This is a genomic window from Pseudomonas sp. NPDC088368 (assembly GCF_044753445.1).
In the GTDB taxonomy this organism is placed as follows: domain Bacteria; phylum Pseudomonadota; class Gammaproteobacteria; order Pseudomonadales; family Pseudomonadaceae; genus Aquipseudomonas; species Aquipseudomonas bambusae.
The window spans coordinates 1-56695 of sequence record NZ_JBIVNG010000019.1; the positions used below are offsets into that span (position 1 = coordinate 1).

Here is a 56695-nt window from a genome sequence, read left to right on the forward strand (position 1 = left end):
CGAACGCAGGCGGCGCGGAGTGGGTCGAGCGGCATGGATGCCGCGAGAGCCGCGCTGGGCCATGGATGGCCCTTCGCGGCGGGCCCACGGAGCGTTGCCGGAGTGAGGGAACCCTGACGAAGTCAGGGCCAAACCAGGAGCAGGGCCTTTTTGGTTACTTTTTCGGCTCTTGGAAAAAGTGACCCGCCGTAAGGGCGGAACCCTAAGTCGCCGTTACCGCAGCATTGGATATACACCGAAAACCCAAGTCGATAAAGCTTCAGGCAGGATGGCTAATCCTCAAAACCCACCTGCTCCGACATCTCATCCACCTTCAACTCCAACCGGTACGCCACCGCGATAAAAAGCGCCTGACACAAACACAACGTCGCACTCAACGACCGGAACGCAAACGAACTCCCCTCATTCACCAACAACACCGAATTCGCCCGCTTGGCCAGCGGCGACAGGTTGCTGTCGGTAATGATCAACGTCTTGGCCTGATGATGCTGGGCAATCCGCAGGCAATGCTGCGTCTCCTTGCCATAAGGCGTGAAACTGATCGCGATCACCAGATCGTTCGCCCGCACGCTGCGCATCTGCTCGCGATAGCTGCCGCCAAGGCCCGAGATCAGGTGAATGCGCTTGTTGGTGTGTTGCAGGTTGTAGACCAGATAATCCGCCACCGCGAAGGAACGTCGTACGCCGACCACGTAGATGTTGTCGGCGTTGACCACCAGGTCCACCGCCTTTTCGAAGGCTTCGTCGTCCAGTTCCAGCGCCAGCCGTTCCAGCCCGGAAAGCGTCGCGTTCACGCATTCTCGCGCCAAGTCGCCTCCGCTGGCTTTCTGAGATTTGTTGGCGATCATGCTGCGGATGCGTTGCTGGTAATTCTGCACCGGCGTGGCTTTGTGGGTGTACGCCTCGCGGAACAGTGCCTGCATCTCGCTGAAGCCGCTGAAGCCGAATCGCTGGGAGAAACGAACGATGGCCGACGGATGCACTTCGCATTCCCGCGCGATGTCGCTGATGCGATCGACCATGATCCGGTCGCTCTGCTGGCTCATGTAACTGGCGATGCGCTTGAGCTGGCGGGGCAGGCTTTCGTATTCCGCAGTGATCAGCTTGAGCAGGGCGTCGGCGGTCTCCGGCGCGCTGATCTGCGACGGCGTGGCGTCGTCGGTCTCGGGCAAGGTCGGCTGATCGGGGCTGGGCATACGGATGAATCCTCTGACTCGTTCATGTGAAACGCGAATGGCCGGTTTAGCAGGTTTCTGTGGGAGCGAATTCATTCGCGAAGGGCCTGCTCAGGCGCTAATTATGTGTCGGCCGGAACATCGCATCGCGAATAAATTCGCTTCCACCGTATGGGTGCAGGGCAAACCGACGGCGCAGTTTACCGTGGCTCATGTTCCGGTCGCTCCTGTTTAGCACGATCTGCCACCCTTTGCGCAAATTGGAAAAAATATTCCACATGAAAATAATTTAGAAAAAATCATTGATCCTGACGGGAGAGCGTTCTAGTCTGCATTCCACATACAGCGCTTCGTTGAAGCCGGGCTTATAAAAATAAAAGGAGCCAGCATGGGCCAGACTCGTTTTGCCAGTGGACGTTCGTTGGACGTGGTATGCCTTGGACGTCTGGGGGTCGACCTTTACGCGCAGCAGATTGGTGCGCGTCTCGAAGACGTCAGCAGTTTCGCCAAATACCTCGGTGGCTCGTCCGCCAACATCGCCTTCGGCACGGCGCGACTGGGCGTCAAGTCGGCCATGTTGACCCGGGTCGGCAATGACCACATGGGCCGATTCCTCACCGAATCCCTCGCCCGCGAAGGCTGCGACGTCAGCGGCATCAAGGTCGATGCCGAGCGCCTGACCGCCATGGTCCTGCTGGGCATCAAGGACCGCGAAACCTTCCCGCTGGTGTTCTACCGCGAGAACTGCGCCGACATGGCGCTGAACGCCGACGATATCGACGAAGCGCAGATTGCCTCCAGCAAAGCGCTGCTGATCACCGGCACGCATTTCTCCACCGATCAGGTGTTCAAGGCCAGCAGCCAGGCGCTGGACTACGCCGAGAAGCACAACGTCAAGCGCGTCCTCGACATCGACTACCGCCCGGTCCTTTGGGGCCTGACTGGCAAGGCTGATGGCGAGACCCGTTTTGTGGCTAACCAAAGCGTCAGCCAGCACGTGCAACGCATCCTCCCGCGCTTCGACCTGATCGTCGGCACCGAAGAAGAATTCCTCATCGCGGGCGGCTCGACCGACCTGCTCGGCGCCTTGCGCAACGTCCGCGAACTGACCGCTGCCACGCTGGTGGTCAAGCTCGGCCCGCAAGGCTGCACGGTGATTCATGGCGCCATTCCTTCGCGCCTTGAAGACGGCGCGATCTACCCCGGCGTGCGCGTCGAGGTGCTGAACGTGCTGGGCGCGGGGGATGCGTTCATGTCGGGCTTCCTCAAGGGTTGGCTCAACGACGAGAGCGACGAACGTTGCTGCCAGTTGGCGAATGCCTGCGGTGGGCTGGTCGTTTCCCGTCACGCCTGCGCCCCGGCGATGCCGACGCTGGTCGAACTGGAATACCTGTTCAACAGCCCGGTGCCGATCACCCGGCCCGATCAGGATCAGGTGCTGCAACGCCTGCATCAGGTCAGCGTGCCGCGCAAGGAATGGAAGCAGCTGTTCATCTTCGCCTTCGATCATCGCGGGCAATTGGTTGAACTTGCGCAGAAGGCAGGGCGCGATCTGGCCTGCATCGGCCAGCTCAAACAGCTCTTTATTCAAGCAGTGGAGCGGGTTGAGGCGGATTTGAATAAACGCGGCATCAAGGCGGACGTCGGTCTGCTGGCGGACCAACGTTTCGGTCAGGATTCGTTGAACGCGGCCAGCGGTCGTGACTGGTGGATCGCCCGTCCCGTCGAGGTTCAAGGTTCGCGCCCGCTGGCCTTCGAGCATGGCCGTTCGGTGGGCAGCAATCTGGTGGCGTGGCCGAAAGAGCAGATCATCAAGTGCCTGGTGCAGTACCACCCCGACGACGAGCCGATGCTGCGTCTGGAGCAGGAAGCGCAGTTGATGGGGCTGTATCAGGCGTCCCAGGCCAGCGGTCACGAAATCCTACTGGAAATCATCCCGCCGAAGGATTTGCCCGGCGCGCATCCGGACGTGATCTACCGTTCGCTGAAACGCCTGTACAACCTCGGCATCTTCCCGGCGTGGTGGAAGATCGAAACCCAGTCCGCCGAGACGTGGGAAAAACTCGATGCGCTGATTCAGGAGCGCGACCCGTACTGCCGTGGCGTGGTGTTGCTGGGCCTGAATGCCCCGGCAGAAACCCTGGCCGCGGGCTTCCGCGAAGCCAGCCGGAGCACAACCTGCCGAGGCTTTGCCGTGGGCCGGACGATTTTCCACGAGCCGAGCCGCGCGTGGCTGGAAGGGGAGATCGACGACGCCGGGCTGATCAGCCGCGTGCAGAGCACCTTCGGCTTCCTGATCGAGTCCTGGCGCGAAGCGCGAGCCTGAATCGATCAACGCTGTGAACACTTTTCAAGGCGACAAAAACAATAAAGGTGCAGCCATGCCCGCTTCCGCAATCCGAATTGGCATCAACCCGATTTCCTGGAGCAACGACGACCTGCCCGCACTGGGCGGCGAAACCCCGCTGACCACGGCCCTCAGCGAAGGCAAGGAGATCGGCTACGAAGGCTTCGAACTCAACGGCAAGTTTCCCAAGGACGCCCAAGGCGTCGCCGACGTGCTCAAACCCTATGACTTGGCGCTGGTCTCGGGCTGGTATTCCAGCCGTCTGGCCAGCCGCTCAGTGGCCGAAGAAATCGAAGCCATTGCCGGTCATGTCGAACTGCTGAAACACAACGGCGCCAAGGTGCTGGTGTACGGCGAAGTCGCCGACTCGATTCAGGGGTCGCGCATTCGTCTGGTCGAGCGTCCGCGTTTTCACAGCGACAGCGCCTGGCAGGAATACGCTGAGAAACTCACCGAGCTGGCGCGTTTTACCCTGTCTCAGGGTGTGCGTCTGGCCTATCACCACCACATGGGCGCGTACGTCGAATCCCCTGACGACATCGATAAGTTGATGGCGTTGACCGGCAGCGAAGTCGGCCTGCTGTTCGATTCGGGGCATTGCTACATGGGCGGAGGCGAGCCGTTGCAAGTGCTGCGCAAGCACATCGATCGGGTCTGTCATGTGCACTTCAAGGACGTGCGCAAATCCGTGGTGCAACTGGCGCGCAACAACCTGTGGAGCTTTCCGAACTGCATCGTCAACGGCACCTTTACCGTGCCGGGGGACGGCGACATTGATTTCGCCGCGCTGCTCGACGTGTTGATCGAGGCCCGCTACCAGGGCTGGTTGGTGGTCGAAGCCGAGCAGGACCCGGCCGTGGCGCCGAGTTACGTCTACGCGAAGAAAGGCTATGACACGCTGCGCCACCTGCTGGCCGCAACCCAGGAAAGCCACGGCGGTTTACATCAGCCTTCACACAGGAGCCTGTGAACATGAATTTTCTGGTTAAAAGCAAAGCCGAAGGCCGCGACGTCGTGGCGTTGGGCGAGGGCGTGCTCGAATACGTCGGTTTCGCGGCCTATCGGCTGACGGTCGGCGAACGCCTGCCGGTCATCTCCAGCGACAAGGAGCTGTGCCTGGTGCTGCTCAGCGGTCGGGTCAGTGTCTGCGGCGAAGCGCCAGCGCAGGGGGCCTTTCACTGGGAAAACCTGGGCGACCGGCAGTCGGTCTTCGAAGACAAATCGCCGTTCGCTGTCTATCTGCCGCCCTACAGTCAGGCGCAAGTCACCGCCCTGAGCGCGGTGCAAATTGCGGTCTGTGCGGCGCCCGGCGACGCGTCGAAAGGCCTGCCAGCAAGGCTGATCAAACCCGACAGCATGAAACGCAGCGTGCGCGGCAAGGCGGCCAACACGCGGTACATCTGCGACATCCTCCCGGACACCGAACCGGCCCATTCGCTGCTGGTGGTGGAAGTGCGCACGCCGTCCGGTCACTCGTCCAGCTACCCGCCGCACAAGCACGACAAGGATGATCTGCCCCACGAGAGTTTTCTCGAAGAGACCTATTACCACCAGATCAATCCGCCCCAGGGCTTTGTGTTTCAGCGCGTCTACACCGACGACCGCAGCATCGACCAGGCCATGGCGGTGGAGAACAACGACCTGGTGACCGTGCCCAAGGGTTACCACCCGGTGAGTGTGCCGTATGGTTATGAGTCTTATTATTTGAACGTGATGGCCGGGCCGAAACGCGCCTGGCAATTCCACAACGATCCGCAGCATCAGTGGCTGATCGATTTGTAAGTCACCCCATTTTTTGAGGAACAGGCAATGAGCAACGCCCCGATTATCGGCCACTACATCAATGGCCAGGTGCAGGACGCCAGCGAGCGTTTCAGCGACGTGTTCAACCCGGCCACCGGCGACGTGCAGGCCCGTGTCGCGTTGGCGGAACTGAAAACCGTCGACCAGGCTGTCGCTGCCGCGCAGGCCGCCTTTCCGGCGTGGGCCGATCAGTCGTCGCTACGCCGCGCGCGTGTGATGTTCAAGTTCAAGGAATTGCTCGATCAGCACCACGACGAACTGGCGGCGATCATCACCCGCGAACACGGCAAGGTGTTTTCCGACGCCAAGGGTGAGGTCGTGCGCGGCATCGAGATCGTTGAATTCGCCTGTGGCGCGCCGACCCTGCTGAAAAGCGATTACAGCGACAACATCGGCGGCGGCATCGACAACTGGAACCTGCGCCAGCCGCTGGGCGTGTGCGCAGGCGTCACGCCCTTCAACTTTCCGGTCATGGTGCCGCTGTGGATGATTCCCATGGCGCTGGTCACCGGCAATTGCTTCATCCTCAAACCGTCCGAGCGCGACCCGTCTGCATCGCTGTTGATGGCCCGGCTGCTGAAAGAAGCCGGTCTGCCGGATGGTGTGTTCAACGTCGTGCAGGGTGACAAAGTGGCGGTCGACGCGCTGCTGCAACACAAGGGCATCGAAGCGATTTCCTTCGTCGGCTCGACCCCTATTGCCGAATACATCCATCAGCAAGGCACGGCCCATGGCAAGCGCGTTCAGGCGTTGGGCGGCGCGAAGAACCACATGATCGTCATGCCTGACGCCGATCTGGACCAGGCCGCGGACGCCTTGATCGGCGCCGCGTACGGCTCGGCCGGCGAGCGCTGCATGGCGATCTCCGTGGCCGTGGTGGTGGGCGACGTGGGCCAGAAACTCATCGACAAACTGCTGCCGCGCATCGATTCGCTGAAAGTCGGCAACGGCATCAACGGCGATTCCGACATGGGCCCGCTGGTGACGGCGGTGCACAAGGCCAAGGTCGAAGGCTTCATCGATCAGGGCGTGAAAGAGGGCGCGAAACTGATCGTCGATGGTCGCGGCTTCAAAGTACCGGGGGCCGAGAACGGCTTCTTCGTCGGCGCCACGCTGTTCGACCACGTCACCCCCGAGATGACTATCTATAAGGAAGAGATTTTCGGCCCGGTGCTGGGCATCGTGCACGTGCCGGATTTCGCGTCGGCGGTCGAGCTGATCAACGCCCACGAATTCGGCAACGGCGTCTCGTGCTTCACCAGCGACGGCGGCATCGCCCGTGCGTTTGCGCGCAACATCAAGGTCGGCATGGTCGGCATCAACGTGCCGATCCCGGTGCCGATGGCCTGGCATTCGTTCGGCGGCTGGAAACGCTCGCTGTTCGGCGATCACCACGCGTACGGCGAAGAAGGCCTGCGCTTCTACAGCCGCTACAAAAGCGTGATGCAACGCTGGCCGGACAGCATCGCCAAAGGGGCGGAGTTCAGCATGCCGACGGCGAAGTAAGCGCGTTTCGCCTGCTGGAATGCGATCAACTGTGGGAGCGAACTCATTCGCGAGAGGCCGGTACATCCGAGACACCTACATCGGCTGACCTGTCGCATCGCGAATGAATTCGCTCCCACAGAAAACCCCCTTGATCCGAGACACCTCCAATAAGAACAAGGTGCAAGCATGACCACGACACGTTTGACCATGGCTCAGGCCCTGGTGAAGTTTCTCAATAATCAGTACGTCGAAGTCGACGGCGTGCAGAGCAAATTCGTCGCCGGGGTGTTCACCATTTTCGGCCACGGCAACGTGCTTGGGTTGGGCCAGGCGCTGGAACAGGACAGCGGCGACTTGATCGTCCACCAGGGCCGCAATGAACAGGGCATGTGCCACGCGGCCATGGGCTTTGCCAAGCAGCACCTGCGCCGCAAGATCTACGCCTGCACCTCATCGGTCGGTCCGGGCGCAGCGAACATGATCACCGCTGCCGCCACCGCGTCGGCCAACCGCATCCCATTGTTGCTGCTGCCGGGCGACGTGTACGCCAGCCGCCAACCCGACCCGGTGCTGCAACAGATCGAGCAATTCCACGACCTCAGCATCAGCACCAACGACGCCTTCAAGGCCGTGAGCAAATACTGGGACCGCATCAACCGCCCCGAACAACTGATGAGTGCCGCGCTGAACGCCATGCGCGTACTCACTGATCCCGCAGAAACCGGCGCGGTCACCCTGGCCTTGCCGCAAGACGTGCAAGGCGAGGCCTACGATTACCCCGATTCCTTCCTGCAAAAACGCGTGCACCGCATCGACCGTCGCCCGCCGACTCAGGCCATGCTCAACGACGCGTTGACGCTGCTCAAGGGCAAAAGCAAACCGCTGCTGATCTGTGGCGGTGGCGTGCGTTATTCCGGCGCGGCGGCAGAACTGCAAGCCTTCGCCGAACGTTTCGACATTCCCTTCACCGAAACCCAGGCGGGCAAGAGCGCCATCGTCTCGGCACACCCGCTGAACATGGGCGGCATCGGCGAGACCGGTTCGCTGGCGGCCAACACCCTGGCCAATGAAGCAGACCTGATCATCGGCGTTGGCACGCGCTACAGCGACTTCACCACCAGCTCCAAATCGCTGTTCCAGAACCCGAACGTGCAGTTCCTCAACCTCAACGTCGGCGCCTTCGACGTGCAGAAACTCGACGGCGTGCAAGTGCTGGCCGACGCACAACTGGCGTTGCAGGCCCTGACCGCAGGGCTTGGCGACTACCGCTCGCAATGGGGCGATGCACCGCGCGAGGCTCGGGCGGCGCTGGATGCGGAAGTGGATCGGCTGTACGCCGTCGACTACCAGACCGCGGATTTCGAGCCGGAAGTCGCCGGGCATCTGGACCCGCAAGTGCTGCGGGATTTCATCGAAATGACCGGCTCGTGCCTGACCCAAAGCCGGGTGCTCGGCGTGCTCAATCAACAGTTGCCCCAAGACGCGGTCATCGTCGCGGCGGCGGGCAGTCTGCCGGGGGATTTGCAGCGGGCCTGGCGCAGCACCAGCGTTGACAGCTATCACGTGGAATACGGCTATTCGTGCATGGGCTACGAAGTGAACGCCGCGTTGGGCGCAAAAATGGCGGCACCTGAGCGTGAGGTGTATGCGCTGGTGGGTGACGGTTCTTACATGATGCTGCACTCGGAGCTGGCGACCTCGATTCAGGAGCGGCGCAAGATCAACGTGGTCCTGCTCGACAACATGGCCTTTGGTTGCATCAACAACCTGCAGATGGGCAACGGCATGGGCAGCTTCGGCACCGAGTTCCGGTATCGCAATCCCGAGACTGGCTTGCTGGACGGCGAGTTCGTGCCCGTGGATTTCGCCATGAGCGCGGCGGCCTACGGCTGCAAGACGTACAAGGTGAAGACGATCGAAGAACTGGAAGCGGCGCTGGCGGATGCGCGCAAGCAGACCGTTTCGACGCTGATCGACATCAAGGTCCTGCCGAAAACCATGATCCACGGCTACCTGTCGTGGTGGCGCGTGGGCGTGGCGGAAGTGTCCACCACCGGCACCACTGCCGAGGCGTATGAACGGCAGAAAGCGATGTTGGCCAAGGCGCGTCAGTATTAAGGAGGATCGCTATGAAAATCGGACTCATCGGCTACGGAAAAGGCGGGCGTTTCTTTCACGCGCCGCTGCTGGCCAGCCTGCCCGGCGCGAGCTTTGCGGGGGTGGTGACGCGTTCCCCCGAACGGCGTCAGGACCTGCACAAGGATTACCCCAAGGTCCCGGCCTTCGACAGCCTGGCCGACCTGGTCGCCGCCGGTGTCGATGCCGTGGTGATCTCCACCCCACTCGCCTCCCGCCGGGCGCTGATTCTGGAGGCCATCGAACTCGGCATTCCCGTAATCAGTGACAAGCCATTTGCCCCTTCAGCCAAAGATGCACAGGAACTGGTCGACGCCGCCGAGCGCCGTGGCGTGTTGCTCGGCGTGTACCAGAACCGTCGTTGGGATTCGGACTTTCTCACCGTGCGCAAGCTGATCGATCAGGGCATCCTCGGCGAGATCACCCGGTTCGAATCCCGTGTCGAACGTTATTCGCTGTCGTCAGTGGGCAAGGAAAGCGGCGGCGGGATTCTGCGCGATTTAGGCAGCCATCTGGTGGATCAGGCGCTGCTGTTGTTCGGTCCGGCGAAGCGGGTTTACGCCGAACTGGAGTTCGCCACGCCCGAGCAGAAGGTCGATCACGGCTTTTTTGTGTCGCTGATTCATGAAAACGGCGTGACCTCGCACCTGTGGGGCAACTGTCTGCAAAACGCTCAAGGCCCGCGCTTTCGGGTCAACGGCTCTCAGGGCTGCTATACCGTTGAAGGCCTCGATGGCCAGGAGGCGGCGGCGCTGGCTGGGTTGTCGCCCAAATCCGAGGGCGAACGCTGGGGCGTCGAGGAACATCGTCGATGGGGCTGGTTCGAACAGGGCGAACACCGCGAGCGCGTGCCGTCCGAGCGGGGCAGTTGGCCGGAGTTCTACCGACAATTGCGAGATGCGGTGATGAACCAGGGACGTAATCCGGTGGATGCGCGGGATGCGGTGGCGTCGGCCAAAGTGCTGGATGCCGCCAGAATCAGCGCGCGGGAAGGGCGAGTTATCACCCTTTAATGGGCATACCTTGGTTCAAAGCTGTGGGAGCGAATTCATTCGCGAAAAATATTCCAGACGACAAAAATGCGTCGGTTGAAAGTGCCTATCGCGAATGAATTCGCTCCCACAGAGGTCTTGTCCAGCCCACCCAAAGGAGTCGTCGAGCAAGTAGAAAACAAAAATAGAAATAAATTCTAAAATCTGTTGAAGTAGAAATTATTTTCCAATAGAGTCATTTCCAGGTTGCCGAATCTCGACGCCCAGACCCTGTTCCAACGCTCCGCGGTCTGGACGAACGAAACAAAAACAAGAAAGCCAAGAAGACAGGTACCGTCGATGAACATGCTCAAATCAGCCGTCAAGGTCTGCCGTTCCGCATCACGTTCGCTGCTTGCCCATTCCCGGGCGCTGTCCCGCCTGACCCCCGCTATCACGTTCGACAAAACCCTTGAAACCGTGGCCCGCGTCCTCTGCGTTCAAAGCAGCGGCGTGATGGTCTGTGGTTCGGCGAGTGCGTCGGTGGCCCATTTTCCAAGCCCGGACTTTGCCAGCCCAAAAAACACCCTCTGAACACCCGCAGTCGTTAGCCAATTCATACAACAACAAGAATTTGGAGAAAGACCGTACATGAACACCAAAGCCCGTTTTACCTCCCTGGCACTGGCCCTGATGCTCAGCAGTGGCGCCACCCTGGCCGCCGACCTGAAAATTGGTGTGGCCATGTCGCAGTTCGATGACACCTACCTGACCTACATGCGCGAAGACATGGGCAAAAAGGCCAAGGACATGGGCGGCGTCGACCTGCAGTTCGTCGATGGCCGCAACGACGTCAACAAACAGCTCGACCAGGTGCAGGAGCTGATCGGCAAAAAAGTCGATGCCCTGATCGTCAATCCGGTGGACACCGCCGCCACCGCGCGCATCACCAAGGCCGCCACCGCTGCCGGGATTCCGCTGGTCTACGTCAACCGCCGCCCGGATGATCCGAAGCTGCCCGCAGGCGTGGCGTCGGTGACCTCCGACGACAAGGAAGCCGGCCGTATGCAGATGCAATACGTTGCCGACAAACTGGGCGGCAAAGGCACCGTGGTGATCTTGCTGGGCGAGCTGTCGAACAACTCGACCCGCGACCGCACCGAAGGCGTCAAAGAGGTCCTGAAAAAATACCCGGACATCAAAATTGCCGAAGAACAGGAAGGCGCCTGGGGTCGGCAGAAAGGCATGGACATCACCAACAACTGGCTGACCCAAGGCCGTGATTTCAGCGCCGTGCTTTCCAACAACGACGAAATGGCCATCGGCGCCTCCATGGCCCTCAAGCAAGCGGGCAAGAAGCAAGGCGACGTGCTCGTGGCCGGTGTCGACGGCACCCCGGACGGCCTGGCTGCTGTCAAGAAGGGCGACCTGACCGTGTCGGTGTTCCAGGACGCCAAAGGGCAGGGCGAAGGCTCCATCGACGCCGCCGTGAAACTGGCGAAGAAGGAAACGCTGCCGCAGCAGGCCATCGTGATCCCGTTCAAGCTGATCACGCCTGAAAACGTCAGCACGTTCAAATAACGTCCACACCACGACGACGGACAGGACGCAGAGGCGGGTCATCCCCCTCTGCCCCGATGTCGCCTGAGGAGCCTGTGACCATGTTCGCTTCCGCTACTGCTTCGACCGCTGCTCCGGCCAGCGCCACCGCCGACCGCACGGCCACCGCTGCCGAGCATCCCTACCTGCTGGAAATCACCCACATCAGCAAAGGCTTTCCGGGCGTGGTGGCGCTGGACGACGTGGAACTGCGCGTGCGCCCTGGCAGCGTGCTGGCGTTGATGGGCGAGAACGGCGCGGGCAAGTCCACCCTGATGAAAATCATCGCCGGGATCTACCAGCCGGACACCGGCGAAATCCGCCTGCGGGGCAAACCGGTGGTGTTCGAAACGCCGTTGTCGGCTTTGCAATCGGGTATCGCGATGATCCATCAGGAACTTAACCTGATGCCGCACATGACCATTGCCGAAAACATCTGGATCGGCCGCGAGCAGCTCAACGGCTTTCACATGGTCGATCACCGCGCCATGCACCGCTGCACTCAAGAATTGCTGGACCGCCTGCGCATCGACCTCGACCCGGAAGAGCACGTGGGCAACCTGAGCATCGCCGAGCGGCAGATGGTCGAGATCGCCAAGGCCGTGTCCTACGACTCAGACGTGCTGATCATGGACGAACCGACTTCTGCCATCACCGAGAAAGAAGTCGCCCACCTGTTTTCGATCATTGCCGACCTGCGGGCGCAGGGTAAGGGCATCATTTACATCACGCACAAAATGAATGAAGTGTTCGCCATCGCCGACGAAGTGGCCGTGTTCCGCGACGGCGCCTACATCGGCCTGCAGCGTGCCGACAGCATGGACGGCGACAGCCTGATTTCAATGATGGTGGGGCGCGAACTGACCCAGCTGTTCCCCGAGCGTGACACGCCGATTGGCAAGCTCCTGCTCTCCGTTCGCAACCTGTCGCTGGATGGGGTGTTCAAGGATGTGTCTTTCGACTTGCACGCCGGGGAAGTGCTGGGCATCGCGGGTTTGATGGGATCGGGGCGTACCAACGTCGCCGAAACGATCTTTGGCATCACCCCGTGCACCGGCGGCGAGATTCAGTTGGACGGCGCGCCGATCAAAGTCACCGACCCGCACTTTGCCATCGAAAAAGGCTTCGCGCTGTTGACCGAAGATCGCAAGCTCAGCGGCCTGTTTCCGTGCCTGTCAGTGCTGGAAAACATGGAGATGGCGGTGCTGCCGCATTACGTCGGCAACGGCTTCGTGCACCAGAAAGCGCTGCGCGCCCTGTGCGAAGACATGTGCAAAAAATTGCGCGTGAAGACGCCGTCGCTGGAGCAATGCATCGACACGCTGTCTGGCGGCAATCAGCAAAAGGCCTTGATTGCGCGCTGGCTGATGACCAATCCCCGGGTGCTGATCCTCGACGAACCGACCCGAGGCATCGACGTCGGCGCCAAGGCCGAGATTTACCGGCTGATTTCCCTGCTGGCCAGCGAAGGCATGGCGGTGATCATGATTTCCTCGGAATTGCCGGAAGTGCTGGGCATGAGCGACCGGGTCATGGTCATGCACGAAGGTGAAATGATGGGCACGCTGGACCGTGCCGAGGCAACTCAGGAGCGGGTCATGCACCTGGCGTCCGGCAATTCGATCCACTAAAGGCCTGTCACTGGCCCCTCGTGGGTCGTAACAAGAATAAGAGGCACACATGAAGATGAACGCGATCCTGGAAAATAAGCCCGCCGTGGCGCCGACCAAGCACAAACGCCGGATGCCCACCGAACTGAGCATCTTTCTGGTGCTGATCGGCATCGGCCTGATCTTTGAAATCTTCGGCTGGGTCGTGCGGGATCAGAGCTTTCTGATGAACTCCCAGCGGTTGGTGCTGATGATCCTGCAGGTGTCGATCATCGGGATGATCGCGATTGGTGTGACTCAGGTGATCATCACCACGGGCATCGACCTGTCGTCCGGCTCGGTGCTGGCGCTGACGGCGATGATCGCGGCCAGCCTCGCGCAATCCTCCGACTACACCCGCGCTGTATTTCCCTCACTGACCGATCTGCCAGTGTGGATACCGGTCATTGCGGGGCTGGGCGTGGGTCTCTTGGCCGGGGCTATCAACGGTAGCATCATCGCCATCACCGGGATTCCGCCGTTCATCGCCACCCTTGGCATGATGGTGTCGGCCCGTGGCCTGGCGCGTTTCTACACTGGCGGCCAGCCCGTGAGCATGCTCAACGATTCCTACACCGCCATCGGGCAGGGTGCGATGCCGGTGATCATCTTTCTAGTGGTCGCGGTGATCTTCCACATCGCGCTGCGCTACACCAAATACGGCAAATACACCTACGCCATCGGCGGCAACATGCAGGCGGCGCGCACCTCCGGGATCAACGTCAAGCGTCACCTCGTGATCGTCTACAGCATCGCCGGTCTGCTGGCGGGGTTGGCGGGCGTGGTCGCGTCGGCGCGGGCCGCGACTGGGCAGGCGGGCATGGGCGTGTCGTATGAGCTGGACGCGATTGCCGCCGCCGTGATCGGCGGCACCAGCCTGGCCGGGGGCGTTGGGCGGATTACGGGTACTGTGATCGGCGCGCTGATCCTGGGCGTCATGGCCAGCGGCTTCACCTTCGTCGGCGTCGATGCCTATGTGCAAGACATCATCAAAGGCCTGATCATCGTCGTCGCGGTGGTCATCGACCAATACCGCAACAAGCGCAAGCTCAAGCGCTGAGGATTCGGTCACCACCGACAAAGGGCCTGCTTCAGGCCCTTTTCGTTTTTTTAGGCGCGTTGAACCGAAGGGAAGATGGCCGGTCAGACACGCTCACGACGCCACGTGTAACCGTCAGGCTACAGATGATTCACCTCATGCCTGTGGGAACGAATTCATTCCGGGTGGCAATCCGACGAAGGCCAGTACAGCCAATACATCTTCATCGGCTGACCCTCATTCGCGAATGAATTCGCTCCCACAGGGGGGCTGCGATCCACCAGGATGCCTGCGAACGTCCGGCTACAGGGGGCGATGAAACGCTTTGAAACTTCCGTTTGGCTCAATGCCACCGGGGATTTGGGGGCTTGTTGAGCGAATCTTGTTCAATTATGTTGCCGAGTACGAAACCCGGCCTTAGACTGCCGCCCCTCGTAAATTGAGTGCCGGGTGCGCTTGGAGACGACGGCGCTGGTGACTCGCGACCTTTACGATCGGGCCAAGGCGCTCCCTTGATTCGCCCTAATGCACGTTTTTTTATAGAGAAATCAATGACCAAGGAAAAGTTGCTGGCGATGCCGGCCGATGACTACATGAACGCGGAGCAACACGCATTCTTCATCGAGCTGCTGCAAGCCATGAAAGTGGAAATCCACGAGCGCATCGAGCAGAGCCGTATCGCTATCGAAAGCCTGGACACCCCGGCTGATCCCGCTGATGCCGCTTCCGTCGAAGAAGAGCGTCACTGGCTGGTCAACGTGATCGACCGCGATCAGCGCATGCTTCCGCAGCTGGAAATGGCGTTGACCCGTATCGCCGAAGACACGTTCGGCTGGTGTGATGACAGTGGTGAGCCTATCGGTCTGAAGCGCCTGCTGATCAGCCCGACCACCAAATACTGCATCGAAGCTCAGGAACGCCACGAGCAGATCGACCGCCACCAGCGCCAGGCCTGATCCGCCCGCTGAGGTTCAAAGCCCGATTGCCTTGTGAGGCCGTCGGGCTTTTTGTCGCCTGCGATTTGTGATTCTGATCGCTCCGGATGAAGCGGACAAAAATCCGACCGACTACCACTAATGACTCATGGCGCATAGCCGCCATCTGACGTTTAATGCTTTCAAAATAATGATAAGCAGAGTGGGTCAAGGATATGACGGCTAATGGCATGGGCTCCGGGGCGCGTTCGTCGTCCACACCATCGGCGGTGAGCGGATTGCCGGCTGCAAATCCCCGCTGGCTGGGGCTTTGCCTGCAAAGTCTCGCGTTATGTCTGCTGTTTGCCGCAATGGCGTGGGGCGAACTTTCAGTCTATGTGTGCCTGCCCCTCGGCTTGCTGACCCTCTGGTTGCCGCGCTTTATCCCTGCCCGAACAATCGGTGAGCCTGCTGGCCAGCCTGATGATGCCTTGGAGCGCCTGACCCGCGACCTGTCCCGCAGCACCAGCCACAATGCCTTGTCAGCGGCGGCGGTGGCGTTTTCGGTCAAGCAACTGGCAAGCAAGCTGCAATCCCAGGTCGACGCCGCCGAGCAGATCGTCAGCAGCGCTGACGTGATGATCGCCACTGAGCGCGCCACGTCGTCCCTCAGCCAGCAAGCGTTGGGCGCGGCCAGTGAAGTGCGGCAAAGCAGCGACGCCGGGCTGATCGTACTTAACGCCTCCATCGCTTTGATGCATCAACTCAGCGAGCGCGCCGACAGCAGCCGGCAATTGATCGAAGCCCTGAGTCAACGCAGCGAAGACATTCAACGGGTGACGTCGGTCATTCAGTCAATTGCCAGTCAGACCAATCTGCTGGCGCTCAACGCTGCCATCGAAGCCGCTCGGGCCGGTGAGCACGGGCGCGGGTTCGCCGTCGTGGCCGACGAAGTGCGTGGGCTGGCGGGCCGAACGGCCACCGCCACCGGCGAAGTCGGGGAGATGGTGGCCGATATCCAGCGGCGCACCGCGCAAGTGGTCGAGCAGATCCGCCAGTTGGCGGGGGACCTGGACAGCGGCGTCGAGCAGGTCGAAACCACGGGCCGTCAATTGGCGAGCATTGCGCAGTTGGCCGCCGGGGTTGAAGGGCAGGTCAGCGAGATCGCCTCGGGGGCGGAGAATAACCAAGGGCAATTGAGCAGCCTGTTCGTGGCCATTGAACAAATGCGCAGCGACCTGGCGATCAGCGACGACCAGACCCGTCAATTGGCTAAATCTGCCGTGCAGATGGAGGGCCAGGCCGAGACCATCAGCGAGCGGCTGGCGGAGGTGGGTCTGGAAGACTATCACCAGCGCATCTACGACCTCGCTCGCGAAGGGGCCAATGAGATTGCCCGTCGCTTCGAGCAGGACATCGACCAGCACCGTGTCAGCCTGGATGACCTGTTCGATCGTCATTACCAGCCCATTGCCAACACGTCGCCGCCCAAATTCCAGACCCGGTTTGACCGCTACACCGACCAGGTCTTGCCTTCCATTCAGGAGCCGTTGCTGACCCGGCACGAAGGCCTGGTGTTCGCCATCGCCTGCACCCAGCAGGGCTACGTCCCGACCCACAATCTGGCGTTCAGCCAACCCCTCACCGGCGATCCTGCCGCCGACACAGTGCACAACCGCACCAAGCGTAAATTCGACGACCGCACCGGCATTCGTTGCGGCAGCCATCAACAGCCCATGCTTTTGCAAACCTACACCCGCGACACCGGGGAGCTGATGCACGATCTTTCCGTGCCGATCATCGTCAAAGGACGGCATTGGGGCGGGTTGCGACTCGGGTATAAACCCGGTAGCGGCGCGCTCCACGGTTGACACCGGAAGCTTCCCGATCATCGGCCCGGGTAATGCCTCGGCCTGATGTCCCTTGGCACAAATGAAAAACCCAGAAGTAATATTTATATATTGTTTGTGCCGATATTAAATGTTTAGGTGTGTTTGTTGTTTGTCAGTGATTACGTCTTCCGTTGTGGGAAAGAAGGGGCGCAATTTCTTATTGGTCTGATATTTAAGTGGGAAGTTTCTGAATAACTACTTACTGTATTGACGTTTTCGGAGGTGCAATCATTCTGTGAGTTATATGTCTGGATATGTAAAAAGTTTATTCGGACTTTGACAAACCCTCACAGGTAATTACACATGACAGCACTACACTGGGGTACAGGTTCGAGCAGCGCCGCGGGTAAACTCGGGGTCATCGTCCGCATCGGCGTTTTCTTTGACGGGACGGGCAACAATCGCGTCAACAGCCAGATCGGGGCCGACTGTCAGGCCATGGCGGAAATCTACAAGGGTGCGCACATCAAGGAGTGTGGAGGACGCCACTCCGACCCTTCCAGCAGTTACAGCAACGATTTCACTAACATTGCGAGACTGGCTGACTTATATCGGCACCAACCCAAGGCGGCCAATGACGGGGCCGGGTTGAGACTTTATGAAGTGTTTTATATCAGCGGTATTGGCACCACCTCCGGCGGCAGGGATTCGCGATTGTCCGGCCAGGGATTTGGACGGGGTTACACGGGCGTTGTCGCCAAGGCACTGGTCGCGGTCAAAAAGATCAGCGATTTTCTCAAGACATTCGACGTGCATAACCCCGGTTGCGTGATCGCGGGGCTTGAACTGGACCTTTTCGGGTTCAGCCGGGGCGCGGCGGCGGCCCGTCATCTGGCCAATGAAGTGCTTAAGCAGTCCCGCGGCTCCCTCGGCCCCGTTCTCGATCCCCGCAAGCTGCCGCTGTCTTCGGATTTCTCCTGGGCAGCGGGCAGTGTGCGACTGAAGGTTATAGGGCTGTTCGATACTGTGGCAGCGGTGGGCGGTCTCTCTGATCTGGGCAGCGTGCGCGATGCATCCAATGCGCGGGTGAACCTGTTCCTGCCGCCAGGCTGTGCGCAGCAGGTGCTGCACCTGGTCGCGGCTGATGAGCATCGGCGCAATTTCGCGTTGAACAGTGTCATGCCGGGGTGGCCGAAGGAGATCATTCTCCCCGGGAGCCACTCGGACATTGGCGGCGGTTATCAATCGCAAGGCATGGAAACGGTCTCACTGACCAGACCTCGACGCAGTCTGGTCAGCGCCAATACGCCGTTCGACAGCACTGACGCCTGGTTGCAGACCCACGCCGAAATGGGCCAGTTGAACGCCGAACGCTGGATCGACCCGACTGACGAGACTTCTTCTATCTGCGTCGAATGCCACGAGCGGATGGGGCAGAGGGGGCATGGAATGAAGACCGTCGTGGCCAGCGTGAAGCTGCAACGTCGCGTGTTCGGCCATCTCTCGCGGGTGTACCTGCGGGTGATGCATGGGTTGGCGTGTGATGAGGGAGTGCCCTTTCGCCCAATACCGGACACTGCCGACCTGAGCCTGCCGCCGGAGCTGCGGAACGTGGCAGAGAAATTGATGGCGTATGCGCGGGGACAGGGCAATGCGTTGTCCCCGGATGAAATGACAATGCTCTATCGGCGCTATATCCATTGTTCCGCGCACTGGAACGGTACCCTCGGTCGACGAGGTGCGCTGGTGGATACGTTGTTCGTTCACGCACCGGAGCTGCAGGGGCGGCAGCTGTTTCTCAATGTGTCGCAGCGGGGTTATCCCTTGTGAAGAGACCGGCCGGGGCAAGGGCGGCCTGAATTCGGGTCGCCCTCGTACCGTCCGGCAGTGTCATTTTTTCGGGTGCAGCCGCTCGTTCAGTTCATCCACGACCGGCGCCCACTCGGCATCCACTCGCAGTTCTTCTTTTAAAAACCGTGCCTGTTGCGGGGTCCAGAAGTCGGCATCGATCAGCTTCACGTCATCCGGCAGGGCGTGTTGGCTGATAAAAGCGTCAATGCTGGCCGGATCGGCGTCCAGCCCCAGTTGTTCGAACAGGGTCGCAAGTGTCGGTGTCGTGAGTTCCATGGTGTCTCCCTTGAAGGCTGCAGTCGTGATGAGCGTGGTCAGTTCGTCACCTGTGTTGCATGTGAGTGCGAGAGGTGAGCAAGAGTTCGACGCATCTGCCTGAACGATTCAGCCCGCGCCCCGCGTGATGTCTCGGCAATTGGACACAGCCGCATGCGAACATTCGTGTACAAAAACGGCTACATTACGGACGAAAGGCATATATCCCGTATAGACTCTCAGCCGGTAGAATCCTGGCGCGTGCCAGCGTCCGGCACCCGGGACGCATCGTTTTCCTCGTCGTTACCCTTGCCTGGCCAGTTGCCGGGCAAGTTCATATCAGGTTGGGAGTTTGTACATTGGCAGTAAGTAATCTGGATACCCATGCGTTATTCGTGCTTGGCGATTTGCGCGCGAAGTTGGTGAAGCTGTTCCAGGCACGTTTCGTTTATGTCATCGAGCAGTCTCCCGAGGGCATCTACATGTCCGAAATCGACACCGAGGCTGCGCTGGTCGTCGATGACAAACCGCGTCTGGAGCTCAAGGTGGGCGATCACTTTCGTGCTGCCGTATTGCCGAGCCGTGAAGGTGGCAAGTTCGAACTCCGTTTTCGTGAAATCAAGATGACCGTCTATGGTCTGGGCGAGTATGCCTTCGTCGAAGTGCCCGAAGGTCACGGCATTGTGTTCAAGGAATCCCACACGGTGTTCATGGTGTTCGCGGCCCATGAACAGATTCAACTGGGCCTGAGCAAAGTCTTGAAAGCCGCCACGGCTAAAGCGGCCAAGTGGCGCAAGGGCGAACTGGTGTTCAAGGCCAGCGAGTGACTCGCTGACCCTAAACCTTTTTCGCGTCAGAAACGAGTCTGCACGGCCAGTTCGAACGTTCGCGGTTCTCCCAGGTAATACGCCGGTGACACATGGGCGAAGCGCGCATACAGCTCATCGGTGAGGTTGCGGACGCGGCCGGTGATCGACGTGTGTGAGTCCACCTTGAAGGTCAGGAAGCTGCCATAAAGCGTGTAGGACGGCACCGTCTGCGTATTGGCATTGTCGGCATACACCGACGCTACGTAGCGCGCATCGACGCCGCCTTGCCAGCGAGGGGTGAAGTCGTAGGTCAGCCACAGATTGCCGACCCGGTCCGGCACGTTGGTCGGTGTGTTGCCCTTGCGGGAGACCACCACCCCGGCGGCGTTCTTCTCACTGAAGTCGTCGTACTGCGCGTCGACCCAGGCAATGTTGCCTTCGAGGAGTAGAGCCGGCGTGATCCGTAGCGCGCTCGCCAGTTCGAGGCCATGCGACGACTGCTGGCCCACGGGAATCGTGTTGGTCGGGTCTTGCGGGTCGGTCACCGCGAAGTCCTTGCGCTCGATCGTGTAGGCGGCAACTGTCGCCGAACCCCGGCCTTGCAAGTAGTCGAACTTGCTGCCGATTTCCCACTGCTTGCCCGTGGACACATCGAAATTCTGCGTCCCGCCGGGTTGCTCGGCGGCGGTGCTGTATTGCACGTAGACGTTGGCGCTGGGCACGAACTGCCAGGTCAGGCCCGTGCGCCCGGTGACGGGTTGCCAGTCGCGACGCAGGTGACGCGGGTTGCTGGCGGTCACCACGCGGTGGTTGGTCACGTCCAGGTCGATGTCGTCGTAGCGCAGGCCGGTCACCAACGACCATTGTTCATTCAGCGCCAAATGGTTCTCCACGAAGACCGCTTTGGTCGTCACCTCGTTGGTCTTGTCCTTGACGAACCCCTGCCGCGTGCCGGGCAAGTCGTAAAAGTGGCCGGGGTCGAACGCGTCCGGATTCACGGTGTTGTTCGCCGGGACATTCCACGGGTTGCTGGTGGTGCTGTTGACCTTGTACTCGAAGCCCCCCGCCCAGGTCGTGGCCATGCCCAGCAGATGGCTGTCGTGACGCAACTCGAACTGATCGCCGCCTTGCGTGCCTTCGTGGCGCACGAGGTAGGCGGTGGAGCGATTGATCGCGCTGTTGTCGGCGCTGTACTGGTAGGTCTCCAGGTTTCGGTAATCGCGCTGGCTGTCGAGGTGATAGAGCGTGTTGCGCAAGGTCGTGGCGTCATCAATGCGGTAATCGATGATCGAGCGAATCCACTTCGTGCGCTGTTCGTACAGCCCGTCGTCGACGTTGTAATTGCGAAAGCGGTCGTGCTTGTCGATCTTCAATTTCCCCGCCTTGGGGTTGAGCACCGGCGTGCCCCAATAGGGGCTGTCTTCGTGCTCGTCCTGATATTCCAGCGCCAGGGTGTGGGACAGGTTCGGCGTGATGTCGCTGAGCAGGGAAAAAGCGACGTTCCAGGCATCGTTTTCCTGGCGGTCGATGTAGCCGTTGCTCGTCGTGTGGCTGACGTCCAGACGGGCGTAGTGCTGAATGTCCGAGGTGGGGTCGCTAAGCGCGTGGTTCACGCCGAACGCGGTTTGGGTGGTGTCGAAACTCCCGTAGCTGATGCGCCCCTCGGCGGCCTGTTCCTCGCGATTGGCCAGTTTGGTGACGTAGTTCAGTGAGCCGCCCACCGAGCCCGCGCCGTTCATCACGGAAGACGGGCCGCCGAGCAGTTCGACGCGGTCGTAGATCCAGCTGTTGACCGGGCGTGCCAGGCCGGTGGCGATGTTGATGCCGTTGAACATCTGCGTCACCTGGCTGCTGGTGAAACCACGATAGGAAATGAACCCCCCGAAGCCGGGCGGCGCGCTGGCGTTGACGCCGGGCAGGGCGTTGGCGGCGTCCTGAAAGTTTTGCGCGCCTCGGCGTTCGATGTCCGAGCGATTGGCGACGGCGATGGAGGCGGGTGTTTCGCGCAGGCTCAGGCCGAGGTGGGTGGCGCTGGCGGCCTGTTGTTCGAGGTCAAGGCCGGCAGGGTCGGTGAGGTGTTCATCGTTGATCGTGACGGGTGCCAGATCGATGGCCGATTGCGCATAGGCGAGTGGAGACAGGCTGCCGATCAAACCGGCGAGCAGGGGAATGCGTTTCATGGTTAAAACCTGAAATGAGGGCGAGCGAATCCCGAGTCTTCGGCGCGTGTTCGCGGCGGACGTGCACCGGCCACGGAAACGGCGATCCGAAACACGGGAAAATCAAGGGGCTGAAATCAGATCAGGCGAAGGGCGGCGCGCGGGGATTGGCGGTGGGCCAATGGAAAGCGGAGGGGATTTCGTAAGACGCGACAACCGCAGGTGGTGGGCTGTGTTGCTCGGGGAGGATGGCGAGGGTCAGGCTGGAGTTCAGCGCCGGGCCCATGCCGCCGGTGGAACATAAAGGGCAACCGAACGCCGCAGACAGCGTCGGGAGCTTTTGATCACCCGGTTTGAATGCCTCGACGGTTTTCAGCGCCCGGCCATCGGTGGAGCAGAATTCTCCGCCGATACCGTTGAGTTGCATGCCGACCATCTGGCCATGACCGATGCTGCAGGCGAACACATTGAACAGGACGCAGCAGTAAAGCATCCATGCGATCAGGTGTCGGTCAGAGCGGGCCAGTTTCATGGCGGGAAATTTAACAGAAGTGAGGCGATGAACGGGGTGCGGCAAATTGGCGCGATAGGCGCAGGCCCGCTTCGCTGCCGTCGTAACCTCCGGCGTCTCCCACAGGGTCCGCGCTGTACACGGTCCTCACTGTGGGAGCGAATTCATTCGCGAAGGCCAGTACAGCCAATACATCTTCATCGCCTGAGCCTCATTCGCGAATAAATTCGCTCCCACAGACTGCTCAGGCATGCGAATACGGAAGTCAGCGCCCTTCGTGTTGGCCTTCGGACACTTCCGGCGGGACGTCAGCATCTCCGGCCATGCGCTTACGAAACAGCCCGGTGCGCGCCAGTAGCAGCGTTGTCACCGGCACGGTGATCGCCAGCAGAATCGGGATCAGCCAGGCGTGCAACACCGGCCCTTCTTTCAGTGCCGAGAAATAGACGATCGACGCCAACGCCACGCACCACGCGCCAATGGTCGAGGCGAGTGCGGGAGGGTGCATGCGCTGGAAGAAGTCTTTCATTCGCACCAGCCCCAACGCTCCGATCAGCGCGAACACGCTGCTCGCGACCAATAACAGCGCCGTCAGCACCTCCACCCAAAACGGCAACACCTGCAACGAATTCATTCGATCACCTCACCGCGCAGCAAGAATTTCGCCAGCGCGAACGACCCGACAAAACCGAACAGCGCAATCAACAGCGCCGCCTCGAAATAGGTGTCGCTGGCATACCGAATCCCCAGCACCAACATCATCAGCATCGCCAGCAGGTAAAGGTAATCCAGCGCCAATACCCGGTCCTGCGCCGAAGGGCCTTTGAACAGGCGGATGAGGGTGAGGATCATCGCCACCGTGAACAGCGACAGGCTGAACAGGATCGCGTTGGTCAGCAGCGGGCTCATTGAAAAATCTCCATCAACGGGCGTTCGTAGGTGGTCTTGAAGTGTTCGATGAAGCGCGCCTCGTCATCCAGGTCGAAGACGTGCATCAACAACGCGCTGCGATCGAGCGCCAATTCTGACCAGACCGTCCCCGGTACCACAGTGCAGATCATCGACAGCGCGGCCAGCCCGTGGGCGTCGTGCAGGTCGAGCGGCACTTTGACGAAGGCCGAGCGTGGCGGCTTTTGGCGAGCGCGCAGCACGCCCCACGCCACGGTCAGGTTCGACACCAGCACGTCACGTCCCACCAGAACGAACAGCTTCAGCGCCACGCCCGGTCGGCGAATCCGCGCAGGCTGCGGGCGCAACGGCGCGAACAGGATTGGCGCAAAGAACCCGAATAACGCGCCGAGCAACAGATTGCCCGCGCTCAGCGACAGGTTGAGCAGCAACCACAGCGCCCATAATGCCAGCGACAAGAGCGGGGCAGGAAACACGCGGCTCATGGCTGTACCTCCGTGCTGGCGGTGCTCGGGGAGGGCACCGGTCTGGCGGCCATCACCGACAGCACGTACTGCTGCGGATCATGCAGCGCCTGGGCGGTGTCCTGGGTGTAATGCAACAGGCCCTGAGCCTTGAACGTCAGCACGATGCACGCGCCGAGCAACAGCGCGATGGGCATGCATTCATTGCGGCGCAGCGCGGGAGAAGGACGGTCCTGCGCGGTCCAGAACCGCTTCATGCCCACGCGCACGAAAGCGAACAGCGAAGCCAGCCCCGAGACGATCAGCAGCGAGACCAACGCCCAACTGGCGCCACGAATGGCTTCGTCTTTTGCCACATCCTGCCCCAGGGGGTTGAGCAGGGCGCTGATCAGCGTCAGTTTGCCGAGGAACCCCGACAGCGGCGGCATGCCGATGATCAACAAGGCGCAGGCGATGAAACTCAGGCCCAGAAACGCCATGGTCCACGGGATCACCTGACCGACCACGGCCTTCTGTTCGTCATCAAGGTTGGTGCCCGGTAGTGGGTGCAGCGATTCCATGGCTTTAGGCAGTTGATCGGCGTCGTCTTCCAGCGGAATCTCATTGGCCGAACGCGAACGCTCCACCAGTTCGGCGAGCAGGAACAGCGCGCTCAGCGCCAGGGTCGAACTGACCAGGTAGAACAGCGCGCCCGCCGTCAGGCTCGGCTGACCGAAGCCGATGGCCGACAGCAGAATCCCCGCCGACACCAGAATGCTCAGGCTGGCCATGCGCTCCAGCCGCTGGGCCGCGACGATGGAAACGGCCGCCACGGCCAACGTCGCCATGCCGCCCCAGATCAGCCAGTCGCCGCCGAAGAACGCCGACGCGCCGGCTTGGCCCGAGAACAGCAGCGTCCACAGGCGCAGCAGGGTGTAGGCGCCGACCTTGGTCATCAGTGCGAAGAGCGCCGCCACCGGCGCACTGGCGGCGGAATAGGCCGGAACCAGCCAGAAGTTCAGCGGCCACATGCCGGCCTTGGCCAGAAACGCGACCGCCAGAATCGCGGCCCCAGCGTGCAGCAGGCCCAGATCAGCCTCGGAGACTTGTGGGATTTTGACCGCGAGGTCGGCCAGATTCAGGGTGCCGGTGACGCCGTAAATCAGCGCGGCGCCGATCAGAAACAGCGACGAGGCCAGCAGGTTGATGGTGATGTAATGCAGCCCCGCCGACACCCGCGCACGTCCCGAGCCGTGGAGCATCAGGCCATACGACGCGGCCAGCAGCACCTCGAAAAACACGAACAGGTTGAACAGATCGGCCGTGAGGAACGCGCCATAGAGGCCCATCAGTTGAATCTGAAACAGCGCATGAAAACTTGCCCCCGCCCGGTCCCACCGGGCCAGCGCGAACAGCAGCGCGCAGAAGGCGACGATGCCGGTCAGCACCAGCATCAGGGCCGACAAGTGATCGACCACCAGCACGATGCCGAAGGGGGATTCCCAGTTGCCCGGCAGATACACGCCAATCGAACCGGTGGTCCCGGTCTTCTGCACCCACATCATCAGCGTGATCGAGATGCCCAGCCCCAGCGCCGTGGACAGCACGTTGATCGCGGCCTTGATCGGGCGACGCTTCTCGCCGATCCACAACATCAACGCGGCGGTCAGCACCGGCAGCAGGATCGGCGCGATGATCAGTTGGTTCATCAAGCTCATTCGCTGCCCTCCCGGCCGTCGACGTGGTCGTTGCCGGTCAGGCCGCGAGAGGCCAGCAACACCACCAGAAACAGCGCGGTCATGGCGAAGCTGATGACGATGGCGGTGAGCACCAGCGCCTGAGGCAGCGGGTCGGTGTAGTTGAGCAAGTCCTGAGGCACGCCGTCCTTGATGATCGGCTCCTTGCCGATGAACAGGCTGCCCATGCTGAAGATGAACAGGTTGACGCCGTAGGACAGCAGGCACAGGCCCATGACCACTTGAAAGGTCCGTGGGCGCAGGATCAGCCACACGCCGGACGCCGCCAGCACGCCAATGGCAATCGCGATGACTTCTTCCATCACAGGGCTCCTTGTGAGGTGGCGGGGCTTGTCGGCACGGCCGGGGCAGGCTCGATGGGCTGCGGCAACGACGTGGGGCGATGGCTGCGCACCGATTGGTGGGCCAGCGCGGTGAGGATCAGCAGCGTCGAACCGACGACCACGGCGTATACGCCGATGTCGAAGAACAGCGCACTCGCCACATGCAGGTCACCGAGGAGCGGCATGTGCAGATGCGCGGTGTGGGTGGTCATGAACGGGTAACCCAGGGCCATCGACCCCAGCCCGGTCGCCAGGGCGAAGATCAATCCTGTGCCCATCCAGCGCAGCGGGCGCAGGCTCATGTGCGCTTCGACCCACTGCGTGCCCGCGACCATGTACTGAAGAATGAAGGCCACCGACATCACCAGCCCAGCGACGAACCCGCCACCCGGCTGGTTGTGGCCGCGCATGAACAAGTACATCGAGACCACGAACGCCACCGGCAACAGCAGGCGCACCAGCACGGCGGGCACCATCATGAAGCCGAGCGCGGTGTCCTTGGCATGACGCGGGTTGACCAGATCGGTAACCACGTCCCGCGCCAGCAGACGTTGTTGCGCGGGCAAGGCAATGCTTTCTTTCGGCGGACGGAAACGGCGCAGCAGTGCGAACACCGTCAGTGCGACCACGGCCAGCACGGTGATTTCGCCGAAGGTGTCGAAGCCCCGGAAATCCACCAGCATCACGTTCACGGCGTTGGTGCCGCCGCCCTGGCTCAGCGCCCGGCTCAAGTAGAACTCGGAAATCGCGTTCGGCGTGGGGCGGGTCAGCATCGCGTAGGACAGCAACGCCATGCCGCCGCCCACCGCCACGGCGAGGATAAAGTCGCGCACCCGGCGAACCCGCGCGCGATTGCGTGAGCGAGTGGGCGGGGCGACGTTTTCGTTCCGGCGCGGCAGCCAGCGCAGGCCGAGCAGGATCAGGACGGTGGTGACCACTTCCACGGCCAGTTGGGTCAGGGCCAGGTCGGGCGCCGAGAACCAGACGAAGGTCACACACGTCATCAAACCGCAGACGCCGACCATGGTCACGGCCGCCAGTCGGTGGTACTTGGCTTGCCACGCAGCCCCGAGGGCGCAGGCGATGGCGATCAACCAGAGCATGACGAACACGCCGGAGCCCGGAATTTTAGGACGGTCACCCCAAGTCAGCCCGCTCTCGTACATCGGCACGAAGCCCGCGACCAATGCCACGAACACCATCAAGAACAGCTGGGCTTGCAGGCGCCGTGTGGTCAGCAGCTCTTCCAGCGCGCGGGCGACGCGCAATTTGGTGATCAGCACCGCTTCGAACAGCCGCTTGCCGTTCAGGCGCCCGATCAGCGGAGTGCGTTTGAAACGGTCGCGCTTGAAGTGCGGACGCAGGAAAAGATAGAGAACGATGCCCGCCGCCATGGCGATCAGGCTCATGATCATCGGGGCGTTCCAGCCGTGCCAGATGGCGAGGCTGTATTCGGGCAACGTGCCGCCGACCACGGGTTGCGCGGCAGCCGCCAGCAAGGGGCCGACCGACAAGGCGGGAAAAATGCCGACGATCAGGCAGGCCAGCACCAGCAACTCCACGGGCACCCGCATCCAGCGCGGCGGTTCATGGGGCGTGTGGGGCAGGTCGGTGGCTTTCGGGCCGAAGAACACATCCACCGTGAAACGCAGGGAATAGGCGACGCTGAAGGTCCCGGCTATCGTCGCGATCACCGGCAGCGCGGTTTCGACCCAGGCGGTGGAGGTGATGAACACGGTTTCGGCGAAGAACATTTCTTTCGAGAGGAAGCCGTTGAGCAGCGGCACCCCGGCCATGGCGGCGCTGGCGACCATGGCCAGGGTCGCGGTGTAGGGCATGAGTTTGATCAGGCCGCTGAGTTTGCGAATGTCGCGTGTGCCGCTTTCGTGGTCGATGATCCCAGCGGCCATGAACAGCGAGGCCTTGAAGGTCGCGTGGTTGAGGATGTGGAAGACCGCCGCCACCGCCGCCAGCGGGCTGTTGAGGCCCAGCAGCAGGGTGATCAGGCCGAGGTGGCTGATGGTGGAATAAGCCAGCAGGCCCTTGAGGTCGGTCTGGAAAATCGCCGAATACGCGCCGATCACCAGAGTGCAGGCCCCCGCCCCGCTGACGATCCAGAACCATTGTTCGCTGCCGGACAACGCTGGCCACAGCCGCGCCAGCAGGAACACCCCGGCTTTCACCATCGTCGCCGAGTGCAGGTACGCCGACACGGGCGTCGGCGCGGCCATGGCGTGGGGCAGCCAGAAATGGAAGGGGAATTGCGCGCTTTTGCTGAGGGCGCCGATGAGGATCAGGGTCAGCAGAACGGGGTAGAGGGCGTGGGCGCGGATCGCATCGCCCGAGGCCAGCACCCGGTCCAGGTCGTAGCTGCCGACCACGTGGCCGAGCAGCATGACCCCCACCAGCAGCGCCAGCCCGCCCGCGCCCGTGACCATCAGCGCCATGTACGCGCCGCGTCGGGCGTCGGCGCGATGGTGCCAGTAGCCGATCAACAAGAACGAGAAAACGCTGGTCAGCTCCCAGAAAAACACGATCTGAATCAGGTTGCCGGACATCACCAGCCCGAGCATGGCGCCCATGAACGCGAGGAAAAACGAGAAAAAGCGCGGCACCGGGTCGTCCGGCGACATGTAATAGCGGGCGTAAAGCGAGACGAGGGTGCCGATCCCCAGCACCAGCATCGAGAAGAGCCAGGCGAATCCGTCCAGACGCAGGACGAAATTCAGGCCCAGACTGGGCAGCCAGAAGAACTCTTCGCGAATGACCCCGCCGTGGGCGATTTGCGGGTACCAGAGTGCGACCTGTATCGCGCCGATCAGGGCGATCAGGCCAGCCAGAATGGATTCACTGTTACGAGCGTTGTGCGGCAAGAGCGCCGCCAGACAGCTGCCGATGAAAGGCAGAAGCAGTAGAACTATCAGGGACATAGGCTTCTAATCTGCGGAAAAATGTCAAGGATCATACGGTCTGCGTCGTGCATCACCAACCGCCAAGATGTCGCAGAATCCTACAAAGACTGTAGGCAGCAGCGTAGTTGACCTCCGTAAATGACGTTCGTTGAACCGTCGAGGTCTACGCCAACTTCGGGTATGCCTCAGCCCCTGTGGGAGACGCCGGAGGTCACGACGGCAGCGAAGACGGTGTGTCGGTGGCGCAGGAGTTGCCTGATCCTCCGCTATCGCGGCCGTCGTAACCTCCGGCTGCTCCCACAGGTCTTGTGCTTGGCTCGGGCATGAAGGACGTCAGCATTTTCAGCAAGACCAACGACGATTGGCGGTTCTGTTCATTTAAGCGACAATGCCCGCCAGTTTCCGGAGCGCCTCATGTCTGATTCCATCGAAAACCTTGCCGTTGACGCGGTCCTCGACGCGTCCGGCCTCAATTGCCCTGAGCCTGTGATGATGCTGCACCAGAAGGTGCGCGATCTGCCGGCCGGTGGTTTGCTCAAGGTCATCGCAACCGACCCCTCGACCCAGCGCGACATCCCCAAGTTCTGCGTCTTCCTCGACCACGAACTCGTCGAGAAGCAGGCCGCCGACGGCGTTTACCTGTACTGGATCCGCAAGAAATCCGCGTGAGTGCATCCTGAAGTGAGCGCGGTGCTGGCCCCCTCGAACGCCAGCGCCTACACTGCCGCCACCTCAGGGAGCCCGACCATGCGCATCGTTGCCGACGAAAACATTCCACTGCTTGACGCCTTCTTCTCCGGTTTTGGGGACATCCGTCGTTACCCCGGACGCACCCTCGACCGCGCTGCGGTGGCCGATGCCGACATCCTGCTGGTGCGCTCAGTCACCAAAGTCACCCGAGAGCTGCTGGAAGGCACGCCGGTTCGTTTCGTCGGCACCTGCACCATCGGCACCGATCACCTCGACCTCGATTACTTCAACCAAGCAGGCATTCAGTGGTCCAGCGCGCCAGGCTGCAACGCGCGTGGCGTAGTGGATTACGTGCTCGGCAGCCTGTTGACCCTCGCTGAGATCGAAGGAGCTGACCTCGCCCAGCGCACCTATGGCGTGGTCGGCGCAGGGCAGGTCGGCGGTCGTCTGGTCAAGGTGTTGAGTGGGCTGGGCTGGAATGTGCTGGTCTGCGACCCTCCGCGTCAGGCAGCCGAAGGCGGCGATTACGTCAGCCTCGACGAGATCATCGCCCGCTGCGACGTCATCAGCCTGCACACGCCTCTGAATAAAAGCGGTGAGCTGCCGACCTGGCACCTGTTCGACCGCGCGCGGCTTGAAGCCCTCCGGCCTGGCGCTTGGCTGATCAACGCCGCCCGCGGCCCGATTGTCGACAACACCGCGCTGCGTGAAGTGCTTCTTGAGCGGGAAGACCTGCAAGCCGTGCTGGACGTCTGGGAAGAAGAGCCACTGGTCGATGTGGCGCTGGCGGACCTGTGCGTCATCGGCACCCCGCACATTGCCGGTTACAGCCTTGACGGGCGTCAACGCGGCACGGCGCAGATTTATCAGGCACTGTGCGCGCACCTGGGCCAGCCAGCGACTATCGAACTGCAAGACTTGCTGCCCAAACCCTGGCTGGCGCAGGTCACCCTCGACGCCGACACTGACCCCACTTGGGCGCTGAACATGCTGTGCCGGGGCGTGTACGACCCGCGCCGCGACGATGCGGATTTTCGTCGCAGCCTGGTGGGCGATTCGTCCAGCCAGCGACTGGCCTTCGACGCCCTGCGCAAACACTATCCGCCGCGCCGGGAAATCGAAGGCCTGCGTGTCAGCCTGAACGGCCCGTCCGCGCCGTTGCAGCAGATCATTCAGGCACTGGGAGCCGAGTCAGTCGACGCGTGACTCATTCGACGTATTTCTTGATGTAACCCCACAGCGTCTCCGGAAGACGCTGGGGGACCTGCTGCCAGAACCCGCGCATTCGGGCGAGGGCGGCATAGGCTTCCTGCCAGGCTTCCCGACGGTCCTCGACGCCACTGACGGGCGCTTCCACCAGCGCAATGAAGCTGGCGTAGCTGCATGGCACCGGCAGGGCCTCGCTGCGCTCGATGCGGTGCGTCTGTTCCTGAACCGTGACCTCCACGCCGTTTTCGTCGGTGAACACCAGCGGCGTCAGCACATTGATTCTGTCGCACCGGCTGCTGCACAGTTTTTTCCGATTCTTCAACGCACCAAAGCCGCGCTCGTACATGTTGATCGTCGAGCCGCTGACGCGCATGCAGGCGGTTTCGAAGGCGTTCAGGATCACCTCGGCATTTTCGATACTGGTCTCGATGGTGGCAATGTCGACAAATCGTTCGAGGCTGCCTTTCTCCAGCGCATTCAGGGCGCGCTTGATCGTCGAAAGGTGCACGAAGTCTTTCTTGCAGCCGATCAGGTGCACGTCGAACTGGTAATCCGCCAGTTCCGGACCGGTGATGACGGTGGCGAACGCTTTGGTGTCCAGTGCCGTCTCCATGATGATGTTGAATTTGTTTTTGTACGCATGGGCGAAAATCAGGCTGCCCAGCTCCCAGATGAACGACTCGGTGTGTTTGTAGCGACGGGTCACGTCTTGGTCGGCGAACTCGGCGTAACGCGGGTGCAGTTCACGAAAGCTTTCGGTATAGAGCCGCACGTAGTTGCCGTAGCGCGGGTCCTTGAGCAGGGTGTTGTCGAGCATGTAGGTCTTGCCCGACCCTTGCACCCCGGCCACGATCAGGATTTTCGGGGCGGGCTGATCATCGACGCCGATGTCTCGATGGACAGCGAACAGGCTCTTTTCCAGTTCGGTGTAAACGTCGTTCAATTCCTGTGGGGTGTAGCCGTAGCGTGAAGCGGACATCTCGTTCTTCCTTGGATAACGTCAATTGACGGTTTAAGGTCAGGACGTAATCGAAGGATCGCGGGACATGCAACCAGCGCTAAGACCCCGTTTATTGCGGGATGTTGCTCTTCAATAAATGACGTTCAGGCGCACAGAAAAAACCCGGCGGGAGGGCCGGGTTTCAAGGGAGTCTGTTCATCAGTCTTGTTTTTCAGGTTTGACCCAGTACTTTTCGCATTCCTGACACGCGGCCTGAACCATTACTTCAGTAATCAGGACCTGATTCCCGTACTCGTCCAGAATGGCGCCGCCCAGTTGAGATTCGGGCTGGGGCCGTACCACGGGTTCTTGATTGCTGCTGTTTTGCAAGCTCATGGCCTGTCTCCTCATCAGGGGGTGCGCTTCAGGTTATCCACGCTCGATGACCGCGCGATGACATCCCTGAACACTTCAAGCGCGCACGCTTCAAGCGTCCTTTCAGTCCAACAGATGACGGCGTCAACCGCCAGCCGACCGTTAGACCAATCCACTCTAACCGTCCCCGATTAGCGTCATAACGCGGCGCTTTAACAGCGTGGACTCCCTTATCCTGACTGGCAGACCGCGATTGAGTTCAGCAAAACACGACGAGCGTACACAGAAGGGCAGGTGTAGGCTCTGCCCTGAATTTTCCTACAGGTGACTTTCATGGCTTCTGTGTTTTCCGGTCGTCAGCGGCATGCACTTCGTCTGGCGCTGCGGATGGTCTCGCCGTATCGCAAGCAGGCCTTTGGCGCCTTGGTGGCGCTGATCGTCACCGCCGCCATCACGTTGTCGATGGGACAGGGCATCAAAATGATGGTCGACAAGGGTTTTCTGACCCGCTCGCCGGAATTGCTCAACGAAAGCATCGTGCTGTTCATGGTGCTGGTGGTGGCGTTGGCCATCGGCACGTTTACCCGCTTTTATCTGGTGTCGTGGATTGGCGAGCGGGTGGTGGCCGATCTGCGCAAGCAGGTGTTCGATCACTTGGTCAGCCTGCACCCCGGGTTCTATGAGAACAACCGAAGCTCGGAAATCCAGTCACGCCTCACCGCCGACACGACGTTGCTGCAATCGGTCATCGGCTCGTCGCTGTCGATGTTCCTGCGCAATGCCCTGATGGTGATCGGTGGCGTGATCCTGCTGTTTTTTACCAACCCCAAGCTGACCAGCATCGTGGTCGTGGCGTTGCCGTTGGTGCTGGCGCCTATCCTGATTTTCGGGCGACGGGTGCGCAGCCTGTCGAGGGAAAGCCAGGACCGGGTGGCGGACGTTGGCAGTTACGTGTCGGAAGCGCTGGGACAGATCAAGACGGTTCAGGCCTACAACCACCAGGAACAGGACCGACAGCGTTTTTCGCAGACAGCGGAAGGCGCATTCGAGACGGCGCGTAAGCGGATTCTTCAGCGTTCGTGGCTGATTACCCTGGTCATCGTGCTGGTGCTCGGTGCCGTGGCCGTGATGCTGTGGGTCGGCGGCATGGACGTCATCGCCGGGCGAATCACCGGGGGCGAGCTGGCGGCGTTCGTGTTCTACAGCCTGATCGTCGGCAGCGCGTTCGGCACCCTCAGCGAAGTGATCGGCGAGTTGCAACGGGCAGCCGGCGCAGCGGAGCGCATCACCGAACTGTTGCAGGCCCGCAGCGAAATCACGCCCCCGAGCAGTGATCTGCTGACCTTGCCGGAGCGCGTGAGCGGTCATTTGGCCTTGGAAAATGTCAGCTTTGCCTACCCGTCCCGGCCTGAGCGTAACGCGGTCGAGGGGCTGAGCCTGACCATTGAATCGGGTGAGACGTTGGCGTTGGTGGGGCCGTCGGGGGCGGGTAAATCGACGCTGTTCGACCTGTTGCTGCGTTTTTATGACCCGCAGCAGGGGCGTGTGTTGATCGAGGGTGTGCCGGGTGAGCGTCTCGATCCGTTGGACCTGCGTCGCTGTTTTGCCTGGGTTTCGCAGACCCCTGCGCTGTTTTTTGGCAGCGTCGAGGACAACATTCGTTACGGCAATCCCGACGCCAGCGACGAACAGGTCGAAGCGGCGGCGCGAATCGCTCATGCCCACGAATTCATTCAATTGCTGCCGCAGGGCTATCAGACGCATCTGGGCGACGGCGGAATGGGGTTGTCGGGCGGGCAGCGTCAACGTCTGGCCATTGCCCGTGCGTTGCTGGCCGACGCGCCGATCCTGTTGCTCGATGAGGCCACCAGCGCGCTGGATGCCCAAAGCGAGCATCTGATCCAGCAGGCATTACCCACGTTGATGAAGGGTCGCACCACCCTGGTCATCGCTCACCGTTTGGCCACGGTGCAGAACGCTGACCGGATTGCGGTGATGGATCAGGGGAGGCTGGTAGCCGTGGGCACGCACCGTGAGTTGATCGCCAGCAACCCGCTGTATGCGCGATTGGCGGCGTTGCAGTTTAACGCGGGGACGAGCACCCGCGACCACGTTCAGCGGGATGGGGATCGGTAGGAGCGTGGCTTGTCCCGCGATCTGGCGCGTAGCGTCAGTAAACAAGTTGTCCCGCGTTCATCAGGCCCAACGTGGCATTCCGATGGGCTGCCTCTTCGCAGCAGATCGCGGGACAAGCCACGCCCCTACAGTTCGTCTGTGCTGATAAAAACAGCGCCCATGATGGGGCGTCTGTATTTCAGTCCTTGCGGTATTCGCACAGGTAAGCGGTCTCGACGCTCACTTCCAGGTCGAACTTGCTGTTCGCCGGCACGCGGAATTGGTCGCCTGCGTTGAAGGTTTCCCAATCGTTGGCGCCTGGCAGCAGGACTTTCAGCGAGCCCGAGACCACATGCATGATTTCGCGATCAGCGGTGCCGAAGTTGTATTTGCCTGGCGCCATGACGCCGATCGTGGCTGCGCCCTCGGCTTGCTGGAAGGCGATGGACTTGACGGTGCCGTCGAAATACTCGTTGACCTTGAACATGGCTGATCTCCTCGAAAGGGCTGAAAAAGGGCGGACAGTATGCCCAACGTACAAAAGGCCGTCATCCGCTTTGGTAAATGCGTCATCTTTCAGGAAGGAATGACCAACGGGATCAATCGCGCTGTGTTGCGTGCGTCGGTCAGCGCTCGGTGTTGCTGGCCATTGAAATGCATGCCCGCCAGTTGCAGCGCGGCATTGAGACCACAGGGTTTTTGCAGTTGTCGGGCCTGAGCGAAGCGCTGCTTGAGGTTAATGTGCGGCAGGCCGCTCAGCTCGCTCGCCAGTCGATGTTCCTGCCATTGCAGCGTTAATTGCTCGCGGTCGTAGTCTCCCCAACTGACCCAGCCCACCAGCCGTGTGCGGTGATGGCTCATCCAGCGTTCAAATTGCGGCCAGATCGTCGTTATCGGCGACGCCGTGTCCACCTGGCTTTGTTGAATATGGGTCAGCTCGCGGCAAAACGGGGTCAGTTGCGGCCTGCGCGCCGGGCGCACGAAGCGTTCGAAATGGTCGATTTCGCGGCCGTCCGAATTGACCACGCAGGCGCCGATCTCAATGATTTCCATCTCTGCCACTGGCCATCCGCCCTCTTCGGTGGTGGCCTCCAGATCTATCACCAACCAATGGGGCATTGCTCGCTCCAGTATCCTAATCCGTGGCACCGTGATGCAGCGTAGCCACATTAGGCCCACTGCGTCCAACGTGACGATCACGGATGATCACTGCGTGGGACTCATCTGACGGACGATTGTTTAACCCGCCGGGTGATTTTTTTCGTCGGGCAGATGGGGTCAATGCTGGCCAAGCGCTTGCTTGGTTGAAGCGCTCGGCATAAATTGCCGCGCGACCGATGGTTTTTGTGGGCGTTTTTTGCGATCGAGTGAAAGGGCATGGCGGTGGATGAACGCGACACGTCGACGGTGATGCACGGGCTGATCGCGGGCGGACTGATGACTGATCCGGACAGCCCACGGGGCAAGCTGCTGCAAGTGGCCGCGCACCTGTTTCGTCACAGAGGGTATGAGCGCACCACCGTGCGGGACCTGGCGGCGGCCGTGGGGATTCAGTCGGGCAGTATTTTTCATCACTTTCGCAGCAAGGATGAAATCTTGTGCGCGGTGATGGAGCAGACCATGGTCTACAACACCGAGGTGATGCGTGTCGCATTGGCGCAAACCCGGGATGTGCGTGAGCGCGTATTGGCGCTGATCCGCTGCGAATTGCAGTCGATCATGGGCGGCACCGGCGAAGCGTTGGCCGTCATGATCTATGAGTGGCGCTCGCTGTCGGCCGACGGGCAGGCGAGGGTCCGGGTCTTGCGCAACGCTTATGAGCAGTTGTGGCTGCACGTGCTGGGGGAAGCCAAGGCCTGCGGTCTGGTGCAAGGGGATGTGGCCGTCACCCGACGTTTTCTGACGGGCGCGTTGTCCTGGACCACCACCTGGTATCGCGCCGAGGGCACTCTGACCCTGGAACAACTGGCGGAGCAGGCGTTGCTTTTATTGTTGAAACAGCCGGATCTGGCATAAAGCCAGCTTTGATGTCGTTTGACCGTTGTCTAATTGTTCGCGAACGCATAGCTTACGCGTACTCCGATTCGCCAGAGGTGCTTTGTCTTGATGTCTACGCCCGTGCGGATGGCTTTGAAAACGCTGCTGTTGGCAACGACGACCCTGTGGGCCTGGCAAGCGGGCGCGGCGCAGATCGTGCGCATTGGTGCGGCGCATTTTCCGCCGTACACGATTCGCCCTGAACGGGGCGAAGACACCGGGTTGTTGCCACAGATGGTCAGTGCGTTGAACGCTATGCAGACCGACTACCATTTCGAGATGGTGCCAACCTCAATTCCCCGTCGTTTCCGCGATTTTCAGCAGGAACGCTTCGACATGGCCATCTTCGAGAACCCGGCCTGGGGCTGGAAGGACATTCCCCACGAGGACGTCGACATGGGGCTTGAAGACGCCGAGATTTTCGTCGCCCATCGTATGCAAGGGCGCGGGCAGAACTATTTCGATGACCTGACGGGCAAGCGCCTCGCGTTGTTCAGCGGTTATCACTACGCTTTCGCGCGGTTTAACGCTGACCCCAAGTTCCTGGCCGATCAATACAACGCCACGCTGACCTATTCCCATGACAGCAACCTGTTGATGGTGCTCCGGGATCGGGCCGACATTGCCTTGGTCACCCGCTCGTACCTGAGCACGTTCATGGCCAGTAACCCTGAAGACGCCGATCAATTCCTGATTTCAGACCGGGTCGATCAGATATACCGGCACTACGCGCTCCTGCGACCGAATGCGCCGATTACCGGGGAAAAGTTTGGGGAGTTGCTAAGAAAGCTTCGGGAGAACGGGCAGATGTTCAAGATCTTCCAGCCGTTCCGGATCGCCGTGACGCCACAGGCCACACATCACGCCGTGGCGCTGGATGAGAGTGACGGTACGGATTGATAGAACAGAAGGGCAGGCGGGGGCGGCGAGGTTTCACCGCCCGACGCGGTCTAGCGGTCGCGGGCTTCCTTGGCGTCCATTTCGGCGTTGCGCTCGTGAACGCGCTTGAGCTGTTCATCGGTCAGGGGCAGTTTTTTCGCTGAGTCCTTCAGCATCACCAAACCGCCGACGATCGAGCCAATTGCAATTACCAGAATCAACCAGGCATACCAGGGCATGAGGCTCTCTCCTTATTGTGATATCGCTTTGAGCAACGGCGCTGCCCAGTGGTTCCATTGTAGGGGATGCCCGGTCGTGCGGGGATGCGAGTCGGCTTCGAAACGGTGTGACGGTTGGCCCCAGGCTTGGCGGCATCTTTGTCTTTTACCGATCACCGGGTCCCGCCCTGCGATGGGTTCAGCTACAATGCGCGCCGATTTCGACTTGCCAGAGAACCCGCTCATGTCCGCCTGCCAGACCCCCATCATCGTCGCCCTGGATTTCCCGACCCGCGAAGCCGCGTTGAAACTGGCGGACCAACTGGACCCCACGTTGTGCCGGGTCAAAGTGGGCAAAGAACTGTTTACCAGCAGCGCGTCGGGCATTGTCGAGACCTTGAACGACAAGGGCTTCCAAGTGTTTCTGGACCTCAAGTTTCACGACATCCCCAATACCACGGCGATGGCGGTCAAGGCTGCGGCGGAAATGGGCGTGTGGATGGTCAACGTGCACTGCTCCGGCGGCCTGCGCATGATGGCGGCCTGCCGCGACGTGCTGGATCAACGCAGCGGCCCGAAGCCGCTGCTGATCGGCGTGACCGTGCTGACCAGCATGGAACGTGAGGACCTGGCAGGCATCGGCCTGGACATCGAACCCCAGGAACAGGTGCTGCGTCTGGCGGCGCTGGCAGCAAAGGCGGGGATGGACGGTCTGGTGTGTTCGGCGCTGGAAGCTCAGGCCCTGAAAACGGCGCACCCGTCGTTGCAACTGGTGACGCCGGGGATTCGTCCCGCGGGCAGCGCGCAGGATGACCAACGGCGCATCCTGACCCCGCGCCAGGCGCTGGACGCCGGTTCCGACTACCTTGTCATCGGCCGCCCGATCAGCCAGGCAGCAGATCCGGCAAAAGCGTTGGCTGCGGTGGTGGCGGAGCTGGCGTAAGTCTCGTCCTTTGCGGCAAGCGCTCTGTAGGAGCGAATTTATTCGCGATTGGCCCATACAGACGACACATCTCCATCGCCTGTACCAACGCCTCGCGAATGAATTCGCTCCTACAGAGGGTAAGCGACGCCGCGATTTATGACGTCAGCCAGCTAGAATCACGGCGGGTTTCAATACCCGATCCGCTTCAGGATCGATTCCATGCTTTCTTTCGACGGACGACCGTAGAATTTCAGCAGTTCCGACGCCCGGTTGGTAAAGAACCCGTCGACTCCCCGAGCGCTGATGGCCTTGAAGTCCACCGCGTCGTCCACGGTGTAGGGATGGATGATCAGCCCACGGTCATGGGCCATCTTGTTCATCCAGGGCTGCACCAAATCCATGTAGCTCTGATCCCTACCGTTTTTCAGCGCGGCCGCAGGGCCTGTGCCTATGGCACCGTGAGCCTTCGCCCAGTCCATCCAGGCCGCGAACTCCTCCTTGGATTTCACCTGCTGCGTTGCGTAGAACGCCGCCTTGTCCTTGGCCCCCGAATCCTTGAACGTCTTGTCCGACGCCGCCGGGATATACCCGTCGCCCGTCCACAACAACAGCACTTTTGGCGTGTCAGGCATGGCTTTCTGCAGCAGTTCCAGGCTCGGCTTCTCGAACGTCTGCAACACCACGCGGCCCGGCATGTGCGCCACGTTCACATGGCCTTTCTCCGCCGCAGGGCGTTGGCTCAGCCAGCCGCGTTGCTCCAGTTTCTTTTTCAAATCCTCTTCGACGCCGGGGAATTGCGCCGGCACCTTGGTCTCGATGTACAGCCCCGGTTTGTTCTTGCCGCCCTCGGCGATGTCGATCACTTCATCCAGGGTCAGAATCTTCAACCCCGCATAGCTGGCGCGGGCGCGATCCGGGTGGGCCTTGTTGAACCAGGAGCCTGCGTCCAGTCGCTTGATTTCTTCGAGGGTGAAGCTGCTCAGCGGATCTTTCACCCGGTCCGGATAGACCTCGGCGACGTTGGTGGTGCGCTCCAGCGTGTCGTCGTGCAAGGCAATCAGCACGCCGTCCTTGGTGCGCTGAATGTCCATCTCCAGATAATCCGCGCCCAACTCGCGGGCCAGGGTGTAAGAGGGCACCGTCTCTTCCGGTGCATTGAACGAGGCGCCTCGGTGGGCGATGACCGCAGGCCAAGGCACGCCGATTTTCGCGGCCAGCGCCTTGCCCGGTTCGTTGGCTGCCGTGGCCGAGCCCGACGACCACATCACAGCGGCCATTGCGGTGGCCAGCACGGTCTTGGAAAGCAAGTGGGTGGAGAGCCTGTTGAGCATGTGATGACATTCCTTATGTGCATGATTCATTCATGAAGCGGCGGGAAACCGCTGCGCGTGTCAGCCTGCGTGTTGAGCGGCTGCGTGTCCGGGCGCATGGGGTCAGACCATAAACAGCCGATGAGTTGCGGGCAACCAGACTGTCGCTGCTGGAAAAAAACTGTCGTTATGGCGGATTGACGAATGGCTGAAACCAGCACGTTTCGGCAATATGGCTCACAGTTTCATGCGCTTTCATGACGCTAAATCGTCGGGTGCATGAACGTTTCAGTTAGCGGGCGGCTCTTTTCGTATGGAAACAAACACTTACGCGGCACTGGTGGGCTTTGTCGACATGCTGATGGACGCCATCTGTGTGGTGGACGTCGAAGGTCGTTACGTTTTCGCGAGTGCGGCGGCGGAGCGCATCTTTGGCTACCGGCCCGACGAACTGATCGGTCGCAAAATGATTGAGCTGGTGCACCCCGATGATCGCGAACGCACGTTGGCAGCAGCGCGGGACATCATGGGAGGGCAGCCCAACGTCGGTTTCGAGAACCGCTACGTGCGCAAGGATGGGCGCATCGTGCACATCATGTGGTCAGCGCGTTGGTCCGAAGTGGATAACCTGCGCATCGCGGTGGCCCGCGACATCACCGAGCGCAAACGTTCCGATTCCGTGCGCTCGGCGCTGCTGAGCATTTCCGAAGCCGCTCACGTCGCCAGCGACTTGCCCGCATTGTTCAAGGACATTCACGGCGTGATCGCAGACCTGCTGCCCGCGCGCAATTTCTATGTCGCCCTGCGAGACAAATACAGCGGCCTGGTGAATTTTCCCTACTACGTTGACGAGCTCGATCCGACGCTTCAGCAGCCGGTGGCTGACGCCCTGGCCTCCGAAGTGGTCGGCACCGGGCGGCCGCTGCTGCTGGCGCCTGTACTCGTCGATGCTGATCCGGTCATTCCGACGCCTGAGCACCTCCGGAAACTGCTCGGTAGCGACGGCCTGTCGTGGCTCGCCACCCCACTGGAAACCCAGCACGGCATCATCGGTGCGCTGTTGGTCAAGAGCCATCCGGACTGCCCGCATTACGGCGAGCGGGATCAGGAACTGTTGCAGTTCGTCTGCACCCAAGTGGCGGCGGCCATCGAGCGCAAGCAGCTGTATGACCGCCTGAAAAGCATGGCCCAATACGATCAACTGACCCAATTGCCCAACCGCATGCTCTTGCAAGAGCGTCTGCAACAATCCCTTGAACGGGCAAAACGCAGCGCGGGACGACTGGCGCTGCTCTACCTCGACCTCGACAAGTTCAAGCAGGTCAACGACACCCTGGGCCACGCGGCGGGAGACCTGCTGCTTCAGGAAGTCGCCCATCGCCTCAAGCTGTGCGTGCGCGAAACCGACACCGTCGCGCGAATCGGCGGCGACGAGTTCGTCATCCTGCTCGACCGCGTCAACCATCCGGACGACTCCGCGAAAGTCGCGGAAAAAATCTGCAGGACCCTCAACGTCCCCATGGTCCTCAAAGGCAACGACTGGCAAATCCTACCCAGTATCGGCATCGCCAACTACCCGGAAAACGCCACCGACCTGACGCAACTCTTCCGCCATGCGGATGAAGCGATGTATTGCGCGAAGAAGGGTGGGGGGAATCGATTTCAGGGGTGAAAACCGCTCTAACTCGCGCTACTGTCTGTCCCATCGAATTTTCCGCGACGGGGTGATGATGAAGACGGTCCTGGTGTTGGTCGAGAGCGTGAACGAGTACTTACCGATCTTGGAAGAGCAGGGGTTTCGGCTGATCCTGGCGCCGACCCCGGCCATGCGGGCGGAGGCGGTGGCGACGCGGGGCAGCGAGATCGACGCAGTGCTGACCCGTGGGCCATTGGGATTCACGGCGGCCGAGATGGCGGCGTTGCCGAAGTTGGGGATCATCTGTGTGATCGGCGCCGGTTACGAGCAGGTGGACCTGCCTGCTGCAGAAGCGCGAGGCATCGTGGTGACCAATGGGGCGGGAGTGAATGCGCCGACCGTTGCAGACCATACGATGGCGTTGCTGTTGTCGCTGGTGCGTGACATTCCCCAGGCCGATGCGTCGGTGCGGCGCAGCGAGTGGCGCAAGGTCACGCGGCCTTCGTTCGCCAACAAGCGCCTCGGTATTCTGGGGCTGGGTTCGGTGGGTATGGCGATCGCCAAGCGTGCGCTGGGTTTCGACATGCAGGTGAGTTACCACAGCCGTTCGCCTCGGGCCGGTGTGGATTTCACCTATTGCGCCACGCCGCTGGAACTGGCGGCTGAATCCGATTTTCTGATCGTTGCGACGCCGGGCGGCAGCGGCACGCGTCACCTGATCGACAGCGCCGCCATCGAGGCGCTGGGGCCGGAAGGTTTCCTCATCAATATTGCCCGGGCCAGTGTCGTGGACACTGCAGCGCTGGTCGACGCGTTGCAACACGGGCGTCTGGCAGGTGCAGGTCTGGACGTGTTCGACGACGAGCCGCAGGTACCGGATGTCCTGAAAACGCTGAACAACGTGGTGTTGACGCCTCACGTGGGTGGGTTGTCGCCGGAAGCTTCACGGGGCACGGTGCAGATGGTTGCGGACAACCTGCTGGCGTTTTATGCGGGCAAGCCGGTCCTGACGCCTGTCTACAGCTAAGCCCCGACCGTGTCGTTTTCATTCTTCTAACAACAATCAGGAATTTCTCATGTCTTCATCGTCTGCCTTGAAAGTCGCGCTGGTCACCGGCGCAGGAAGTGGCATCGGCCGTGCCGTGGCGCTGCAATGGCTCAAAGACGGCTACGCCGTGGTGCTGGCCGGGCGTCGCCTGGAACCGCTGACTGAGCTGGCCGAACAGGCGAGAGCGGCGGGCCAGCAAGCGCTGGCGGTGTCTACCGATGTGCGCGATGCGGCCAGTGTCGAGGCGCTTTTTGCCACGATTGAAAAAACGTACGGGCGTCTGGATGTGTCGTTCAACAACGCAGGCATCGGCGCACCGGCGGTGCCGATGGATGAGTTGTCGGTGGAGCAATGGAAGAACGTGATCGACACCAACGTCACCGGGATGTTTTTGTGCGTGCGCGGCGCGTTCGGTCTGATGCGTCGTCAGGTGCCGCAAGGTGGGCGGATCATCAACAACGGCTCGATCTCCGCGCATACACCACGTCTGTTCAGCTCGCCGTACACCTCCAGCAAACACGCGGTGCTGGGCTTGACCAAAAGCACCTCGCTGGACGGTCGGCAGTACAACATCGCCTGCGGCCAGATCGACATTGGAAACGCGTTGACGGAGATGACCGACCGCATGACCAAAGGCGTGTTGCAGCCCAACGGTGAGTTGCAGGTGGAGCCGACGATGAACGTGCAGCACGTGGCCGATGCCGTGAGCTACATGGCCAGCCTGCCGCTGTCGGCGAACGTGCTGAACATGACGGTGATGGCGAACAGCATGCCGTTTGTGGGGCGTGGGTGAAAAGGCACCAGATCGACGTTTAAGTTCGCGTGAGAAATCGAAACCCGCACTGATTGCTTTTGATTCTGGGCGGAGCCTGTAGGAGTTGGCTTGCCTACGATCTGGCGCGAAGCGGCAGCAAACCCTGTGTACGCGGTGGGTCAGGTAATTCCGAGCCGTCTGGTTTTACGACTGCTTCGCAGCCGATCGCAGGCAAGCCAGCTCCCACGCCTTCGGCAGAAGCGGGTGATTGGTGAGTCAGGGCTTTGGCAGTCGCCAGGTCGTGATTTTCCAGCTTCCGGGCTGGAGGAAGAGCAGGAAGGCGCAACACCGTTGCTCCGTCCAAAACCTCCGGGGATCTGTCCAACCCGGCCTGCCGCCGAATCCGCACACTGTGTCCCTGTCGAGCCACTTTCATTCGAGGACATGACCATGAGCGAATTCGTCATTGCACCCGTCGCCACGCCGTCGCTGGCCGTGGCCGGCACTTCTGCCCGTTTCCCGATCCGTCGCGTGTTCTGCGTCGGTCGCAACTATTCCGAACACGCACGTGAAATGGGCCACGACCCTGATCGCGAGCCACCGTTTTTCTTCGCCAAGCCCGCCGACGCGGTGGTGCCTGCCGAAGGCACGATCCCTTACCCACCGCTGACCCAGGACCTGCACCACGAAATCGAGCTGGTGGTCGCGATTGGCAAGGATGGCGTGAACATCGACGCTGAAGACGCCCTGAGCCACGTCTGGGGCTATGGCGTCGGCCTGGACCTGACCCGTCGTGATTTGCAGGCGCAGGCCAAGAAAATGGGCCGTCCATGGGAATGGGCCAAGGCATTCGACGCCTCCGCCCCGGCCACTGCGCTGTTGCCGGTGAGCAAGGTCGGTCATCCCGACAGCGGTTCCATCTGGCTGGACGTGAACGGCGAACCTCGCCAGCGCGGGGACCTGGCGGACCAGATTTGGGCCGTCAAAGACGTGATCGCTTACCTGTCGCAATCGGTCGGCGTCAAAGCGGGCGATTTGATCTACACCGGCACGCCAGCGGGCGTCGGCGCGCTGCAACGGGGTGACGTGGTCACCGCAGGCATCGAAGGTTTGGCCGAACTCACCGTCACCATCGGATAAGCTGCAAGCGCCGAGCGGCAAGCTGCAAGCTGCAAGCTGCAAGAGAAAAGCCTGTGCGCGTTGGCTTCACGCTCGCAGCTTTTAGCTTGCAGCTCGCCGCTCAAAACTTGTAGCTTGAAGTCTTTTTCCGGGCTTCATTTCGATGGCGAACACCCCCCGCATTCAGACCTACGGCATGCAACAGCGCAGCGACCGCATGGATTTTTACATTCGTGACAAGTCCGCTCGCCCGGCGCTGACGTCGCCCCATCGTCACGAATACTTTCAGATCCAGATCAACCTCGGCGGCGACACCGTGCAGCATATCGGTGGCGCGATCCGGCCGTTCCCGCGCAACACCCTGGCGTTCATCCTGCCCCATCGTCTGCACGTGATTCCGCATCCCGAAGACGGCAACTTCGTGCTGATCAATTTCTCTCAGGAATTCCTGCTGCAACGTCTGCACTGCGACCCGATGGACCTGGAAGACGTGCCGCTGACCGAAGCACCTGAACTGGCGCCATTCCGGTTTCAGGAGCACCTGGATTTCATCTTCGACGACGCACAGTTCGTCGAGGTGACGACATTGCTCATGCAGATGCGCGAAGCGGATCAGACGAGGAAACTGGGTTCGGGGTCGGTGTTGCGGGGGTATCTGCTGCAGTTGATTGGCGAGGTCTGCAACCTGTTCGAAGCCGAGTTGCGGGCGCTGTCGGCGAACAAGGCCGAGCGAAGAGGGCGGCGTGATGCGATGGGGCGGGTGATGGATTACATTCGCGATCACATTGCCGATCCGGCGATGACCCTGACCGACGCAGCGGCTGCGGCGTTTCTTTCGCCCAACTACCTGACCCACCTGCTGCGCAAGGAAACCGGCAGCACGTTTTCCGAACTGGTGCTGGAGCGTCGCATGCGTCTGGCCCGTACGCATTTGATGAACAGCAACAAACCCCTGAGCCACATTGCCGAGATTTGCGGGTTTGCCGATGAGGCGTATTTCTCGCGGCGGTTTCGCAAGGCCCATGGTGTGCCGCCGGGGCAGTTCCGGCGGGAGCAGCGGGGAACATAAACCAAAACTGTGGGAGCGAATTCATTCGCGAAGCGGCCGTACAGCCCATGCACCTTTATCGGCTGTGCCATTTTTCGCGAATGAATTCGCCCCCACAGAGATCGGGGATCGCCGCTGGAACCGGGGCGATCCCTTGGATCAAACCAACCCGGTCGCGTAATACACGCCAATCACGAAGAACGCCGCCAGCACCTTGAAGATTGTCATGCCGAAGATGTCCTTGTAGGCCTCGCGGTGGGTCAGGCCGGTGACGGCGAGCAGGGTGATGACCGCGCCGTTGTGCGGCAGGGTGTCCATGCCCCCGGCAGCCATCGAGGCGACGCGGTGCATCACTTCCATCGGGATGTGCGCGGCATTGGCGGCGGCAATGAAGGTGTCGGACATGGCGGCCAGCGCGATGCTCATCCCGCCGGAGGACGAACCGGTAATCCCCGCCAGAATGTTGATGGTGATTGCCTGATTCAACAGCGGGTTGGGGATTGCCTTCAGCCCGTCGACCACCACCAGAAAACCCGGCAACGCCGCGATCACCGCGCCGAAGCCGTATTCCGATGCCGTGTTCAACGTCGCCAGCATCGCGCCGCCCACGGCCGTCTTGCTGCCATCGGCCAGTTTGCTGGCGACAGTGCGAAAGGAGAACACCAGCACGGTAATGATGCCCACCAACAACGCCGCCTGCACCGCCCAGATCGCGGTCAGCTTGGCGACGTCGGTCTGGATCGGCGCCTTGAGGCCCGGCAGGTGAATGCCATAAGAACCGCCGTACCAGCCCGGAATCCATTTCGTGAACAGCAGGTTCATCACCCCTACCAGGATCAGCGGCAGCAGGGCGATCAGCGGGTGGGGCAGCTTGATCTGCTCCGGGGTTTCCGGCTCATTGCGCAGGTTGGTCCCGTAACCTTCACCGGCCCGGGCGGCCTTACGACGCTGGTATTCCAGATAGACGATGCCGCAGGTCAGCACGAACAGCGAACCCAACACGCCCAGCCACGGTGCGGCCCAGGAGTTGGTGCCAAAGAAGGTCGTCGGAATGATGTTCTGGATTTGCGGAGTGCCGGGCATGGCGTCCATGGTGAAAGTGAACGCACCCAGCGCGATGGTCGCGGGCATCAGGCGCTTCGGGATGTTGCCCTGACGGAACATCTCGGCAGCGAACGGGTAGACCGCGAAGACCACCACGAACAGCGACACACCGCCGTAGGTGAGCAAAGCACAGACCAGCACGATCACCAGAATCACCTGGCTGCTCCCCAGCAACCCGATGACCGCCTGGACGATGGCGCGGGAAAAACCCGACAGTTCGATCAGCTTGCCGAACACCGCGCCGAGGAGAAAGACCGGAAAGTACAGCTTGATAAAGCCGACCATCTTGTCCATGAACAGGTCACTGAACACCGGCGCCACGGCGGTCGGATCGGTCAGCAACACAGCGCCAAGGGCCGCCAGTGGGGCGAAGATGATGACGCTGTAACCCCGATACGCAGCCAGCATCAGAACGCACAACGCCAGAACGGCGATGACAACACTCATGAGTCAATCCTTAAAAGCGGCACAGCGAACCGCCACCCGGCCTGGTCAGGCGAGGTGTGGTCCGCAGTGGATGTGATTGTTTTTATTGTTCAGGCGAGCGGTCGTGCGCTCGCCTTTTTCCGCAAAAAGCCAACTGGAGCGTGACGCTTATTGGGCGGCACCGGCGTAGGGCACGTCCTTGTGGCCATAACGGCGCACGCGGATGTTGGCCTGTTCACCGTGACCGGCGAAGCCTTCCAGCGCACACAGGCGCGAGCAGTATTCGCCGACCATTGACGACGCTTCGTCGGTGAGCACCTTCTGGTAGGTGCAGGTCTTGATGAACTTGCCGACCCACAGACCGCCGGTGTAACGCGCGGCTTTCTTGGTGGGCAGGGTGTGGTTGGTGCCGATGACCTTGTCGCCGAACGACACGTTGGTGCGCGGACCGAGAAACAGTGCGCCGAAGTTGCGCATGTTCTTGAGGAAGTAATCCGGGTCCTTGGTCATCACTTGCACGTGTTCGAAGGCCAGGTCGTTAGCGATGGCCAGCATTTCCGCTTCGTCCTCGGCGACGATCACTTCGCCGAAGCTTTCCCAGGCGCGACGGGCGATGTCGGCGGTCGGCAGAATTTTCAGCAGACGCTCGACTTCGGCCATGGTCTCGCGGGCGAGTTTTTCCGAGGTGGTCAGCAGGATGGCCGGGGAGTCAGGACCGTGTTCGGCCTGGCCCAGCAAGTCGGTGGCGCACAGTTCGCCGTCGACGGTTTCGTCCGCGATCACCAGGGTTTCGGTCGGGCCTGCGAACAGGTCGATGCCCACGCGACCGAACAGCTGGCGCTTGGCTTCGGCAACGAACGCGTTGCCCGGACCGACCAGCATGTCCACCTGCGCGATGGACTTGGTGCCCAGCGCCATGGCGCCGATCGCCTGAATACCGCCCAGGCAGTAAATCTCGTTGGCACCGGCCATGTGCTGCGCGGCGACGATGGCAGGCGCCGGTTTGCCGTGGAAGGGCGGGGCGCAGGTGATGATGCGCGGTACACCGGCGACTTTCGCGGTGATCACCGACATGTGCGCCGATGCCAGCAGCGGGTATTTACCTCCGGGCACGTAGCAGCCTGCGGCGTTCACTGGAATGTGTTTGTGGCCGAGGATGACCCCCGGCAGGGTTTCGACTTCAACGTCGACCATGGAATTGCGCTGGTGCTGGGCGAAGTTGCGCACCTGGGTCTGGGCGAATTCGATGTCCTTGAGGTCACGGTCGCTGAGCTGATCGAGACAGGCCTGGATTTCAGCGTCCGTGAGGCGGTAGTCCTCGCGGTCCATCTTGTCGAAACGGATTGCCAATTCACGCACGGCGGCGTCGCCACGTGCTTCGATGTCGGCCAGCAGATTTTCAACGGTATCGCGGACTTCACGGGCAGCGGATTTGATGACTTCTGCTTCGGCGCCTTGTTTAAGCCACTTAGCCACGGTGTTCTCCTTGGAGATTGTTCTTATGGGTATGAAGATTTGCATACGTATGCAATGGCTTGATCTTAATCCAGGATTTTTCAGGTTGCAAACCCCTCACGCCAAATGGACGCGAATTTCAGCGCGGGATGTGACATAAGCGATTGGCAGGTATCATCATTTTTTTTTCGGCGGTCGAAACGATATGTCAGACAACACGGAGCGGGGACGGCGTCCGGTGACGGCCCATGACGTGGCCAGGCAGGCGGGGGTTTCCCAGTCGGCGGTGTCGCGCACGTTCACCAAGGGCGCCAGTGTGTCGCCCGACACCCGGCGCAAGGTCGAAGAGGCCGCAGCGCTGCTGGGCTATCGCCCCAATCTGGTGGCGCGCTCGCTGATCACCCGACGCTCCAACCTGATCGGCGTGGCCATTCCGGGCATGGCCAACCCGTTTTATGCGCGAGTGCTGGAATCGCTGTCAGCGGCCTTCGAAGGCTTGGGCTATCGCATTCTGTTGTTTTCCATGGCCAACAACGAAGATTCCGACCCGGTGCTGGAAGAAATCCTGCGCTATCAGGTCGACGGTCTGGTGCTGGTGTCGGCGAGCCTGTCGTCGCATTTTGCCGAGGAGTGCCGCACCATCGGACTGCCCGTGGTGCTGTTCAACCGCACCAATGGCAGCACCTCTGTCTCCAGCGTGACCAGCGACAACCTCACGGGCAGTCGCACCATCGCGCAGTTTCTGGTGGCGGCCGGGCATGAGCGACTGGCATTCATCGCGGGCAAGGAAAGCTCTTCGACCAACCGTGACCGTGAGGCAGGTTTCAACGGCTACCTGACGTCGCAAGGGCTGCCGCGGCCGTTGCGCGACGTGGGCGAGTACACCTTCGAAGGCGCCATGGCCGCGACCCGCCGGTTGCTGAGCCTCGATGCGCCGCCCGATGCGATTTTCTGCGCCAACGACCTGATGGCGCTGGCCGCGATCAACGTGTGCCATGAGCGCGGGGTGAAACCGGGCAGCGACGTCTCCATCGTCGGGTTCGACGATTTGCCGCAAGGGCAGTGGCCCATCTTCGGCCTGACCACGTTCGAACAGCCCATGACCGAAATGATCGGCCGCGCGGTGAACATCATCTGCGCGCAACTGGCCGATCCGAACACCTCGGCGATTCAGGAGATTCTGCCGGGGCGAATGATCGTACGCGACACGGCGCGAATTCCCGCAACGGGCATGCTGGAGATCAATGGCGAGCGGATCTGGCAGCCCTGACGCGTGTCAGCGGCATCAGGCTTTCAAGGCCCGGGTCAGTTCGCTGAACAGCGCCGACACCGAACGCAGGGCCCGGCAATCCGGCCGGGTCAGCAGCCAGAGCTCGGTGTCGTAGCCTTCCAACGGTTCGCCCAACCGTCGCCATTCCCCTTCGCGCAACATGAAATCCGGCAACGCGGCGACGCCCATTCCCGCCCGTACCAACTGCGCGACGGCGAGCATCGAGCTGCATCGATAGGCCACATTCACCCCCGGAAACTGCTGACGCCTCCACGTAACGGTGGGGTGGTCGGGCAGGAAGTCATCGGGGGCGATCCAGTCCATCCGCTCCCATTCGACCTCGCCGCACCGTTGCAGATACGTCTCGCTGGCGCACACCTGATACGACACCGTGCCCAGTCGCGTGCCCACCAAGTGTTCCGGTGGCGCGTTGGTCAGGCGCAAGGCGATGTCGGCGTCTCGACGGCTTAGGTTGGCGAAGGCGCTGGAGGTATTGAGCTCCAGCTTCAGGCCGGGGTAATCGGGCATGAACTGCCGAAGCGCCGGGAGCAGCAGGTCTTGCAACACGGCCTCGGTGCAGGTCAGGCGCACGGTGCCGCTGACGATCTGCTGGCCCTGTTCGAGGCTGATTTGCGCCAGCGCCAACGCCTGTTCCGCGCTTTCCGCCTGCTGCGCCAAATGCATGGCGGCGTCGGTGGGCTGATACCCCGAGCGGCTTTTTTCGAACAGCGACGTACCCACCGAGGCCTCCAGCCTGCGCACGGACCGGAACACCGTCGAAACGTCCACTTTCAGCAATTCGGCCGTTCTGGGCAGGGTCTTGCCGCGCACCAGGGCGAGGATCAGCGCCAGGTCCCCGTGGTTGATTCGGTATTGCGTCGTTGCATTGATCACTTGTCGAAACGCCAATGTTGATTGCACGGCGGCAAGCTTATAGTCAGCGCCGGACTGACCGCAAAGCGTTTCGATATCAGGGAGCAGGCATGAAACAGAAGCACAGCATTCGCATCGCATTGGTGGGGGATTACGACGAGAGCGTGCCCGCGCATCAGGCGATTCCCGTGGCACTGGACCGGGTGGCGGGGGAGACCGGCATCGTCGTCGAATGCCAATGGCTGCCCACGCCGGACGTGGGAAACGGCGAAGGTTTGAAGGCATTCGATGGCATCTGGTGCGTCCCGGCCAGCCCTTATCGCGACATGGACGGCGCGCTGACCGCGATCCGCTTCGCCCGTGAACAGCAGGTGCCGTTTCTCGGGACCTGCGGCGGTTTCCAGCACGCGCTGCTGGAATATGCGCGCAATCACTTGGGCTGGACCAACGCCGAACACGCGGAAACCGCGCCGGACTCCGATCAGGCCATCATCACCCCGTTGAGCTGTTCGCTGGTCGAAGCCTTTGCGCCGATTCGTCTGGTGGCTGGCTCGCGCATCGCCACAGCCTATGCCGCCGAGCAGACCCAAGAGCGTTATCGCTGCCGTTACGGGCTGCGCAAGGAGCTGGAAGCGCAGATGTTTGCCGGGCCGTTGAAGGTCAGCGGCTATGACCTCGACGAGGAAATTCGCGCCATGGAGCTCGATGGGCATCCGTTTTTCGTCGCGACCCTGTTCCAGCCCGAGCGCGCGGCACTGGAAGGCAAAACGCCGTCGCTGGTGAAGGCTTTCGTGGGGGCGTGCGCGTTGAGCTGAGGGGCAGCGTTTACGCTTCTGACTGCACACGCTGAGCGGCCAGTCGACGGCCGCTCTGCAACACGAACACCCCGCCCAGAATCGCCGCGATGGCCACCACGTCCAGTCCGTGCACCGGCTCGCCGGCGACAAAGATGCCGATCAACAAGGCGATAACGGGCGGGATGTACGTGGCCGAGGCGGCGATCACCGCGCCCAGCCGTTCGACGATGAAGTAATACAGGATGTACGCCACCCCGGTGCCGGACAGGCCCAGTCCGAGGGACACGCCGATCATGGCTTTGGGGCTGTCGGTGATGTGTTCCATGCCGGTACGGTCGGTGACGGCCAGCAGAATCAGCAGCGCCAGGCCGATCTGATACGTGCACAGCGCGACCGCCGAAATGTTCAGCCCGGTCAGGAAACGTTTGGCGTAGACGAACGAGCTACCGATGCTCAACGAGCCAAGCATCATGTACATCACGCCTTTCACCGAAATCGCCGCGTCGCCGGTGGCCCATGGCCGGGCGATCAACAGCACGCCGACGAACCCCAGCAGTACGCCCAGAGTCATGCGCCCGTTGAGTTTTTCTTCCCGCAGAAACAGAAAGGCACAGCCGAAGGTGAACAGCGGAATCACCCCGCTGAGCAGGCCCGCGACGCTCGACAGCAACAGGGTCGTGCCTTCCGCGTAGAGGTAGTAGTAGACCGCTGTCGCCAGCAGCGCCATCACCAGAAAGTGATGCAGATGGCGCACGTGGCTCCAGCTCAAGGCGCGGGTCGCCAGGGCGTAAATGAGGATTGGCAGGAAACCGAAGAATGAGCGGACCAGCACGATCTGCGCGGGAGAAATCCACTCCAACGCCCACTTCATGAACATGAAGTTGGTGCCCCAGATCAGCCCCAGGAGGGCAAAGGCGAAGTAGGCGATGTTTTTCATGGGAAGTCGGTCTGCCGCGTGGTCGATGAGGTGGCGATTGTGCGCGGTGGCGTGATCCGTTACAAATCATCATCTCTATGGGATGGGATAGAAAATCTACGCCATGAAGCCTTCTCCACCTCTGAAAGCGTTGCTGTGTTTCGATGCAGCCATGCGATTGAACAGTTTTTCTCTTGCTGCCGATGAGCTGAGCGTGACACCCGGCGCGGTCGGTCAGCAGATTCGCAACCTTGAGCAATGGCTGGGCGTGTCGCTGTTCACCCGGCAGATCCGGCAGGTGCAGCCGACGCCGGACGGCCAGGCGTACTGGGCGCGTATTCAGCCTGCGTTGGCGCAGATCATCGACGCCAGCCACGCCTTGCGTGACCGCCACAACAACAACGTCTGGCTGAACATGCCGCCTAGCCTGGCCGCCAAATGGTTTGCCCGGCGCATGGCCGGCTTTCTTGAAAGCCATCCCGGCGTGGCGTTGCACTTGAGTTCGTCGATCAGCCTCACCGATTTCAGCAGCGAGCGGGTCGATCTGGCGATCCGGCATTTCGACGGGCATGCACCGGACCTGGACGTCGAGCTGCTGCATCAGGACGACGCGAGGGTGTATTGCAGCCCGGCGTACATTGAGCAGGTCGGACTGCGGGCGCCGGGAGATCTGCGACGGGCGACCCTCTTACACAACACCTTGCACCCGCATTGGTCGGACTGGTTACAGCGCTTTGCGGGAATCGGCGAAGAGGAGGGCAGGGGCATTCCCGGCATACATTTCGATCAGTCATTGATGGCCATTGAAGCGGCGCGGCGGAATCAGGGGGTGGTCATCACCAGCGAATGGCTGACCCAGGAGGAGGTGGCGAGCGGGGTGTTGGTGGAACCCTTCGCACAGCGCTTGCCGCTGACGAAGGGGTATTACCTGGTGCAGCCCAAGCATTCGATCCTGCGCCCGACGGTGCAGGCGCTTAAGGCTTGGCTGATCGTACTGGCCAATCAGCCATCGAACGAATGAAGCGTCTTACGGCATCAACGGCGGAATGTACGCCAGCGTCGTGCCCAATGCCCACAGCAGGAACAGCACCAGCGGCGTGTGGACCAGCAACTGCACGAACGAGAAGCCGATCAGGTCGCGGGCTTTGAGGCCCAGTACACCCAGCAGCGGCAGCATGTAGAACGGGTTGATCAGGTTCGGCAACGCTTCGGCGGCGTTATAGATCTGCACTGCCCAGCCCAGGTGGTATTTCAGGTCGTTGGCGACTTGCATCACGTACGGCGCTTCGATGATCCACTTGCCGCCACCGGACGGAATGAAGAAGCCGAGGATGGCCGAGTACACCCCCATCAGCAGCGCGTACGTGTCGTGGGAGGCGATGCTGGTGAAGAACGTCGAGATGTGGTGCGCGACGGTCTGCGCGTCACCGCCCTTGACCGTGGTCAGCAGCGCGGCAATCGAACCGTACAGCGGGAACTGGATCAGCACGCCGGTCGTGGTCGGCACGGCACGGGCCACGGCGTCCAGAAAACTGCGCGGACGCCAGTGCAGCAGGGCACCGACCATGATGAACAGGAAGTTGTAGGTGTTCAGGCCAGAAATCGCGGTGATCGCGGGTTTGGTGCTGAATTCGTTGTACAACCAGCCGGACGCCAGCACGACCATCAGAATGATCAGCAGCGGGCTGTATTCCAGCCACTCGCCCGGACGGGTGCGCGGTGGCAGTGGCGGCATGCTGAACGCCGGGTCGACGCCGCAGTCCTTGGCTTCGCGGGCACTGTTCGGGCCGGGCGCGGTGGCGTAGGCGACGATGATCGAGATCACCACCAAGGCCAGCAACATGACACCCGACTGCCAGAGAAAGATGGTCTGGGTGAACGGGATCATGCCGGTGATCGCCAGAATCGACGGCGGCAGGCTCGCCGGGTTGGCTTGCAGTTGCGCGGCGGATGACGACAGGCCCAACGCCCACACGGCGCCGAGTCCCAGATACGCGGCGGCACCGGCGGCGCGGTAGTCCATTTTCAGGTCGGTACGACGGGCCAGCGCACGCACCAGCAGACCACCGAACACCAGCGACAGGCCCCAGTTCAGCAGGGACGCGACCATGGAAATCAGCGCGACCCAGGCCACGGCCGAACGACCGTTTTTAGGGATGCGGGCCAGGCGGTCGATCAGCTTGACGGCGGGCGGCGAGCTGGCGACGACGTAACCGCCGATGACCACGAAGGCCATTTGCATGGTGAAGGGGATCAGGCTCCAGAAACCGTCGCCGAACGCTTTGGCGGTGTCAGCGGGTTTGGCGCCGATGACCAGCGTGGCCAGGGTGACGATGACGACGGCGAGGGCGGCGAACACCCAGGAGTCGGGGAACCAGCGTTCGGCCCACTTGGCGCAGCGCAGGGCAAATCGGGCGGAGCGGCTTTCTTCAATATCAGCGGCCACGTAGGAATACCTCTTGGAGTTGTTATTAAGGGCTATTGAAATAGCTGTTTTTAGGGTTGGCAGTGGTACGAAAAAGATGGAGCTTTAGATACAGCAAAGCCCCTTCGTTGCGGAAGGGGCAGAGTGGCATAACGATATGACGCGGATGTATCAGGGCTCAACGAATGGCGTGGCCCTGTAGGAGCGCGCTTGCCCGCGATAGGATCGTTCAGACACTGCGTGGGTGACTGTTCTGGCCTTGATCGCGGGCAAGCGCGCTCCTACAGGGGGCGCGCCAACTCGGGAACTCAGAACGTCATTTCCTTCACGTCATCCGGCACGATCAGCTTGCCGGCGGTCTTGGCGATGATCTCTTCGACCGTCACGCCCGGAGCGGTTTCGCGCAGGATGAATGCGCCGTTTTCGATCTCCAGATAGGCCAGATCGGTCAGGACTTTCTTGATGCAACCCGCGCCCGTCAGCGGCAGGCTGCAACGGGACAGGAGTTTGGACTCACCGTCCTTGGACGCGTGGGTCATGGTCACGATGATGTTGTCGGCACCGGCCACCAGGTCCATCGCGCCGCCCATGCCTTTTACCAGCTTGCCGGGGATCATCCACGACGCGATGTTGCCGTCGACGTCGACTTCGAACGCGCCCAGCACGGTCAGGTCGACATGGCCGCCACGGATCATGGCGAAGGATTCGGCGGAGTTGAAAATCGACGCGCCGAGGCGGGCGGTCACCGTCTGTTTGCCGGCGTTGATCATGTCGGCATCGATCGTTTCTTCGGTCGGGAACGCGCCCATGCCCAGCAGGCCGTTTTCCGATTGCAGCATCACGTCGATGCCGTCAGGGACGTAGTTGGCGACCAGGGTCGGAATGCCGATGCCCAGGTTCACGTAAAAGCCGTCTTGCAGTTCGCGCGCAACGCGCTGTGCCATTTGTTCGCGGGAGAGTGCCATGATCGTGGGTCTCTTTTATTCTGTCCGGCGTGTGAAAGCCGACGTTTCCAAAGGGATAAGCGTTCGAGTGCGAAGCGGGAGATCAGGCTTTCCTGATCGTGCGCTGTTCGATGCGTTTCTCGAAGGTGCCCAGGATCACGCGGTCTACATAGATGCCCGGCGTGTGGATTTCGGTCGGCAGCAGCACGCCCGGCTCGACGATTTCCTCGACCTCGACCACGGTGATTTTCCCGGCGGTGGCGGCGATCGGGTTGAAATTCTGTGCGGTGTGACGATAGACGACGTTGCCGAAGTGGTCGGCTTTCCAGCCTTTGACGATCGCGAAGTCGCCGGTGATGGCTTCTTCGAGAATCACGTTACGGCCGTTGAACTGGCGGGTTTCCTTGCCTTCAGCGACAGGGGTGCCGTAACCGGTGGCGGTGTAGAAAGCGGGGATGCCAGCACCGCCTGCGCGCATTTTTTCAGCGAGGGTGCCTTGGGGAGTGAGTTCGACTTCCAGCTCGCCGTTGAGCAACTGTTCCTCGAACAGTTTGTTCTCGCCGACGTAGGACGCGACCATTTTGCGGATCTGCCGGTCTTCCAGGAGGATGCCCAGGCCGAAACCGTCGACGCCGCAGTTGTTCGACACCACTGTCAGGCCTTTCACGCCCATGCGTTTGATCTGCGCGATGAGGTTTTCAGGGATACCACACAGGCCAAAGCCGCCCGTCAGTACCGTCATGTTGTCGGTCAGGCCAGCGAGGGCCTCTTCGTAAGTTGCAACCCGTTTGTCGAGTCCAGCCATGGTGATATCCCGCCTGATTTGTAGTTGTGTCTGACAATCATGCTGCCAGAGAGCGTTGTTTGCATCTTCTCTCTGTCTCAGTGATTTGTTAATTTTGTTTTTTTCATAGATTGATAAGTATTTCAAATATATGAACGTGAAACAGCTTCGAGCATTTCTGGCCGTCGCGCAGTCCCTAAGTTTCGCGCAAGCGGGGGAGCGCCTGCACCTGTCGCAACCGGCGCTGAGCCTGACCATCAAGGCATTGGAAGAGGACTTGGGCGGTCAATTGCTGACCCGCACCACGCGTAATGTCAGCCTGACCCCGGAAGGGGAAACGCTTGTGCCCTTGGCCCGTCAGCTGTTGGCGGATTGGGACAACGCCGAAGAACTGCTGCGCCAGCGCTTCACGTTACAGATGGGCAAGGTGTCAGTGGCCGCCATGCCATCGTTCGCGGGCAATCTGCTGCCGATTGCGCTCAAGGTGTTTCGCGGGCGCTTCCCCAGGGTCAATGT

Annotated in this window: 52 protein-coding genes (1 of these 52 cut by a window edge); 29 read left to right on the forward strand and 23 right to left on the reverse strand. The window is 61.2% G+C overall.

What is annotated here, in order from left to right; genetic code table 11:
• Window positions 1-272: 272 nt before the first annotated feature.
• On the reverse strand, window positions 273-1196 hold the full coding sequence (locus tag ACIQAL_RS30035; RefSeq protein WP_341959061.1) for a MurR/RpiR family transcriptional regulator: 924 nt from the start codon (window positions 1194-1196) through the stop codon (window positions 273-275).
• A gap of 367 nt (window positions 1197-1563) precedes the next feature.
• Here ACIQAL_RS30035 and iolC point away from each other — a divergent pair, with 367 nt between their 5' ends.
• From iolC to ACIQAL_RS30100, 13 genes are all read left to right on the forward strand, one after another.
• A complete protein-coding gene (gene iolC, locus ACIQAL_RS30040; RefSeq protein WP_401152001.1) occupies window positions 1564-3501 on the forward strand; it encodes a 5-dehydro-2-deoxygluconokinase in 1938 nt (645 codons plus the stop codon).
• A 55-nt stretch (window positions 3502-3556) separates the two neighbouring features.
• Window positions 3557-4492, forward strand: coding sequence for a myo-inosose-2 dehydratase (gene iolE, locus ACIQAL_RS30045; RefSeq protein WP_401152003.1), 936 nt, complete (start codon window positions 3557-3559; stop codon window positions 4490-4492).
• 2 nt (window positions 4493-4494) lie between these two features.
• Window positions 4495-5304: a 5-deoxy-glucuronate isomerase gene (gene iolB, locus ACIQAL_RS30050; RefSeq protein WP_401152005.1), complete on the forward strand. Its 810-nt coding sequence runs from the start codon at window positions 4495-4497 to the stop codon at window positions 5302-5304.
• A 27-nt stretch (window positions 5305-5331) separates the two neighbouring features.
• Entirely contained in the window at window positions 5332-6831 is a 1500-nt protein-coding gene (locus ACIQAL_RS30055; protein ID WP_166597923.1) for a CoA-acylating methylmalonate-semialdehyde dehydrogenase, read from the forward strand.
• A 168-nt stretch (window positions 6832-6999) separates the two neighbouring features.
• Window positions 7000-8931, forward strand: a complete 1932-nt coding sequence (iolD, locus tag ACIQAL_RS30060; RefSeq protein ID WP_401152008.1) for a 3D-(3,5/4)-trihydroxycyclohexane-1,2-dione acylhydrolase (decyclizing) — start codon at window positions 7000-7002, stop codon at window positions 8929-8931.
• Between the two features lie 11 nt (window positions 8932-8942).
• Window positions 8943-9962 (forward strand): Gfo/Idh/MocA family oxidoreductase, encoded by a 1020-nt coding sequence (locus ACIQAL_RS30065; protein WP_401152010.1) that lies wholly within the window; start codon window positions 8943-8945, stop codon window positions 9960-9962.
• Between the two features lie 318 nt (window positions 9963-10280).
• Entirely contained in the window at window positions 10281-10514 is a 234-nt protein-coding gene (locus ACIQAL_RS30070; RefSeq protein WP_401152012.1) for a hypothetical protein, read from the forward strand.
• A 57-nt stretch (window positions 10515-10571) separates the two neighbouring features.
• Window positions 10572-11501: a sugar ABC transporter substrate-binding protein gene (locus ACIQAL_RS30075; RefSeq protein ID WP_166597927.1), complete on the forward strand. Its 930-nt coding sequence runs from the start codon at window positions 10572-10574 to the stop codon at window positions 11499-11501.
• Window positions 11502-11581: 80 nt separating this feature from the next.
• A complete protein-coding gene (locus tag ACIQAL_RS30080; protein ID WP_401152015.1) occupies window positions 11582-13150 on the forward strand; it encodes a sugar ABC transporter ATP-binding protein in 1569 nt (522 codons plus the stop codon).
• A gap of 55 nt (window positions 13151-13205) precedes the next feature.
• Window positions 13206-14228: an ABC transporter permease gene (locus ACIQAL_RS30085; RefSeq protein ID WP_166597989.1), complete on the forward strand. Its 1023-nt coding sequence runs from the start codon at window positions 13206-13208 to the stop codon at window positions 14226-14228.
• Between the two features lie 530 nt (window positions 14229-14758).
• A complete protein-coding gene (locus tag ACIQAL_RS30090) occupies window positions 14759-15163 on the forward strand; it encodes a TraR/DksA C4-type zinc finger protein (RefSeq protein WP_166597929.1) in 405 nt (134 codons plus the stop codon).
• 194 nt (window positions 15164-15357) lie between these two features.
• Entirely contained in the window at window positions 15358-16992 is a 1635-nt protein-coding gene (locus tag ACIQAL_RS30095) for a methyl-accepting chemotaxis protein (protein ID WP_401152018.1), read from the forward strand.
• Between the two features lie 324 nt (window positions 16993-17316).
• Window positions 17317-18783 carry a T6SS phospholipase effector Tle1-like catalytic domain-containing protein gene (locus ACIQAL_RS30100; RefSeq protein ID WP_401152020.1) on the forward strand — a complete coding sequence of 489 codons (1467 nt, stop codon included), beginning with the start codon at window positions 17317-17319 and terminating at the stop codon, window positions 18781-18783.
• 60 nt (window positions 18784-18843) lie between these two features.
• On the opposite strand, the gene ACIQAL_RS30105 is transcribed toward ACIQAL_RS30100, so the two are convergent.
• Window positions 18844-19080, reverse strand: a complete 237-nt coding sequence (locus ACIQAL_RS30105) for a DUF2789 domain-containing protein (protein WP_401152022.1) — start codon at window positions 19078-19080, stop codon at window positions 18844-18846.
• Between the two features lie 338 nt (window positions 19081-19418).
• Here ACIQAL_RS30105 and ACIQAL_RS30110 point away from each other — a divergent pair, with 338 nt between their 5' ends.
• Entirely contained in the window at window positions 19419-19886 is a 468-nt protein-coding gene (locus tag ACIQAL_RS30110) for a hypothetical protein (RefSeq protein WP_401152025.1), read from the forward strand.
• A 26-nt stretch (window positions 19887-19912) separates the two neighbouring features.
• On the opposite strand, the gene ACIQAL_RS30115 is transcribed toward ACIQAL_RS30110, so the two are convergent.
• The 8 genes from ACIQAL_RS30115 to ACIQAL_RS30150 all read right to left on the reverse strand — a co-directional run bounded on the left by ACIQAL_RS30115 (window position 19913) and on the right by ACIQAL_RS30150 (window position 28900).
• Window positions 19913-22048: a TonB-dependent receptor gene (locus tag ACIQAL_RS30115; RefSeq protein ID WP_401152028.1), complete on the reverse strand. Its 2136-nt coding sequence runs from the start codon at window positions 22046-22048 to the stop codon at window positions 19913-19915.
• A 121-nt stretch (window positions 22049-22169) separates the two neighbouring features.
• The gene (locus ACIQAL_RS30120; RefSeq protein ID WP_401152031.1) at window positions 22170-22559 is read right to left on the reverse strand and encodes a DUF2946 domain-containing protein; all 390 of its coding nucleotides are present in this window, start codon (window positions 22557-22559) and stop codon (window positions 22170-22172) included.
• A gap of 244 nt (window positions 22560-22803) precedes the next feature.
• Window positions 22804-23172 carry a Na+/H+ antiporter subunit G gene (locus ACIQAL_RS30125; protein WP_401152034.1) on the reverse strand — a complete coding sequence of 123 codons (369 nt, stop codon included), beginning with the start codon at window positions 23170-23172 and terminating at the stop codon, window positions 22804-22806.
• Window positions 23169-23447 carry a K+/H+ antiporter subunit F gene (locus ACIQAL_RS30130; RefSeq protein WP_166597937.1) on the reverse strand — a complete coding sequence of 93 codons (279 nt, stop codon included), beginning with the start codon at window positions 23445-23447 and terminating at the stop codon, window positions 23169-23171. Before ACIQAL_RS30130 ends, ACIQAL_RS30125 begins: the two co-directional genes overlap by 4 nt.
• On the reverse strand, window positions 23444-23932 hold the full coding sequence (locus ACIQAL_RS30135; RefSeq protein WP_401152037.1) for a Na+/H+ antiporter subunit E: 489 nt from the start codon (window positions 23930-23932) through the stop codon (window positions 23444-23446). The genes ACIQAL_RS30130 and ACIQAL_RS30135 overlap by 4 nt, the downstream gene beginning before the upstream one ends.
• Window positions 23929-25608 (reverse strand): monovalent cation/H+ antiporter subunit D, encoded by a 1680-nt coding sequence (locus tag ACIQAL_RS30140; RefSeq protein WP_401152040.1) that lies wholly within the window; start codon window positions 25606-25608, stop codon window positions 23929-23931. Before ACIQAL_RS30140 ends, ACIQAL_RS30135 begins: the two co-directional genes overlap by 4 nt.
• Window positions 25605-25949: a Na+/H+ antiporter subunit C gene (locus ACIQAL_RS30145; RefSeq protein WP_108237088.1), complete on the reverse strand. Its 345-nt coding sequence runs from the start codon at window positions 25947-25949 to the stop codon at window positions 25605-25607. Before ACIQAL_RS30145 ends, ACIQAL_RS30140 begins: the two co-directional genes overlap by 4 nt.
• Window positions 25949-28900, reverse strand: coding sequence for a monovalent cation/H+ antiporter subunit A (locus tag ACIQAL_RS30150; RefSeq protein WP_401152043.1), 2952 nt, complete (start codon window positions 28898-28900; stop codon window positions 25949-25951). The genes ACIQAL_RS30145 and ACIQAL_RS30150 overlap by 1 nt, the downstream gene beginning before the upstream one ends.
• Before the next feature lie 396 nt (window positions 28901-29296).
• Here ACIQAL_RS30150 and tusA point away from each other — a divergent pair, with 396 nt between their 5' ends.
• Together tusA and pdxB are read left to right on the forward strand one after the other, a co-directional pair.
• A complete protein-coding gene (gene tusA / locus ACIQAL_RS30155) occupies window positions 29297-29551 on the forward strand; it encodes a sulfurtransferase TusA (protein ID WP_401152045.1) in 255 nt (84 codons plus the stop codon).
• A gap of 78 nt (window positions 29552-29629) precedes the next feature.
• A complete protein-coding gene (gene pdxB, locus ACIQAL_RS30160; protein ID WP_401152047.1) occupies window positions 29630-30778 on the forward strand; it encodes a 4-phosphoerythronate dehydrogenase PdxB in 1149 nt (382 codons plus the stop codon).
• 1 nt (window position 30779) lies between these two features.
• Here the strand turns inward: pdxB and ACIQAL_RS30165 are convergent, their stop codons facing one another.
• Window positions 30780-31760, reverse strand: coding sequence for a zeta toxin family protein (locus ACIQAL_RS30165; RefSeq protein ID WP_401152050.1), 981 nt, complete (start codon window positions 31758-31760; stop codon window positions 30780-30782).
• A gap of 180 nt (window positions 31761-31940) precedes the next feature.
• Window positions 31941-32117: a PA1571 family protein gene (locus tag ACIQAL_RS30170; RefSeq protein ID WP_401152052.1), complete on the reverse strand. Its 177-nt coding sequence runs from the start codon at window positions 32115-32117 to the stop codon at window positions 31941-31943.
• A gap of 312 nt (window positions 32118-32429) precedes the next feature.
• Here ACIQAL_RS30170 and ACIQAL_RS30175 point away from each other — a divergent pair, with 312 nt between their 5' ends.
• Window positions 32430-34232: an ABC transporter transmembrane domain-containing protein gene (locus ACIQAL_RS30175; protein ID WP_401152055.1), complete on the forward strand. Its 1803-nt coding sequence runs from the start codon at window positions 32430-32432 to the stop codon at window positions 34230-34232.
• 178 nt (window positions 34233-34410) lie between these two features.
• On the opposite strand, the gene ACIQAL_RS30180 is transcribed toward ACIQAL_RS30175, so the two are convergent.
• Together ACIQAL_RS30180 and ACIQAL_RS30185 are read right to left on the reverse strand one after the other, a co-directional pair.
• Window positions 34411-34698: a pyrimidine/purine nucleoside phosphorylase gene (locus ACIQAL_RS30180; protein WP_166597945.1), complete on the reverse strand. Its 288-nt coding sequence runs from the start codon at window positions 34696-34698 to the stop codon at window positions 34411-34413.
• An 89-nt stretch (window positions 34699-34787) separates the two neighbouring features.
• Window positions 34788-35330, reverse strand: a complete 543-nt coding sequence (locus ACIQAL_RS30185) for an exonuclease domain-containing protein (RefSeq protein ID WP_401152058.1) — start codon at window positions 35328-35330, stop codon at window positions 34788-34790.
• Window positions 35331-35588: 258 nt separating this feature from the next.
• On the opposite strand from ACIQAL_RS30185, the gene ACIQAL_RS30190 reads away from it, so the two are divergent.
• Entirely contained in the window at window positions 35589-36227 is a 639-nt protein-coding gene (locus ACIQAL_RS30190) for a TetR/AcrR family transcriptional regulator (protein WP_401152060.1), read from the forward strand.
• Window positions 36228-36317: 90 nt separating this feature from the next.
• Complete coding sequence (locus ACIQAL_RS30195) at window positions 36318-37148, forward strand: substrate-binding periplasmic protein (RefSeq protein WP_401152062.1); 831 nt, start codon at window positions 36318-36320, stop codon at window positions 37146-37148.
• A 50-nt stretch (window positions 37149-37198) separates the two neighbouring features.
• Here the strand turns inward: ACIQAL_RS30195 and ACIQAL_RS30200 are convergent, their stop codons facing one another.
• Window positions 37199-37366, reverse strand: coding sequence for a DUF2897 family protein (locus tag ACIQAL_RS30200; RefSeq protein WP_166597948.1), 168 nt, complete (start codon window positions 37364-37366; stop codon window positions 37199-37201).
• 223 nt (window positions 37367-37589) lie between these two features.
• On the opposite strand from ACIQAL_RS30200, the gene pyrF reads away from it, so the two are divergent.
• On the forward strand, window positions 37590-38288 hold the full coding sequence (pyrF, locus tag ACIQAL_RS30205; RefSeq protein ID WP_401152063.1) for an orotidine-5'-phosphate decarboxylase: 699 nt from the start codon (window positions 37590-37592) through the stop codon (window positions 38286-38288).
• Between the two features lie 170 nt (window positions 38289-38458).
• Here the strand turns inward: pyrF and ACIQAL_RS30210 are convergent, their stop codons facing one another.
• Window positions 38459-39601: a glycerophosphodiester phosphodiesterase gene (locus ACIQAL_RS30210; RefSeq protein WP_401152066.1), complete on the reverse strand. Its 1143-nt coding sequence runs from the start codon at window positions 39599-39601 to the stop codon at window positions 38459-38461.
• Window positions 39602-39893: 292 nt separating this feature from the next.
• Between ACIQAL_RS30210 and ACIQAL_RS30215 the strand changes: the two genes are divergently transcribed.
• The 5 genes from ACIQAL_RS30215 (at window position 39894) to ACIQAL_RS30235 (ending at window position 45206) form a co-directional block, all read left to right on the forward strand.
• Window positions 39894-41252 (forward strand): diguanylate cyclase domain-containing protein, encoded by a 1359-nt coding sequence (locus ACIQAL_RS30215; protein ID WP_401152068.1) that lies wholly within the window; start codon window positions 39894-39896, stop codon window positions 41250-41252.
• 58 nt (window positions 41253-41310) lie between these two features.
• The gene (locus tag ACIQAL_RS30220) at window positions 41311-42243 is read left to right on the forward strand and encodes a 2-hydroxyacid dehydrogenase (RefSeq protein WP_401152142.1); all 933 of its coding nucleotides are present in this window, start codon (window positions 41311-41313) and stop codon (window positions 42241-42243) included.
• 49 nt (window positions 42244-42292) lie between these two features.
• A complete protein-coding gene (locus tag ACIQAL_RS30225) occupies window positions 42293-43057 on the forward strand; it encodes an SDR family oxidoreductase (protein WP_401152070.1) in 765 nt (254 codons plus the stop codon).
• Window positions 43058-43468: 411 nt separating this feature from the next.
• Entirely contained in the window at window positions 43469-44158 is a 690-nt protein-coding gene (locus ACIQAL_RS30230) for a fumarylacetoacetate hydrolase family protein (protein ID WP_166597954.1), read from the forward strand.
• A 142-nt stretch (window positions 44159-44300) separates the two neighbouring features.
• On the forward strand, window positions 44301-45206 hold the full coding sequence (locus tag ACIQAL_RS30235) for an AraC family transcriptional regulator (protein WP_401152072.1): 906 nt from the start codon (window positions 44301-44303) through the stop codon (window positions 45204-45206).
• A gap of 138 nt (window positions 45207-45344) precedes the next feature.
• Here the strand turns inward: ACIQAL_RS30235 and ACIQAL_RS30240 are convergent, their stop codons facing one another.
• Complete coding sequence (locus ACIQAL_RS30240) at window positions 45345-46736, reverse strand: GntP family permease (RefSeq protein WP_341959032.1); 1392 nt, start codon at window positions 46734-46736, stop codon at window positions 45345-45347.
• 147 nt (window positions 46737-46883) lie between these two features.
• Window positions 46884-48191 carry a histidinol dehydrogenase gene (gene hisD / locus ACIQAL_RS30245; RefSeq protein WP_341959031.1) on the reverse strand — a complete coding sequence of 436 codons (1308 nt, stop codon included), beginning with the start codon at window positions 48189-48191 and terminating at the stop codon, window positions 46884-46886.
• A 184-nt stretch (window positions 48192-48375) separates the two neighbouring features.
• Between hisD and ACIQAL_RS30250 the strand changes: the two genes are divergently transcribed.
• The gene (locus ACIQAL_RS30250; protein WP_401152077.1) at window positions 48376-49440 is read left to right on the forward strand and encodes a LacI family DNA-binding transcriptional regulator; all 1065 of its coding nucleotides are present in this window, start codon (window positions 48376-48378) and stop codon (window positions 49438-49440) included.
• Window positions 49441-49455: 15 nt separating this feature from the next.
• On the opposite strand, the gene ACIQAL_RS30255 is transcribed toward ACIQAL_RS30250, so the two are convergent.
• On the reverse strand, window positions 49456-50334 hold the full coding sequence (locus ACIQAL_RS30255) for a LysR family transcriptional regulator (RefSeq protein ID WP_401152080.1): 879 nt from the start codon (window positions 50332-50334) through the stop codon (window positions 49456-49458).
• A gap of 89 nt (window positions 50335-50423) precedes the next feature.
• On the opposite strand from ACIQAL_RS30255, the gene ACIQAL_RS30260 reads away from it, so the two are divergent.
• On the forward strand, window positions 50424-51128 hold the full coding sequence (locus ACIQAL_RS30260) for a CTP synthase (RefSeq protein ID WP_401152083.1): 705 nt from the start codon (window positions 50424-50426) through the stop codon (window positions 51126-51128).
• Between the two features lie 10 nt (window positions 51129-51138).
• On the opposite strand, the gene ACIQAL_RS30265 is transcribed toward ACIQAL_RS30260, so the two are convergent.
• On the reverse strand, window positions 51139-52047 hold the full coding sequence (locus ACIQAL_RS30265; protein ID WP_401152086.1) for a DMT family transporter: 909 nt from the start codon (window positions 52045-52047) through the stop codon (window positions 51139-51141).
• 103 nt (window positions 52048-52150) lie between these two features.
• Between ACIQAL_RS30265 and ACIQAL_RS30270 the strand changes: the two genes are divergently transcribed.
• Entirely contained in the window at window positions 52151-53047 is an 897-nt protein-coding gene (locus ACIQAL_RS30270; protein WP_401152088.1) for a LysR substrate-binding domain-containing protein, read from the forward strand.
• A gap of 6 nt (window positions 53048-53053) precedes the next feature.
• On the opposite strand, the gene ACIQAL_RS30275 is transcribed toward ACIQAL_RS30270, so the two are convergent.
• The 3 genes from ACIQAL_RS30275 to ACIQAL_RS30285 form a co-directional block, all read right to left on the reverse strand.
• On the reverse strand, window positions 53054-54472 hold the full coding sequence (locus ACIQAL_RS30275) for a TIGR00366 family protein (protein WP_166597963.1): 1419 nt from the start codon (window positions 54470-54472) through the stop codon (window positions 53054-53056).
• 287 nt (window positions 54473-54759) lie between these two features.
• Window positions 54760-55416: a CoA transferase subunit B gene (locus ACIQAL_RS30280; RefSeq protein WP_166597964.1), complete on the reverse strand. Its 657-nt coding sequence runs from the start codon at window positions 55414-55416 to the stop codon at window positions 54760-54762.
• A gap of 82 nt (window positions 55417-55498) precedes the next feature.
• Window positions 55499-56200, reverse strand: a complete 702-nt coding sequence (locus tag ACIQAL_RS30285; RefSeq protein ID WP_401152091.1) for a CoA transferase subunit A — start codon at window positions 56198-56200, stop codon at window positions 55499-55501.
• Window positions 56201-56330: 130 nt separating this feature from the next.
• On the opposite strand from ACIQAL_RS30285, the gene ACIQAL_RS30290 reads away from it, so the two are divergent.
• On the forward strand, window positions 56331-56695 hold the beginning of the coding sequence (locus tag ACIQAL_RS30290; RefSeq protein ID WP_401152094.1) for a LysR family transcriptional regulator. 535 nt of this gene lie beyond the right edge of the window; 365 of the gene's 900 nt are visible here — the first part of the coding sequence; the start codon lies at window positions 56331-56333; the stop codon falls past the right edge of the window.

Coding starts and splice junctions, on each gene's coding strand:
- iolB (WP_401152005.1), top strand. CDS start 4,495: ATGAATTTTCTGGTTAAAAGCAAAGCCGAAGGCCGCGACGTCGTGGCG.
- ACIQAL_RS30150 (WP_401152043.1), bottom strand. CDS start 28,900: ATGTCCCTGATAGTTCTACTGCTTCTGCCTTTCATCGGCAGCTGTCTG.
- ACIQAL_RS30235 (WP_401152072.1), top strand. CDS start 44,301: ATGGCGAACACCCCCCGCATTCAGACCTACGGCATGCAACAGCGCAGC.
- ACIQAL_RS30105 (WP_401152022.1), bottom strand. CDS start 19,080: ATGGAACTCACGACACCGACACTTGCGACCCTGTTCGAACAACTGGGG.
- ACIQAL_RS30175 (WP_401152055.1), top strand. CDS start 32,430: ATGGCTTCTGTGTTTTCCGGTCGTCAGCGGCATGCACTTCGTCTGGCG.
- ACIQAL_RS30185 (WP_401152058.1), bottom strand. CDS start 35,330: ATGCCCCATTGGTTGGTGATAGATCTGGAGGCCACCACCGAAGAGGGC.
- iolD (WP_401152008.1), top strand. CDS start 7,000: ATGACCACGACACGTTTGACCATGGCTCAGGCCCTGGTGAAGTTTCTC.
- ACIQAL_RS30190 (WP_401152060.1), top strand. CDS start 35,589: ATGGCGGTGGATGAACGCGACACGTCGACGGTGATGCACGGGCTGATC.
- ACIQAL_RS30195 (WP_401152062.1), top strand. CDS start 36,318: ATGTCTACGCCCGTGCGGATGGCTTTGAAAACGCTGCTGTTGGCAACG.
- iolE (WP_401152003.1), top strand. CDS start 3,557: ATGCCCGCTTCCGCAATCCGAATTGGCATCAACCCGATTTCCTGGAGC.
- ACIQAL_RS30200 (WP_166597948.1), bottom strand. CDS start 37,366: ATGCCCTGGTATGCCTGGTTGATTCTGGTAATTGCAATTGGCTCGATC.
- iolC (WP_401152001.1), top strand. CDS start 1,564: ATGGGCCAGACTCGTTTTGCCAGTGGACGTTCGTTGGACGTGGTATGC.
- ACIQAL_RS30095 (WP_401152018.1), top strand. CDS start 15,358: ATGACGGCTAATGGCATGGGCTCCGGGGCGCGTTCGTCGTCCACACCA.
- ACIQAL_RS30120 (WP_401152031.1), bottom strand. CDS start 22,559: ATGAAACTGGCCCGCTCTGACCGACACCTGATCGCATGGATGCTTTAC.
- ACIQAL_RS30055 (WP_166597923.1), top strand. CDS start 5,332: ATGAGCAACGCCCCGATTATCGGCCACTACATCAATGGCCAGGTGCAG.
- ACIQAL_RS30285 (WP_401152091.1), bottom strand. CDS start 56,200: ATGGCTGGACTCGACAAACGGGTTGCAACTTACGAAGAGGCCCTCGCT.
- ACIQAL_RS30225 (WP_401152070.1), top strand. CDS start 42,293: ATGTCTTCATCGTCTGCCTTGAAAGTCGCGCTGGTCACCGGCGCAGGA.
- ACIQAL_RS30125 (WP_401152034.1), bottom strand. CDS start 23,172: ATGAATTCGTTGCAGGTGTTGCCGTTTTGGGTGGAGGTGCTGACGGCG.
- ACIQAL_RS30135 (WP_401152037.1), bottom strand. CDS start 23,932: ATGAGCCGCGTGTTTCCTGCCCCGCTCTTGTCGCTGGCATTATGGGCG.
- ACIQAL_RS30090 (WP_166597929.1), top strand. CDS start 14,759: ATGACCAAGGAAAAGTTGCTGGCGATGCCGGCCGATGACTACATGAAC.
- ACIQAL_RS30265 (WP_401152086.1), bottom strand. CDS start 52,047: ATGAAAAACATCGCCTACTTCGCCTTTGCCCTCCTGGGGCTGATCTGG.
- ACIQAL_RS30180 (WP_166597945.1), bottom strand. CDS start 34,698: ATGTTCAAGGTCAACGAGTATTTCGACGGCACCGTCAAGTCCATCGCC.
- ACIQAL_RS30165 (WP_401152050.1), bottom strand. CDS start 31,760: ATGTCCGCTTCACGCTACGGCTACACCCCACAGGAATTGAACGACGTT.
- pdxB (WP_401152047.1), top strand. CDS start 29,630: ATGCGCATCGTTGCCGACGAAAACATTCCACTGCTTGACGCCTTCTTC.
- ACIQAL_RS30220 (WP_401152142.1), top strand. CDS start 41,311: ATGAAGACGGTCCTGGTGTTGGTCGAGAGCGTGAACGAGTACTTACCG.
- ACIQAL_RS30035 (WP_341959061.1), bottom strand. CDS start 1,196: ATGCCCAGCCCCGATCAGCCGACCTTGCCCGAGACCGACGACGCCACG.
- ACIQAL_RS30075 (WP_166597927.1), top strand. CDS start 10,572: ATGAACACCAAAGCCCGTTTTACCTCCCTGGCACTGGCCCTGATGCTC.
- ACIQAL_RS30215 (WP_401152068.1), top strand. CDS start 39,894: ATGGAAACAAACACTTACGCGGCACTGGTGGGCTTTGTCGACATGCTG.
- ACIQAL_RS30280 (WP_166597964.1), bottom strand. CDS start 55,416: ATGGCACTCTCCCGCGAACAAATGGCACAGCGCGTTGCGCGCGAACTG.
- ACIQAL_RS30250 (WP_401152077.1), top strand. CDS start 48,376: ATGTCAGACAACACGGAGCGGGGACGGCGTCCGGTGACGGCCCATGAC.
- ACIQAL_RS30210 (WP_401152066.1), bottom strand. CDS start 39,601: ATGCTCAACAGGCTCTCCACCCACTTGCTTTCCAAGACCGTGCTGGCC.
- ACIQAL_RS30170 (WP_401152052.1), bottom strand. CDS start 32,117: ATGAGCTTGCAAAACAGCAGCAATCAAGAACCCGTGGTACGGCCCCAG.
- ACIQAL_RS30080 (WP_401152015.1), top strand. CDS start 11,582: ATGTTCGCTTCCGCTACTGCTTCGACCGCTGCTCCGGCCAGCGCCACC.
- ACIQAL_RS30145 (WP_108237088.1), bottom strand. CDS start 25,949: ATGGAAGAAGTCATCGCGATTGCCATTGGCGTGCTGGCGGCGTCCGGC.
- ACIQAL_RS30130 (WP_166597937.1), bottom strand. CDS start 23,447: ATGAGCCCGCTGCTGACCAACGCGATCCTGTTCAGCCTGTCGCTGTTC.
- ACIQAL_RS30100 (WP_401152020.1), top strand. CDS start 17,317: ATGACAGCACTACACTGGGGTACAGGTTCGAGCAGCGCCGCGGGTAAA.
- ACIQAL_RS30085 (WP_166597989.1), top strand. CDS start 13,206: ATGAACGCGATCCTGGAAAATAAGCCCGCCGTGGCGCCGACCAAGCAC.
- ACIQAL_RS30140 (WP_401152040.1), bottom strand. CDS start 25,608: ATGAGCTTGATGAACCAACTGATCATCGCGCCGATCCTGCTGCCGGTG.
- ACIQAL_RS30240 (WP_341959032.1), bottom strand. CDS start 46,736: ATGAGTGTTGTCATCGCCGTTCTGGCGTTGTGCGTTCTGATGCTGGCT.
- ACIQAL_RS30070 (WP_401152012.1), top strand. CDS start 10,281: ATGAACATGCTCAAATCAGCCGTCAAGGTCTGCCGTTCCGCATCACGT.
- ACIQAL_RS30065 (WP_401152010.1), top strand. CDS start 8,943: ATGAAAATCGGACTCATCGGCTACGGAAAAGGCGGGCGTTTCTTTCAC.
- ACIQAL_RS30115 (WP_401152028.1), bottom strand. CDS start 22,048: ATGAAACGCATTCCCCTGCTCGCCGGTTTGATCGGCAGCCTGTCTCCA.
- ACIQAL_RS30260 (WP_401152083.1), top strand. CDS start 50,424: ATGAAACAGAAGCACAGCATTCGCATCGCATTGGTGGGGGATTACGAC.
- pyrF (WP_401152063.1), top strand. CDS start 37,590: ATGTCCGCCTGCCAGACCCCCATCATCGTCGCCCTGGATTTCCCGACC.
- ACIQAL_RS30230 (WP_166597954.1), top strand. CDS start 43,469: ATGAGCGAATTCGTCATTGCACCCGTCGCCACGCCGTCGCTGGCCGTG.
- tusA (WP_401152045.1), top strand. CDS start 29,297: ATGTCTGATTCCATCGAAAACCTTGCCGTTGACGCGGTCCTCGACGCG.
- ACIQAL_RS30270 (WP_401152088.1), top strand. CDS start 52,151: ATGAAGCCTTCTCCACCTCTGAAAGCGTTGCTGTGTTTCGATGCAGCC.